The 57,671-nt window shown below is 47.9% G+C and carries 30 protein-coding genes (1 of these 30 running past the window's edge); 29 read left to right on the top strand and 1 reads right to left on the bottom strand.

What is annotated here, in order from left to right:
- Window positions 1-1,503, top strand: partial view of a PAS domain S-box protein gene (locus ABD031_RS19400; RefSeq protein WP_343854379.1) — the final stretch only. Its footprint begins 4,029 nt before the window's first position; the window shows 1,503 of its 5,532 coding nt (coding positions 4,030-5,532); its start codon lies beyond the left edge, outside the window; it ends in the stop codon at window positions 1,501-1,503.
- 94 nt (window positions 1,504-1,597) lie between these two features.
- Here the strand turns inward: ABD031_RS19400 and ABD031_RS19395 are convergent, their stop codons facing one another.
- A complete protein-coding gene (locus ABD031_RS19395; RefSeq protein ID WP_343854377.1) occupies window positions 1,598-2,638 on the bottom strand; it encodes a LacI family DNA-binding transcriptional regulator in 1,041 nt (346 codons plus the stop codon).
- Between the two features lie 327 nt (window positions 2,639-2,965).
- Between ABD031_RS19395 and ABD031_RS19390 the strand changes: the two genes are divergently transcribed.
- From ABD031_RS19390 to ABD031_RS19255, 28 genes are all read left to right on the top strand, one after another.
- Complete coding sequence (locus ABD031_RS19390) at window positions 2,966-3,733, top strand: SDR family NAD(P)-dependent oxidoreductase (RefSeq protein WP_343854376.1); 768 nt, start codon at window positions 2,966-2,968, stop codon at window positions 3,731-3,733.
- Window positions 3,734-4,574: 841 nt separating this feature from the next.
- Window positions 4,575-6,362 carry an arylsulfatase gene (locus tag ABD031_RS19385; protein WP_343854375.1) on the top strand — a complete coding sequence of 596 codons (1,788 nt, stop codon included), beginning with the start codon at window positions 4,575-4,577 and terminating at the stop codon, window positions 6,360-6,362.
- A gap of 138 nt (window positions 6,363-6,500) precedes the next feature.
- Complete coding sequence (locus tag ABD031_RS19380) at window positions 6,501-8,141, top strand: sulfatase family protein (RefSeq protein WP_343854373.1); 1,641 nt, start codon at window positions 6,501-6,503, stop codon at window positions 8,139-8,141.
- Between the two features lie 124 nt (window positions 8,142-8,265).
- Window positions 8,266-10,056 (top strand): alpha-L-fucosidase, encoded by a 1,791-nt coding sequence (locus ABD031_RS19375; RefSeq protein ID WP_343854372.1) that lies wholly within the window; start codon window positions 8,266-8,268, stop codon window positions 10,054-10,056.
- A 48-nt stretch (window positions 10,057-10,104) separates the two neighbouring features.
- On the top strand, window positions 10,105-11,532 hold the full coding sequence (locus ABD031_RS19370) for a sulfatase family protein (protein ID WP_343854371.1): 1,428 nt from the start codon (window positions 10,105-10,107) through the stop codon (window positions 11,530-11,532).
- A gap of 122 nt (window positions 11,533-11,654) precedes the next feature.
- Window positions 11,655-12,530, top strand: coding sequence for an alpha/beta hydrolase (locus tag ABD031_RS19365; protein WP_343854369.1), 876 nt, complete (start codon window positions 11,655-11,657; stop codon window positions 12,528-12,530).
- 239 nt (window positions 12,531-12,769) lie between these two features.
- On the top strand, window positions 12,770-14,671 hold the full coding sequence (locus ABD031_RS19360; protein WP_343854368.1) for a glycoside hydrolase family 97 protein: 1,902 nt from the start codon (window positions 12,770-12,772) through the stop codon (window positions 14,669-14,671).
- A gap of 51 nt (window positions 14,672-14,722) precedes the next feature.
- Window positions 14,723-15,994: a DUF6786 family protein gene (locus tag ABD031_RS19355; RefSeq protein ID WP_343854367.1), complete on the top strand. Its 1,272-nt coding sequence runs from the start codon at window positions 14,723-14,725 to the stop codon at window positions 15,992-15,994.
- Window positions 15,987-16,985: a family 43 glycosylhydrolase gene (locus ABD031_RS19350; protein ID WP_343854365.1), complete on the top strand. Its 999-nt coding sequence runs from the start codon at window positions 15,987-15,989 to the stop codon at window positions 16,983-16,985. Before ABD031_RS19355 ends, ABD031_RS19350 begins: the two co-directional genes overlap by 8 nt.
- Window positions 16,986-17,113: 128 nt before the next feature.
- Complete coding sequence (locus ABD031_RS19345; RefSeq protein WP_343854364.1) at window positions 17,114-19,531, top strand: right-handed parallel beta-helix repeat-containing protein; 2,418 nt, start codon at window positions 17,114-17,116, stop codon at window positions 19,529-19,531.
- A 22-nt stretch (window positions 19,532-19,553) separates the two neighbouring features.
- Window positions 19,554-21,782: a sialate O-acetylesterase gene (locus ABD031_RS19340; protein WP_343854363.1), complete on the top strand. Its 2,229-nt coding sequence runs from the start codon at window positions 19,554-19,556 to the stop codon at window positions 21,780-21,782.
- A 799-nt stretch (window positions 21,783-22,581) separates the two neighbouring features.
- Window positions 22,582-25,650: a SusC/RagA family TonB-linked outer membrane protein gene (locus ABD031_RS19335; protein WP_343854362.1), complete on the top strand. Its 3,069-nt coding sequence runs from the start codon at window positions 22,582-22,584 to the stop codon at window positions 25,648-25,650.
- Between the two features lie 17 nt (window positions 25,651-25,667).
- Window positions 25,668-27,173: a RagB/SusD family nutrient uptake outer membrane protein gene (locus ABD031_RS19330; RefSeq protein ID WP_343854360.1), complete on the top strand. Its 1,506-nt coding sequence runs from the start codon at window positions 25,668-25,670 to the stop codon at window positions 27,171-27,173.
- 2 nt (window positions 27,174-27,175) lie between these two features.
- Window positions 27,176-28,225, top strand: a complete 1,050-nt coding sequence (locus ABD031_RS19325) for a ThuA domain-containing protein (RefSeq protein ID WP_343854359.1) — start codon at window positions 27,176-27,178, stop codon at window positions 28,223-28,225.
- 126 nt (window positions 28,226-28,351) lie between these two features.
- On the top strand, window positions 28,352-29,203 hold the full coding sequence (locus tag ABD031_RS19320; RefSeq protein WP_343854358.1) for a sugar phosphate isomerase/epimerase family protein: 852 nt from the start codon (window positions 28,352-28,354) through the stop codon (window positions 29,201-29,203).
- Between the two features lie 117 nt (window positions 29,204-29,320).
- Window positions 29,321-32,470 carry a PVC-type heme-binding CxxCH protein gene (locus ABD031_RS19315; RefSeq protein ID WP_343854356.1) on the top strand — a complete coding sequence of 1,050 codons (3,150 nt, stop codon included), beginning with the start codon at window positions 29,321-29,323 and terminating at the stop codon, window positions 32,468-32,470.
- A 420-nt stretch (window positions 32,471-32,890) separates the two neighbouring features.
- A complete protein-coding gene (locus tag ABD031_RS19310) occupies window positions 32,891-35,956 on the top strand; it encodes a SusC/RagA family TonB-linked outer membrane protein (RefSeq protein ID WP_343854355.1) in 3,066 nt (1,021 codons plus the stop codon).
- Between the two features lie 16 nt (window positions 35,957-35,972).
- The gene (locus ABD031_RS19305) at window positions 35,973-37,487 is read left to right on the top strand and encodes a RagB/SusD family nutrient uptake outer membrane protein (protein WP_343854354.1); all 1,515 of its coding nucleotides are present in this window, start codon (window positions 35,973-35,975) and stop codon (window positions 37,485-37,487) included.
- A gap of 172 nt (window positions 37,488-37,659) precedes the next feature.
- Window positions 37,660-39,174: an alpha-L-fucosidase gene (locus ABD031_RS19300; RefSeq protein ID WP_343854352.1), complete on the top strand. Its 1,515-nt coding sequence runs from the start codon at window positions 37,660-37,662 to the stop codon at window positions 39,172-39,174.
- Between the two features lie 99 nt (window positions 39,175-39,273).
- On the top strand, window positions 39,274-40,878 hold the full coding sequence (locus ABD031_RS19295) for a sulfatase family protein (protein WP_343854350.1): 1,605 nt from the start codon (window positions 39,274-39,276) through the stop codon (window positions 40,876-40,878).
- A gap of 33 nt (window positions 40,879-40,911) precedes the next feature.
- Window positions 40,912-42,594, top strand: coding sequence for a sulfatase (locus ABD031_RS19290; protein ID WP_343854348.1), 1,683 nt, complete (start codon window positions 40,912-40,914; stop codon window positions 42,592-42,594).
- 52 nt (window positions 42,595-42,646) lie between these two features.
- On the top strand, window positions 42,647-44,245 hold the full coding sequence (locus ABD031_RS19285; protein WP_343854347.1) for an alpha-L-fucosidase: 1,599 nt from the start codon (window positions 42,647-42,649) through the stop codon (window positions 44,243-44,245).
- A 191-nt stretch (window positions 44,246-44,436) separates the two neighbouring features.
- A complete protein-coding gene (locus ABD031_RS19280) occupies window positions 44,437-45,981 on the top strand; it encodes a sulfatase family protein (protein WP_343854346.1) in 1,545 nt (514 codons plus the stop codon).
- Window positions 45,982-46,373: 392 nt separating this feature from the next.
- Window positions 46,374-49,574: a SusC/RagA family TonB-linked outer membrane protein gene (locus ABD031_RS19275; RefSeq protein WP_343854344.1), complete on the top strand. Its 3,201-nt coding sequence runs from the start codon at window positions 46,374-46,376 to the stop codon at window positions 49,572-49,574.
- A 75-nt stretch (window positions 49,575-49,649) separates the two neighbouring features.
- Window positions 49,650-51,134, top strand: coding sequence for a SusD/RagB family nutrient-binding outer membrane lipoprotein (locus ABD031_RS19270; protein WP_343854343.1), 1,485 nt, complete (start codon window positions 49,650-49,652; stop codon window positions 51,132-51,134).
- Window positions 51,135-51,226: 92 nt separating this feature from the next.
- On the top strand, window positions 51,227-52,951 hold the full coding sequence (locus ABD031_RS19265; RefSeq protein WP_343854342.1) for a hypothetical protein: 1,725 nt from the start codon (window positions 51,227-51,229) through the stop codon (window positions 52,949-52,951).
- 169 nt (window positions 52,952-53,120) lie between these two features.
- The gene (locus ABD031_RS19260; RefSeq protein WP_343854340.1) at window positions 53,121-54,701 is read left to right on the top strand and encodes a sulfatase family protein; all 1,581 of its coding nucleotides are present in this window, start codon (window positions 53,121-53,123) and stop codon (window positions 54,699-54,701) included.
- 71 nt (window positions 54,702-54,772) lie between these two features.
- On the top strand, window positions 54,773-57,499 hold the full coding sequence (locus ABD031_RS19255) for a DUF6797 domain-containing protein (RefSeq protein WP_343854339.1): 2,727 nt from the start codon (window positions 54,773-54,775) through the stop codon (window positions 57,497-57,499).
- The last annotated feature ends 172 nt before the right edge of the window (window positions 57,500-57,671 follow it).

The following is a 57,671-nucleotide window of genomic DNA, read 5'->3' as shown; positions in this document are numbered from 1 at the left end:
TTGGCAGCGGAAGCTACAGACCTCGCAACTTGGGAACTGGATCTCCAGACCAGGGAAATAATTCATTCGCCTAGATTGGCAGAGATTTTTGGATACGACAGTTTTACGCCGCTTACCCAGGCGGAGATAAGGAAACAAATCGTCAGCGAAGACAGGCAAAACATCGTGGAAAAGGCGTTTGAAAAAGCGTTGAATGAGGGTACCTACTTTGTCGAGGCCCGGATAATAAGGAATGATGGTAGCTTGCGATGGATACGTGTCCAAGGCAAGGCCATATACAATGACCTCAATAAACCGGTGAAGATGGTAGGGACTCTTCGGGATGTAACCGAGGAGAAACAATATCAGCAAGTCCTGCTCGAACGGGAACAGAAATTCCGGCTACTCGCCAATTCGATGCCCCAACATGTCTGGACTGCGGACCCAGAGGGCAACATGACCTATTTTAATCAATCGGTTTACGACTACTCAGGTTTGAGACCGGCACAACTTGATCATGGATGGATACAAATGATACATCCGGACGAACGCGAAGAAAATATCAAGCGGTGGATGAATGCGATAAGAACAGGCGAAGATTATTGGTTTGAGCACCGTTTCCTCAAAAGCAATGGGGAATATCGTTGGCACCTTAGCAGGGCTGTGCCACAGAGAGATAGCAATGGAAAAATAAAAATGTGGGTCGGAACGAGCAACGACATCCAGAACCAGAAAATGTTTACAAAAGAGCTGGAAAATCAGGTGCAAGAGCGGACCAATGAGTTGAATCAGAGAAATTTAGATCTCGAAAAAATCAATAAGGAGCTAGAAGCCTTTGTCTATATTTCCAGTCATGATCTTCAGGAGCCACTGCGTAAGATACAGACCTTTGCCTCCAGGATTTTGGAAACAGAATATTCCAACTTGTCAGAAAAGGGGATGAGCCAATTTTCTCGGATGCAGGAGTCGGCTTTTCGAATGCAAAACCTGATTCAGGATCTGCTTGCCTATTCGAGAACCACCACTCAAGAGCAAAAATTTGAGGTTGTGGACCTCGCAAAAGTTGTCGATGAGATAAGGGAAATTTTGAGAGAGGAGCTGGAGCAAAAGAATGTAAATCTTATTCTTAACAGCTGCTGCTCGTTGAAAATCATTCCTTTCCAGTTCAATCAACTCCTACTAAACCTGATTGGCAACTCCATCAAGTTCTCAAGACTCGACCATCCACTACAAATAGACATCGATTGTACTGTGGGTTTCGGATGGGAATTTGGACTGGACAAACTTGCCCAAGACCGGGAGTACCGTTATATCCGAGTCGCTGATAATGGTATTGGTTTTGAACAACAGTACAGCGACAAGATCTTTCAGGTTTTCCAGCGACTACATCGGAAGGAGGAATATGAGGGAACCGGGATTGGACTTGCCATCGTCAAAAAAATTATCGATAACCACAACGGGATAATTTTTGCATCCGGCGAAATTAATAAAGGGGCCATCTTTCATATCTATATCCCGGGTTAATTTCTGGGAGCTCTTTGGAGACCTAAGAATCGAGCCCACGGGCATATTCAGCGAACTTCATTTTAGAATGTAGTGCTTCAACAGAAATTTTGTCTTATTCCTGATCGGCATCGGCGGCGATCAGATTCTTGGTGGTTTCTCTCAATATTAATTTGGGGTTGATGACGATCTTCTCGGAATCCATTGGTTCGTTTTTGCCGAGGATGGAGATGATTTTCTGGGCGGAAAGTTCACCCATTTTTTCAGCCACCTGCTGCACGGTAGAGAGTTTCGGACTCATATAAGTGGCGACGGGCTCGTCCGAAAAGCCAATGACAGAAATGTCATCGGGCACCCGCTTGCCCATCTTGCAGAGCACATTTATCGCATAGTTGGCGACATAGTCATTGAACACAAACAGGCCATCCAGTTGGGGGTATTTTTTCAGGGTCTTTTCCAAGAATTTGTCGATGGAAGACAGCTCAAACTCATAATAGTGCACCAAAGACTCCCTTACCTTGATATTGTGGGAAGCAAGGGCATCCAGATATCCATATAGTCGGTTGTTGCTGTTGTTGAGGTTGATACTCGCGGTGATATGGGCGATGTAGCTACAGCCGGTGTTCAGGAGGTGGTTGGTCGCGTCGAAAGATGCCTGATAGTCGTTTGTAATGACTTTTGGTACGGGGAGAAAATTGGCAACACGATCAAAAAAAACGATCGGAACTTCATGTTTTAAAAGTTTCTGAAAGTGGTCAAAATTTTTGGTTCCTCTGGAAATCGCCACCAAAACTCCGTCTACCCGATGTTTGAGACAGATGTCTACCGAGCGAATTTCTTCCTCCAGCGATTCATCCGTGTTTAGGAGCAGCACGGAGTACTCCGTGTCTCTTAGGACCTTCTGGATTCCCTCGACCACCTTGGAATAAAAGTGGAGTGACAGCTGGGGAACGATCACCGCGATAATCTGACTTTCTCCTTTACTCAAGTGATGAGCGGTGGAATTGGCACGATACTCCAGTTCCTCAGCCAGCTTTTGCACCAAAGCCCGCGTCTTCGCACTGATCCGCGGATGATTGCTCAATGCCCTGGACACCGTGGAATGAGATAGATTGAGTTGGTTGGCTATTTCGGTAATGGTGACATACTTTCCCATAAGCCTAATATAAAATGCACACCTGTGCATTGCAACTATTTTGTTATGAGGTCAAAACGAATAACAATTCCCGCTAATATGCCAGCGCAAAATAATCCATGCTAATACATAGCCGGCAGCATACTTAAACGAGGTAGATCTGAAAATATGCGAAGAATGCTTGCTGGCTTGGGAATTGGATCCATTTCGTTATGAGAATTAAGACTTTTAAGACAAAGCCTAACTTAAAAGCAGGTTTCGTCCTTGAGGAGATTGTTGCTGCTGCCAGCGGACAAGACGCCAAGGCACTGAACTTTGAAAAACGAACAATACCAATCGGGTATCACGATGAAGAACGGATTTGATTTGACGGGCAAAACAGCAGTGGTGACAGGTGGAGGTAGCGGGATAGGCAGGGCGATTTCCATTGCTTTGGCAACACACGGAGCCAAGGTCTCCATCTTTGATTTGAATGAGGACAACGCTCAGGCCGTTGCACTCGAAATCACAGAAGCAGGCGGGGAAGCCACTGCTGTGAAGTGCGATGTGTCGGACGAGCAAAGTGTGAAGCATGCGATGGATCGTAAGCCGATTGACATACTGATCAACAACGCCGGCATCGCTCATGTCGGAAATGTGAGCAATACCAGTTCCGAGGACATGGATAGGGTGTACCACATCAATGTAAAAGGTGTCTATTACTGCCTCCGGGAGGGAGTGAACCTCATGAAGGTTAAGGGAGGCACGATCATCAACGTTTCATCCATTGCTGCGCACGTGGGCGTCTCCGATAGGTTTGCCTACTCCATGAGCAAAGGTGCCATTCACGCGATGACCCTGTCGATTGCCAGGGATTTTTTGGCAAACAAGATCCGCTGCAACAGCATCTCTCCGGCAAGGGTGCACACGCCATTCGTAGATGGCTTTTTGGCAAAAAACTACCCCGGCAACGAAAAGGAGATGTTTGAAGCCCTGTCGCATACGCAGCCGATAGGACGGATGGGAAAGCCGGAGGAAATAGGCGCTTTGGTGCTATATCTCTGTTCCGACGAGGCCTCCTTCATCACGGGCAGTGATTTTCCCATAGACGGGGGATTCATGACTTTAAACAACTGATCCCCGATGGAAATAACTTGGACCACATTCGATCGGGAACTTCGGCGTGGAAAGGGGACGGATGGAGCTGCCTGATTTATACCATGGAAACCTCGCCTGTACCGTCCTTGTAGAGATTGTCAGATTGAAATAATAAGACTTGTGCACAGGTGTGAACAGTAAAAAAGCTTCAATTGAGTTTGACGATATTCCTCAGTTACTAGCTTAGCAATCGATTGCGAAGCACCACTGAAGGTAGTCGATGTCCGGCGGGATTGGATGGAGGATAAGCCTCTCATCCCTTTTCTTAGATGTGGTTCTTCAAAATTCGGACAAGTAAGAATGGAATGGATGCGGATGGGTGTGAAGGGCTTGGCAATCGAATTTGAATTGAATAAAAACAACGTTAGATAGTAAAACAAGATAGTTTATGAATGGGTTTTTGTAATTGAATTGAATTTGAGTTGTAGAATAGTTCAGGCAAATCGTGCCGAAAAGCAATTGGTCAGAATTATAATCAACTGAAGTCAATGGGAAAGGCCCCGTATTTTGTACGGGGCTTTTTGCAAACCTCCCACTATTCACCCAAGCAATTCATTTTTCTGGCAAAAGCGGATTGTATAACCATTTTGTTTGCTACAAACATTTGAAAATAAGGATGTTGATTTTTAATGGGCGGAACAGGTTTCCACAGGGTTTACATTAGATCTGAGACCATGAATTTTCATCGCAAAGTATAGTTGAGGTAAAAACAAAAAAGTGAAATGACAAGGGTGTCCAACAGGTGTCGCAGGCAGATTTGAGTGCCGATCCCAAGATTAAAAGCAATAAAAAAACGACTTATATAAACCAATAAACCAAAATGAAAAACCTGATTAAACCGCTAGTCATCCTGATAGGACTGGCAATGACAATTCATAGCGGACTTTTTGCCCAGCAAAGACCCAACGTCATCTTCATCATCACAGATGACCAGGGGACGGGAGACCTTGGGTCTATGGGAAACCCCCTCATCAAAACCCCTAATCTGGACGCTTTTCATGATGATGCGGTAAGGTTTACCAACTATCACGTCTCTACCACCTGTGCGCCCTCGCGGGGAGCTATCATGACCGGCAGATATACCAACCGGCTCAACGTGTATCATACCATCACCGGTCGGTCTTTGCTCTATGAAGATGAAGTGATCCTGCCACAGATCTTTGCCCAAAACGGCTACACCAACGGCATGTTTGGCAAATGGCATTTGGGCGATAATTATCCTTTTAGACCGGAGGACAGAGGCTTTCATGAGGTAGTCCGTCACGGTGGCGGAGGGATCACCCAAGGTCCCGACTATTGGGACAACGACTACTTCGACGATACCTATTGGCACAATGGGGAGATGGAAAAATACGAAGGCTACTGCACGGACGTATTCTTCGACGAAGCCATGGACTTTATCGAAGAAAACAAAGAGAAGCCGTTTTTTGCCTACATAGCCACCAATGCTCCCCATGGGCCGCTCAATGTCCCGGAGGAATACATCAATATGTACAAAGAGTACAGCGAGGAACAGCTTCCCGGGCAATTCAAGCGTTTTTACGGGATGATTACCAACATTGACGACAACTTCAAGCGTCTTCAGGACAAGTTGGAGGAATTGGGTTTGACTGACAATACGATCTTGATCTTCACGACAGACAACGGAACTGCAGGTGGAAACAGAGTATTCGATGGTGGCTTGAGGGGTTCCAAAGGTCAGGTGTACGAAGGTGGTCACCGCGTGCCAATGTTCATTCGCTGGCCTGACGGAAAGCTGACCGGGGGCAAAGACATTGACAAGTTGGTCGCACACTACGACTTGCTGCCGACCTTTGTAGACCTTCTGGGACTGGATTTCAATCCGGTGAAACCTCTTGACGGAAAGAGCCTTACACCTTTGCTTGCAAACAGTGCAGCCCCATGGCCAAACAGAGTGCTCTATGTGGATACCCAGCGACTGCAAAACCTGGTCAAATACAAGGACTACTCCGTCATGGACGATCGCTGGAGATTGGTCAACGGAACGGAACTGTACGACATGACCACCGACAAGATCCAATCCAAAAATGTCATTGCCGAGCATCCGCTGGAGGCTGAGAAGTTGGCGCTGGGCTACGAAAAATGGTGGGAGTCTATCATGGCTGAAGGCGTCGATGAGCGCTATGCCTATATCAAAGTAGGATCGCCCCAAGAAAATCCAAGCCGGATTTCTGCGCACGATATGCTGACAGGCAAGCATGAGAGTTCCTGGCATCAGAATGGAGCCACCACGGCTTCGCAGGCGACAGGACGATGGAAGATCGAGTTTGTCGAGGACGGAGAGTATGCCATCTCCCTGCGCAGATTCCCAAGGGAAAGTGGTTTGGCGATCAATGCGACCTTTCCTGCCCAGGAAAAAAACATCGAAATCCAAAGTCCAAGGCCAGGCAGCGTAAAGGATGACTTCAAGCAAGCCTACCTCTATGTGGCAAACTTGGCGAAAACCGAAGACATACAGGAAGGTCAGGAAGAAGTGACTTTCAAAGGAAAAATTTCAGCGGGCAAGTACGATATGGAAGCGCAGTTGATTGATGCTGACGAGCGGGTTTACCCTGCCTACTACATCTATGTAGAAAAGCTGAAGTGATCCAAGCTAGATTCCGGATTGACTCATAATCCCTTGTAAGAACGTCTTTTAGACACTGGATTCTCTGGTGTCTAGAAGACGATCTTCGTTTGTTTTTCGGGTATGCTTTCCCCTGTTCAAAGTTAGATTCAAGAAAATATGATTTGCCATAGAATCTGTTACCCCGCTTTTCTCAGCCTTTTGCTGGCTGGATTTCTTCTTTTTTCTCTGGAAAAAGTAGAAGCTCAGGAAGCAAAAAGACCCAACATCGTCATGGTGCTAGCCGATGACATGCGCTGGGACTACCTCGGGGCGATGGGAGCGAATCAGCTCACTCAGACCCCCAATTTGGACAGGCTAGCTGCCGAAGGGGCGCTGTTTCGCAATGCCTTTGTGACATCCGCCATTTGTACTCCGAGCCGGACTTCCATCCTCACCGGCATGTATGAGCGGAGACATGGGGTCACCTTTGGTTCAAAATCTGTCATGACCGAAGAGGCCTTTGCCAATACCTACCCGATGCTCCTTCGCCAGAGTGGCTACTATACAGGCTGGGTCGGTAAAAACCATACTCCAATCGGGAAGAGCGAGAAGGGACTTGGCTACCAAAGTGGCGTGATGGACCAGTCGTTTGACTATTGGCGGGCAGGCCATGGCCATCTCAGTTTTTATCCCAAAAATCAACATGAGATTTTCAAGGATGCCAAGGCGGACAATCAGATAGATATCATCCAGGAGGCTGTGGACGAGTTTTTGAGTATCGATGAGGCCCTGGAGACCTCGCAAAGTTTCCTCCGGACCCGGCCTACAGACCAGCCATTTTGCCTGATGATCAACTTCAATGTGCCCCACAGCAACGGCACCAACAGCATGAAGCAGTTGCCCACGGATCCGGAGCTATACCGGACGGGCTATCGGGACCAGATCGATCAGCTGGAGCTGCCAGCCAACTACGTTCCCTATGATTCTATCCAAACTCCCAAGTTGCCGAGGAATGTCTACAATGGAGAGTACCTTAACAGCTATGCCTGGGTAAAAACAAAGGAATCGCTGAATGAAAACCAGATACGGACCCTCGAGACGGTCACAGGCATCGATCAAGTGGTCGGGAAGATCGTGAGAGAACTGGAAGCCCAAGGAATTCTTGACAATACGATCATTGTATTCACGTCGGATCACGGCCTATTTCATGGGGAAAATGGCCTTGCGGGCAAAACCCTCCTCTACGACATCGATCTGAAGATCCCGATGATCATCTATGCTCCGGGGCTCCAGCAACCGAAGATCCTGGACGAGATAAGCCTCAATATAGATATTGCGCCGACCCTTCTTGATTTTGCGGGGGTGGAGATCCCTGGAGAGATGCAGGGCAAAAGCTTGAAGCCGCTATTGGAAAACAAAAAGGTAGAATGGAGATCCGACTTTTTCAGCGAGAACCTGTTTATGGAGCAAAACTATCCACGAACCGAGGCTGTCGGAAGTAAGGATTGGAAGTATATCCGATACTATAGCAAAGAAGAAGACCAGCATCATATCCTTTCTATGATCTCGCCGATCTTGGGAGAGGAGCCGATCTACGAGGAGCTTTACGATCTAAAAAATGATCCGAATGAGCAACATAATCTGGCCGGTCAGGCGGACAAGCAGGAGCTTCTGCAAAAGTTCAGAGATCGATGCGCAGCCTTGTTGCTAGAAGCCAAAGGAGATAACGAACTGCCCAAAACCTACATAGAAGACTTTGATGACAAGGAGTTTAGGGATAGCGTGGAGGTGATTTACAGAAAACTGAAGGTGGAATGAAGCAGTAGAATCGAAGCATTCCAGGCAGGATTTTTCCCAAACTGAAAAACAAAAAAGAGAAACGCGGATTGGCAAAATTGCAGATCTACATAAAAAACAACTACCCAAATAACCAAACGATTTCATGAACCTAATAAAGTACGGTTTAACAGTACTGAGCCTTACCGCGGCATTGAGCCTTGCCGCTCAGGAAAAGGAATCCCAAGGCATGGACGAGATGTGGGGCAAGCAAAAGATGGTCACCCGCGCTGATAAGGGAGACATGGCCGCTTTGTTTGACGATGGCAACTATTCCATGTTTATCCATTGGGGTCTCTACTCCAACATTGCCAATAAGTGGAAGGACACCACCTACTACGGAATCAGTGAGTGGATCATGAGTCCCAGGCGAGCCGGTATCTCTGTGGAGGAGTACATGGCAGAGGCCAAAAACTTCAATCCCGTAAATTTTGATGCCAAAGCCATCGCCAAACTGGCCAAAGATGCAGGCATGAAATACATCGTCGTCACCAGCAAGCACCACGATGGCTTTGCGATGTACGACTCCAAAAGCAACAATTTTAATATTGTAAAAGCCACGCCTTTCGGCCGCGACCCCATGAAGGAGCTGGCGCAAGCCTGCAAGGAAGCGGGTCTGGGCTTTGGTTTTTACTATTCCCACAACCAGGACTGGACTTTCCCCGGCGGAAATGGCGGGCCTAAGGTCAATGAAAAGGGCGAAGCCGTAGGATTTGATTATTATTTCAGAGAAAAGTGCCTGCCCCAGGTAGAAGAGATCACCACGCAGTATGGAGATATAGCGATGGTTTGGTTTGATACGCCGGGCAATATGGAGAAGAAATACGTGGAGGAGCTGGTGCAAGTTGTGAGAAAAAACCAGCCCAACGCCATGATTTCAGGCCGAGCTGGCCACAACTTGGGAGATTACCTGTCCCTAGGTGATATGAACATTCCGGTGAAAAATGTCGCCGGTCTATGGGAGACGGTCGATGTGACCAACGATTCCTGGGGTTATGCCTGGTACGATGAAAACTGGAAAAGCCCGAAACGCATCCTGAAGTCCGTGATCTCCACGGTAGCCAGAGGCGGTACCTACATGCTCAACGTCGGTCCAAAGCCTGATGGGACTGTTCCCGACGAAGCGCAAAGTGCCCTCCGTGGAGCAGGAGAATGGATCGATTCCTATCCCCAATTGATTTATGCCGCCGATCCTTCACCTTGGGGTCGTGCGCTCCCCTGGGGAGATGCGACCACCAAGGATGGAAAACTCAACTTGGCTATCTACGAATGGCCTCTGGATGGGCAGATCGTGCTGCCGGGATTAAAGAACACCATCAAGTCTGCCAATCTTTTGGTAGATGGAAAGCAACAGTCTCTCAAGACTGCAAATCATGGAAACTGGACCACTATCGAGCTTCCGGCTAAGAGACCCGAAAAACTGATCTCCGTGGTTGAGGTGACGGTGGAAGGTCAGTTGTCGGTGGACAAATCCCTGAGCATCGACCCTTATTATTCCACGGTTTTGTCGACTGCCTTTGCCTCGGCGGATGGGGCGACCATCAAGGAGACGAGATGGATGGAGAAATTTGGGGAATGGAAGCATATAGCTCAGGCGCAAGACTTTACAGAGGGCGGAAAGGTTACCTGGGAAGTTGGCATCTTGGAACCCGGATATTATCAGGTCGATTTGAACTATGCCGGTAAAAGCAGGCTGGTGTGGCGGGTGAGCAACTCGGAAGGAGATCTGGTACAAAATGAACAGAACGCCTCCCATGTTTATAGCTACTATGAGATGGGGCTTCTGAAATTCGATACGGCCGGAAAACATACGATAGCTGTAGAAGTGAAAGAGGGCGACATCCCAAGTGCAAGTCTGAAAGAGATCAGATTCACCCCACTTTCCATCTTGGAATAGCAGTTTGAGCTCGAGATCCTGTTTGATTTTTTACCAGACATACACACCATGACCAATCCCAAAATACTTCAACAAACTTTTCTTCCCTCAAACAGTCTTGTCAAAAGCTTGTTTGCTGGACTGCTTCTGATTGCATCCTCTTGCCAACCCCAAAAGGCTGCCGAAAGCGAGCAGCAGGCCGATGAGCGGCCCAATATCATCTTCATTTTTGGGGATGACTGGGGTTATGGAGACTTGGGAGCTTATGGAGCTACAGAAGTAAAAACTCCTAACCTGGACAAGCTGGCGGCTCAGGGCACCAAATTCACACAGTTTCATGTGACTAGCGGGGTTTGTTCGCCAAGCCGTACTTCGGTCATTACGGGGCATTTTCCGGCGAGGCATCGAGTTCATGGACACTTTGCCGGGAATGAACCCAATGCAAGACGCAACATGCCCAACTGGCTGGATGAAAACCTGCCGGTGTATATGCCAAGACTGATGCAGGAAGCGGGCTACACAACCGCTCATTTTGGGAAGTGGCACCTCGGCGGTGGGGGATTGCCTCATGGCGACTTGTCCGCACCCGAACCCAAAGTCTATGGCTATGATGAGACCCGCGTCTGGAACGGCAACGGTCCAACCTGGAAAGGAGATCAGCTGTGGCCAACCACCCGCTACATGGATGACGACAGCACTTGGGTGCATAGTTCCAGCAGGATCGTGGTGGACGTGACGATTGATTTCCTTGAGAGAAACAAAGACCAAGGCTCGCCAATGTTCGTCAACCTTTGGCTGAAAGATCCTCATACCCCGCTTTGGCCCACGGATGAGCAAAAAGCGCCCTACAAGGGTATGGGTCCGGATAAGGAAGTCTACTTCGGAGTTTTGACGGATGCGGATCGTCACATTGGTCGCTTGATGCAGGCCTTGGAGGAGATGGGTTTGGATGACAACACCCTGGTTATCTTCAGTAGTGACAATGGGCCGGCCGTTGCCATGCCGGCTTTGAAAGTCGGCTCCACGGGAGGTCTGAGGGGTCGGAAAGTCGATGTTTTTGAGGGCGGAGTGAATGTGCCCTTTATCGTGAGATGGCCGGGCAAGGTGGAGGCAGGCAAGGTGGACAGCACCAGTGTCCTTTCTGCAGTGGACTTGCTTCCGACATTTGCTGCCTTGGCTCAAAAAGACTTGCCGGCAGACTATCGGCCAGATGGGGAGAATGTTGCTTCGATCTTTGACAACAAGTCCTTTGAAAGGTCAAAGCCACTTTTCTGGGAATGGAGATTCGCCGTCGCTGACCGACCAAATGGCTGGGTGTCGGCAGCAGTGCGAGATGGAGATTGGAAGCTCATGGCGGATGAAAAGCGGGAGCGCGTGGAGCTTTACAATCTTGCCGAAGACCGCGCCGAGTCCAAAGATGTTGCTGCTGCAAACCCTGAGAAAGTAACTGAGCTTTTAGCTATGTGGGATCAATGGAAATCGGAATTGCCCGAATAACAATCCGTTTTTTATTCAGACGGATTAGCCGTTCCGATTTGTAACCCTATGTTGCAGAAGAAAATAAACCAAGATCGGATAGACAATTTCAGAGCCAAACGAATTGGAAGCTTTTAAAATCAATGGAAACCCAACAAACAAATGATGATATGGTCAATAGAGTTTTAGATGTTTTTAAGTATCGGTTTGTCTTTTTTTTATCCTGCTTTCTCGCATTGTCATCCATTTCGATGACTTATGCTCAGGAGCGGATCCTGTACAAGGAAGTCGATACGACCAAGCTGTACATGGAGGTGTACTATCCCGAGCAGTCGGATGCTGCAGTCAAGAAGCCTGCGATGGTTTTCTTTTTCGGAGGTGGTTGGAATGGGGGAAGCATCAAGCAATTTGAGCCCCATGCAAAGCATTATGCCGCCCAGGGTATCGTTTGTTTTCTGGTGGATTATCGAGTTAAATCCAGACAAGGCACGACGCCCTTTGAGTCTCTGGAAGATGCGAAGTCGGCCATACGGTTTATCCGCAAAAATCGGGATCAATTCGGGATTGACACGGCAAAGATCATCGGAGCTGGCGGGTCTGCGGGCGGTCATCTGGCTGCGGCGGCAGCTTTTACCGAGAAATACAACAGCGACACGGACGACCTTTCCTATAGCAGCAAGCCCAATGCGCTGGTGCTGTTTAATCCCGTCATCGACAATGGGCCGGGGGGCTATGGCTACGAGCGAATTGGCGAGGAGTATAAGGACTTTTCCCCCCTTCACAACATCCATCAGGATGCTCCGCCCACCATCATCTTCCTCGGAACAGCGGACAACCTGATCCCTGTGGAGACGGCGCAATACTACCGGACGGTGATGGAGAAGGTAGGTAGCCGATGTGAGCTGAAGTTGTACGAAGGGCAAGGTCATGGTTTTTTCAATTTTGACAAGACCGAAAACTACCAGCGGACCATCCGAGAAGGAGATGCCTTTTTACAATCCCTCGGCTTGATGAATTAGCAGATCGGGGCGCTTGAGGTGTAGCGTTTTTGAGAAAAAAATGAAGCCTATCGAAGGAAATGGGTGGGGAGATAAAAGGTACTATGTATATCCGCGATTTTGCCAGCGATCGAATCTGCTCCCTCATACGGTCGGAAGACCGATGCTTTGGCAAAGGCAGAGTTGACCGTTTACTGGCATAAAAAGCGGATAACCATAAAAGGTAAATTCCCTGCAGAAGGGGCGTAAAGAATTAGCAAATGACAAAAATAACAATGAGGTTTTTACTGTGTTTCATCCTGCTGGGGCTGATTGGCCATGGCGCCAATGCGCAGGATTCTTTTTCAGCAAGTTCACCTGACGGAAACTTAAAAGTTCAACTTTCGGAAGAAAATGAGGTCGTAAGATATCAGGTCTTTTGGCAGGGAGAGGCTGTGGTCAACGCCTCGGAGATCTCCATCTTGCCCGGTGTGGCCGCCAAGATCCAAGGCTCAAACACCAGCTCCAAGAAAGAAGTCTGGCAGCCTGTCTGGGGTCAGTTCAGTGAGATCACGGCAGAGTACAACGAACTTACGCTCGATATTGCTTTGGGTACTGCGTCAGCCAAATTGATCACCAGGGTCTTCGATCAGGGACTTGGCTTCCAGTATGAATTGACGGGATTTGAGCAACGCGCTGAGGCAACTTTGTATTGCGAATACCAGCTGCAAGCCTCCGATGCATTGTATTTCCCCACTGGAGAAAATCCTCCAGCCGGCCCGCTTGTGATCAGCGATATCCCCAATGAGACAACGCAGCCCAAGCTGCTCATGCCTTTGGTGGTGGAGACAAAGAAGCCTTACTTATCCATCCTGGAATCGGATTTGTTTTCGGCTCCGGGCTTTGAATTGATTGATTTGGAATATGATCTTGACAAAGGCGCTGTAGTCGCTTCCAACAAGACCCGACTGAGTGGCGAGAAAATCATCACTCCTTGGCGAGTGATCTTGGTCAACGAGCAGATCGGTGATCTGGTCACCAACACGGTTCCGCTCAATCTTGCTGCCCCCAATCAAATTGAGGATCCTTCCTGGATCAAACCAGGCAAGACACTCTGGGATTGGCGGGTGCATGGGTATACCACCTCCGATGGTTTTACCTACGGGATCGACACCGAAAGCTATCTCCGATATATTGATTTCGCTGCGCAAAAAGACATCGAGTACTTCTTGATCGATGCTTCCTGGTACAAATCGGCGAGCGAAGGGCATTTTGAGTTGTCCGACAAACTCGACCTCCAGAAAGTGATAGACTACGCTGCCGAGAAGGATGTGGACCTCTTGCTCTACTACGACCGAAAGCAAGGTGTTTACGGAGACGAAGCGCTTTTCCCGTATTTTGAATCCTTGGGTATGAAGGGGATTAAGTACGGTTTTATGGGTGAAGATGTTCCCTTTACACGGGATGCCATCACCCGAAGTGCAGCGAGTCATCTGCTCATTGATTTTCACGACCGGCCCCTGCCGTTTACGGGCGTAGAAAGAACCTTTGCCAATGCCATTACCAAGGAATATTGCCATGCGCAGCAGGATTCCCGCAAGGCCTTTACTCCGGAGACTTTTATCAAGATGGCCTTGATCAATGCCATCCAAGGCCCTCTGGATATGAACAATGGGAATTTTGATCTCACTGGAATCAACCGTGGGGATCGGGAGAAGGGGCCAAGGATCACGGATTCTTATGTTTCCACCGTGGTTTCGGAGGCGGCGAGAACCCTCATCATCCATAGTGGATTAGTTTGTATTCCCGATGCCCCGGAGGAATATCTGGAAAAAGCTGACTTGTTTGAGTTTATCCAAAAGCAGCCTGTCGGCAAATGGGATGAGAGCCGGGTACTTCAGGCAAAGATGGGCGAGTACATTTCCACCGCGAGAAGACAAGGTGACAGCTGGTTTGTTGGCTCGGTTCACGATCAGCAAGGCGGCACCCTGGAGATCAAGTTGGACTTCCTCAAGCCGGGAAAGGACTACCAGATTACCTACTATGAAGACACCGATGAGACGCATGGCAAGACCAATCCTGAGACCTATCAGGTCAGGACTGGCCGGGTGAAAAAAGATGAGGTCATCAAGGCCAAGATGGCTCCGGGTGGAGGACATTGTATGTGGATCAGGGCGATATGATCGCCTCAGGTCTGGAGAGCATGATCTTCGTAGGCCAAAAACAACAATACTATGAGCAGTAGAAGTTTTTTATTCGTTTTGGTGCTTGCCTTTGCTGGCAGTTGCAAGCCGCAGGGATCGGCAGATCTGGACACCGCCAGCTCGGTGCCGCAAGACTACATCAGCTACTCCGACGAGGTTTCCTTTCTCGAAGAATTCATCCCGCTGACGGAGCTTAGCGATCCGGAAGGGAAAGGGAAGGTCGCCGTTTCTGCAGCCTTGCAGGGCCGGGTGATGACGAGCAGTTCCTCGGGTGACGAAGGTCGCAGCTATGGCTGGGTCAACCGGGAATTATTCGCTTCGGGTGATACGCTGGAGCACATGAATGCCTATGGGGGTGAGGAGCGCTTTTGGCTGGGACCCGAGGGTGGACAGTTTTCGGTCTTTTTCAAAAAGGGAGACGAGTTCACTTTGGACAATTGGTATACCCCGCATTTGATCGATCTGGAGACTTTTGAAATCAAAGAGCAAACTGCTTCGAGCATAGTTTTCACCAAAGAAGCGACGCTTACCAATTACTCGGGATTTCAATTCGACTTGGGAATTGAGAGGAAAGTAGAGGTGCTTTCCCCCAAGGAAATCTTTGGGCAATTCGGGATTGACCCTTCGACTGAAATCAAGGCTGTGGCTTATCAGACCACCAATACGCTCAAGAATATCGGATCGGAAGACTGGCGGAAAGAGACTGGACTTTTGTCGATCTGGCTTTTGGGCATGTTCAATCCCTCTCCAGCCACCACCATCATCATACCTTTTTATCCTGGGGCGGACCAAGACTTGGGAATGCCTGTGAATGACAGCTACTTCGGAAAAGTGCCTGCAGAAAGACTGGTCGTCAAAGACAGCGTGCTGTACTTCTCCGGTGACGGTACCTTCAGAAGCAAGATCGGCCTGTCACCTGCCCGCGCCAAAAACATATTGGGCTCCTATGATGCTACCAACCACATTCTGACGATTGTGACCTACAACCAACCCAAAGGCGTCAGCGATTATGTCAATTCCATGTGGGAGATACAGGACTCGCCCTACAGCGGAGACGTGATCAATTCCTACAATGACGGTCCTCCGGCGCCAGGGGAGAAGCCCATGGGGCCTTTCTACGAGTTGGAAACTTCCTCTCCGGCGCTTGCACTCAGATCCGGACAAACCGGAACCCATGTCCAGCTCACCTGTCATTTTGAAGGAGATGAAGAAGTCCTCGATAGGTTGGCAAGACAGCTTTTGGGCGTGTCGCTCGAAGAAGTAAGCAAAGCTTTTAACTCAAACTTGGTTTCAAATGACTAGAAATTGCTTTTTGATTTTACTGGCATTTTTCACCCTCCTGGGCTGCCAACCCAAGTCCGGGCAAGTAACGGAGGCTGATACCACTTCAGCTGATATCCAGTTTTCCTATCAGGATATCACGGGAATAGGTAGGGACTCTATCTACAACAGGCGGGATAATAGTGATGTGATCAAAGTTGGGGATACCTATTATGTCTGGTACACCCGGATGGATAGTCCTGTGACGGCCGGGTACTGGGGAACCATCTGGTATGCTACCTCCGAGGACGAGGGACATACCTGGACGGAAAAGGGGATGGCATTGGGTCTGGGTGACGAAGAGTCATTTGATGGACATTCCGTCTTTACGCCGAATATCCTGGCCTACGAAGGCAAGTATTACCTCTACTATACGGGCGTGAAAGTCACGCCAGGGAATCCTGATCGGGAGTTTGAGAACAATTCTACGAATGACTTTACCGCCATCGGATTGGCGGTTTCTGATAGTCCGGATGGGCCTTTTGAGCGGGTGGGTTCCGAGCCTGTCTTGGAAGTTTCCTCCGACTCCTCGGCTTTTGACAGCTTCAGGATCGATGATGCCAGCCTATTGGTGCGGGACGGCAAGATCTGGCTTTACTACAAAGGCAGATGTATCCTCGATGGAAAAGCCGGTCCGGGTCTCACCAAGATGAGTGTAGCCTTCGCTGATTCTCCGGAAGGGCCATTCGAAAAGCATGATGGGCCTTTGTTGGATAAAAGTCACGAAGTCCTGATCTGGATGAAAGACGGCGGAGTAGCCTCCTTGGCCTCGATCAGTGCCACAGTCAACATGGCTCCAGACGGTATTCAGTTTTCTGTTTTGCAGGATAGCGTCAAAAATCTCCCCCAAGCGCCCGGCCTTTACCGTCCACATTTAGAGGATGGAAACCCAGCCAGCGAGCCGCCAGGCTGGGGAATAGCTATGAAATCTAAAAAGGGTGAAGCTTACTTGGTCAGGTTTGAAATGAAGTGAGAAAAACAGTTATATCCGCAATTTGGATAGAAACACTCAGTTACCGTAATAGAAGCGGATAACCATTTAAGCAATACAAGCAACACTCCCCAAAATATAGGACACGTCCTTTTTGACCCAAAATCATCATGAAATATTGCCTTCTTTTTCTCTTACTATTCATCCTTTCCCTCTCCGTCTCAGCCCAGCAGCGATCCATACAGATCTATGTGGCAACAGATGGAAATGACGCTTTTCCGGGGACAAAGAAGAAGCCTTTGAAAAGTATCGAAAAGGCAAGAGACTTGGCGGCGACTCATCAAGGGAAGAACTCTGTTGAGGTGATCTTTGAAGACGGTACCTATTACCTCCAGGATGAGGTGGTGTTTTCTCCAAAGCACTCCGGCACCAAAGATCACCCGATCGTGTACCGGGCAGCCAATACCGGAAAGGCAGTCATCAGCGGGGGAACTCTGGTGAAGATGGAGTGGCAGCCCTACCGAGACGGAATCTACAAGGCCCAAGTTCCAGCCGAGATCGACCTCATCGATCAGCTGTATATCAATGGACAAAACCAGCGAATGGCTCGATTCCCGAATGCGGTGCCCGGGAAAAATGTATTCGATACCTGGGATTTGGTACATACCAAAGAACCAGATCTAGCGAATGACCCCTTAAATCCGGAGCGAATTGCCTCTTGGGCAGATCCCACAGGAGCCTATGTCCATGCCATGCATCAGGCACTTTGGGGCGATATGCATTGGATAGTCAAAGGTCGAAATGCTGATGGCACGCTTGAACTGGAAGGTGGATGGCAAAACAACCGTCCTTCGCCTATGCATCCACGATACAGAATGGTTGAAAATGTCTTTGAAGAACTGGATGTTCCCAACGAATGGTTTTTCAACAAAAAGGAAAAAACGCTTTACTATTATCCTGAAGCTGGAGTACAGCTCAAAGACGCAAAAGTTGAAGTAGTCCGCCTGCAGAAATTACTAGTATTCGAAGGTACAAAGGAGAATCCTGTACAATTTCTGGAGTTGAAAGGATTTGTCTTCCGTCATGCCGCACGCAGCTTTATGGAAAATAAAGAGCAGTTGCTTCGAAGTGACTGGACTACTTTCCGCGGCGGGGCGATCCAGTTTACCGGCGCGGAGAATTGTACTATATCAGATAGTGAATTTGATCAACTTGGGGGCAACAGCATCTTTGTCAACAACTACAACCGATACATCACGATCAAAGGCTGCTACATCCATCATTCAGGGGCGAGCGGTGTTGCCTTTGTAGGAGATCCTGCTATGGTTCGTGATCCGCTGTTCAGGTACGGCCCTCAGGATTTTGAAGGGATGGATCTTACGCCCGGGCCTTCGGGCGATAATTACCCACAGGATAGCCGGGTGGAGGACTGTCTGATTACCATGACCGGTCGCTTTGAAAAGCAAACTGCTCCTGTGCAGATTTCCATGTCTGCACGCATCACGGTCAGTCACTGCTCGATCTACGATGTGCCACGTGCCGGCATCAATATCAGCGAAGGAACTTTCGGAGGGCATGTCATCGAATACTGTGATGTGTTTAATACTGTGTTAGAAACAGGAGATCACGGAAGCTTCAATTCATGGGGCAGAGATCGCTTCTGGACCCCGGATATCAATCAAACTGCAGAGCAGGTGGCCAAAAATCCCGACTTGCCTTTTCTGGATATTCTTGAACCCAACATCATCCGAAACAGCCGTTGGAGATGTGATCACGGTTGGGACATTGATCTCGATGACGGCTCGTCACGCTATCGTATCTACAACAATCTGCTCCTAAACCGCGGTCTGAAGATGCGTGAAGGCTACGACCGTATTGCTACCAATAATATCATTATCAACAATAGTCTCCATCCTCATGTCTGGTATCCCAACAGCGGGGATGTATTCAAGGGGAATATTGTTTCTACGGCTTATCAGCCTGCCGTGATGGCCCGTGGTATTGCTGAAGATGGGAAGTGGGGTGCACAGTTGGATTCTAATTTGTTTATTTCGAATGAGGCAGATAGAATTAAATTTATTCAAAATCAAGCAGATATAAATTCATTGGTAGGAGACGCCTTGTTTCTCGATCCTGAAAATGGAGATTTTCGCGTTGCTGCCAATTCCCCGGCGATTCGGCTTGGGTTTGAAAACTTCCCAATGGATCAATTTGGAGTGGTTTCAGAGAAACTCAAACGTATAGCTAAACAACCGGAGATCCCGCGTGTGCTTGCCTTGTCCGTGGGGCCGGAAAGCAAAGTTTATGAGTGGTACATGTGCTCAGTGAAGAGTGTGGAGACCATGGAAGAGCGCTCTGCTGCTGGACTTTCAGATACCAATGGTGTATTGATGTTAAGTGTTCCTGTTTATTCCAATCCAGGCCGGGCAGGTCTTCAGGCCGGCGACGTGATCGTTTCTTTTCGGGGAACTTTGATCAAAGATTTTGAGCATCTCCAGGCTATCCTCAAAGAAAACAGCGGGCAAAAAGAGCTGACCTTTGGTGTGATGCACAATCAGGAAAAGATAGAAGTAAGGCTTGAGTTGTAAGTATTTTTTAAACCTCACAAACATGAATTTTCAAAAAAGTCTTCTGGTTTTCTTTCTCAGTGCGCTGGCAATTGCCAATGGTTTTGCGCAGGATTTGACCTTTACGGAGGCTCCGGAAGACTATCGCCTCTATGCCAGAAATCAGCAGGACAGTGCTTTGGTACGCTTTGAGGGGAAGGTGAAAAAAGGGGTAGATCTGACTGGACTTTCTTTGAAGGTGTACAAGGACGATGTGCTCTATGAGCAAAAGGAAATACCAGTCACAGATCAGGCATTTTCGGCCACATCCAGGATTTATGCCGGACTGCATCAATTTCGCTTTGAGCTTTTTACCAAAAAGAACAATCAAGACAGCCTGTACTTGGTTGCAGACAATGTGGTCTGCGGAGATGCCTACATCATCACCGGCCAGTCCAATTCCCACCCAAGCAGTACTTTGTCCACGTATAGCAGTCCATTTGCCAGAAGTTTTGGCGTAAAAACTGGCTATGAACCTTATATCGAGGAAGATAAAAACGTGCGGTGGGGAAGTGCGAGAGGGAATTGTCCCGGTCTGGAAAAGGAAGTTGGTGGATGGTTTATCAAAAATCCTTACGGAGTAGGAGTGTGGGGGATGGAGTTGGCGAGGCTAATTATAGAAGAAAATCAAATCCCTGTATGCATCATCAACGGCGGCAGCGGATCTTCATCCATTGAGGAAAATATGCTTTACCCAGAACAGCCCTCTCTCGAAACCAGTTTTGGGCGGCTCGCCTACAGGGTAAACCAAGCTGGATTGAAGGATCAGGTGAAAGCTATCTTTTGGCACCAGGGAGAGACGAATACCAACACGAAGGAGGGCTATAGAAACTATCCTGCAAACTTCGACACCTTAAAAAAAGACTGGGAGCGGGTCTATACCGGACTTGAAAAAATCTATTTGTTCCAGCTTCATCCCGGTTGCGGGGCAAAAAACGAAGGCTATTACAATGAGCTGCGGGAGATCCAAAACCAACTTGCGGACAAGTACGATAAGGTCGAGATCATGTCGACGATGGGTGTCACGGGGCACGATGGATGCCACTTTTCGTATGAGGGCTACCTGGAATTTGCCCAGCGCATCTTCCCCTTGGTGTCACGTGATTTTTATGGGGAGCATCCCGCTTCCGTTATCACTCCGCCTAAATTGCTAAGTGCGAGGTATGTGGGAGAAAAGGAGTTGGAGCTCACATTTGATCAGCCAATTGCAATCGAAGAACAAAAGGAAGTCAATGGCAAGGTCCATTTCCTGAAAGACCAGTTTTTCTTCAAAAACGAACTGGACAGCGCTTTTGTCCCTGCAAAAGTCAGCAGGATAAGTTCGCAAGAAAACAAGGTGGTCCTTACTTTCGAAACAGCCGCATCTTACCGATTTGTCACCTATTTGCCGGGCAAGTTCTATACAGGGACCAATGAATTCTACGAAGGGCCTTGGCTGACAGGAAGGGACAACAAGATAGGTGCATTGAGCTTCCATCAGCGTCAGATTTTGATGCTTGCGAAAAAGGGAAGCGATCCTTTCCGGGCGAATGGCTACGAGCTTTTGGACTCGACTCTCAATGGAGTTCCCTTCAAGATCGTCTTTCCCAAGAAAGCGAACGAAGCACGAAACTGGATATGGAGAGCCCGCTTTTGGGCTCATGAACCCCAGACGGATTTGGCACTGCTTCAGGCGGGATACCATGTGGCCTATGTGGATGTTGCCGGCCTGTTTGGCAACGAGAAAGCGATTGGGATCTGGGATGATTTTTACGCATTCATGACCAGCCGCTACCAATTGAACCGAAAAGTGGCCTTGGAAGGGATGAGTAGAGGTGGCCTGATCGTATTCAACTGGGCCAACCGGAATGCCCAAAAGGTAGCCAGCATCTACGTGGATGCGCCTGTTTGTGATTTCAAAAGCTGGCCCGGAGGAATAGGAGAAGGTGATGGTGCTCCCAAAGAATGGGAAAACCTCCTGAAACAATACAATTTTTCGGAAAGCATAGCGCTTCAATACTCTGGCAATCCCGTGGACCATTTGGAAAACTTGGCAAGTCAAAGAGTGCCGATACTTTGCGTGGTAGGGGATGCCGATACCGTAGTGCCTTTTGCAGAAAACGCCGCACGGGTAGAAAAAAGACTGCAGGGGCTCGGTTGGGAAATGACCCTCATCCACAAGCCAGGGATCGGGCATCATCCGCATTCACTGGAAGACCCTAAGCCGATTGTTGATTTTATTTTGCAGCATTAGCAGCTTGTCAAAAGTTGATCCGGACCTAATGGATATATTCATTTGGAAACTGGAGATACAATACGGCTTGCAGTATGGAAAAGGATATCCGTACAGGAATTAAAAGCTGAATAATTATTAATCTTTAGTACGTGCGGCATTCTGTACGAATCACATTTTTATGTATGTATATAATATCCAAAAAAATTAAAACTGGCGAAATTCCAAATTCATAATAGAGGGGCCTCTGGCGATTAAATAGTCGATGTCTGCCTTCCTGCAAGTTTACTTTATTTGAAAAGATAGTCCCGATGAGCTTTCTGCCTTTGCGCAAGCGGAAGCGATTCGTTGGGAATGGTTTTTAGGGTCTGTTTCTGGGCGGTAGGAGCTACCTTGAAGTAGATCAAAAAATATCAAAATGAACGGTGGGTGTATTTATGCCGATAACAATTTTTATGTATTTTTACATGGAAATTTGAATTTTTTATAAAGATAAAATATTGATTTTCAATGAGCTGAAACTTTTTTATTTTGTTTCCCTGGGTAATGAAAAAATATCCAAGATTGATTCAATAGATAAGTCCCCAACCTTCTTTTTACGTAAAGGACTTCTATATTGTTTTTTTATTTATGTGGATGCCGGATATTCAAAAATATTTTTTTGTAAAATGCAAATGTTGCAATGTGATTTTTTGTGCACAGGTGTGCTCAATATAACATTACACAGCAGGACAGTCTGCTTCTTTGTTAACAATACCTTTTGCCTAAGATTAATTATTAAACTGTTTTCAATTAATTATTTAACCCAAAACTAAACTGTATGAAAAAGCATTTTACTTTGCTCATTTTTCTCACTCTACTAGTGGTCGGCAGCATACATGCTCAATCTCGATCCGTAAGTGGGAAAATCACGGATCCTTCAGGTGAAACGATGCCTGGAGTTAATATTATCGAAAAAGGTACTTTAAACGGTACAACGTCTGATATAGACGGTAACTATACCATTTCGGTGCCTGACGGGGCTACTTTGGTTTTTTCCTTTATAGGATATACTGCAGTGGAAAAGCCGGTCGGATCCAACAGTGTGCTGGACGTCACGATGCAGGTAGATGTCTCGGATCTTGAAGAAGTCGTGGTCATCGGCTACGGTACCCAAAAGAAATCTGATTTGACGGGGGCAGTAGGCTCAGTAAATGAGCAAAGCTTGAAGGATCGTCCAGCGGCTACGTTGTCCAACGGACTATCCGGTAAGGTGGCAGGGGTAAACGTCTCGGTCAATTCGGGACGCCCAGGAGGTCGTGCCAATATCAGAATACGTGGTAACACTTCGGTAAGTATAGCAAACGACCCCCTCTATGTAATAGATGGAGTCATCATGCATGCCACCGGACTGGCGAACGGAAGTACACCAATTGACTACATCAACCCGAACGACATTGCTTCTGTGGAGATTCTTAAAGATGCTTCTGCAACAGCGATCTACGGCGCAAGGGGAGCCAATGGGGTAATCTTGGTATCCACCAAGCGCGGCAGCAAATCCGGCGGAACAATCGCCTACGAAGGAAACTACAGCATCGGCGTGCTTCCTAAGAAAATACCTTTGTTGAATTCAGAGGAATTTTTGGCTATGGAAGACTTAGCCTATCAAAACGCGCAAAAATACGATCCCAATGGCTGGAATAATGGGATTTACAAAGACCCTAAGCTGAAGCGTACCAATCCAAAGCTTTTTGATGCCAACGGACAGCCTTTGCATGATACCGACTGGCAGGATGAATCTCTCCAACCTGCATTTACGCAGAGCCATCAGCTGAATTTCACTTCCGGTAATGTGGATGATAATTTCGGTGTCTATCTGGGCTACCGTGATGAGGATGGTCTGATGCACAATTCTTGGATGAAAAGATACTCTTCAAGATTTGTATTTGACACCAAACTAAAAGACTGGATTAAAGTCGGTGGTGTACTGAGCTACAATGACCAAAAAGAAAGCCAGGTCGACCCCTTGGGTGGCGGCGGAATTATCGCGATGCGCCAAGTATTGGAGGCATTGCCGATCATTCCGGTAAAATATGAAGACGGCACTTGGGCTGGAAATGCCGACTATCCAGGTATGGAGGGCGGTGACAACCCAATTCAGGTAGCCGAGGAAAGAATATATCTGGTGAACACCCAGACCGTGTTGGGCAACGTCTACGCCAATCTTTATCTTGCCAAAGGACTGGAATTCAGATCTAACCTCTCGGTCAACATCGTAAACCAACGAGTGGACTACTACGGTGGCAGAGACCTCGATTACATCTCCAAAAATCAAGGTGGCGACGCGTCGATCTTCAATGACAGACTGAATTCTTGGCAATTTGAAAATTACCTGACCTACGTAAGGGAATTCAACGAAAATCACTCCCTCAATGCCATGGTCGGAATTGCTTGGCAGCACGTGGATCGGTTCAATTCTACTGCCAGAGCCCAAGGCTTCCAGGACGACTATTTTACGTTCAATAACCTGGGAGCAGGAGCTGTCGCCGTACAGCCTAACTCCGGAACCGTAGCCTATGGATTGAACTCTTATTTCTCACGTATCAATTATACTTTCCGTGACAAGTATCTGTTTACATTCACCGGTCGGGTAGATGGTTCATCTAAATTCGGTGAGTCCAACCAATATGCATTTTTCCCTTCTGCAGCATTTGCATGGAGAGCTTCTGACGAAGGATTCCTCAGCTCAAGCAACCTTATTTCCAACCTGAAACTTCGTGCAAGCGTCGGACAGACCGGAAACTCGGAAGTGACCGCCTATCAGGCTTTGGCCGGAATGGGTAACTACTCTGTTATCTTCAACGATCAGCGTCAAATAGGCATTGGTGTCAGTCGTCTTGCCAACCCTGATTTGAAATGGGAAGTGACGTCTCAGGTAGATTTCGGTGCTGAAATCGGCTTTCTTCAAAACCGATTGATGTTTGAACTCGATCTCTACAGAAAGATCACCGACGACATGCTTTTGAGCGCTCCAGTGCCTTCAAGCAGTGGGTACACGGTAGTAAGCAAAAACGTCGGAAGCATGGAAAACAAGGGTGTTGAGTTTGGTTTCAACACGGTGAACATCGAGAAAAATGATTTCACCTGGTCTACCAACTTCAACCTTTCCATCAACAAAAACAGCGTGAAGGAATTGACTGGAGGATCTGATATTTTCCTGGGTTCCACCATTGTCAGAGAAGGGGAGCCGGTGGGTTCATTCTTTGGGTATGTTCATGAGGGAACCTGGAACACTGAGGAGGAAACCGTCGCGGCATCCTACAATAAGAGACCTGGAGATATCAAATACAAAGATGTCAATGGAGACGGTGTGATCAACGACTCCGATCGGGTAATTATCGGTAAAGGTATTCCTGATGGATTTGGAACTTTTGCCAACACTTTCCGCCTGAAAAACTTCGAGTTGTTGGTGGATATCCAATTCACCTACGGTAACGATGTGCTCTTCAGAAGTAAGCACTCTGCCGAAGACAGAACCGGCATCGCCAACAGCTTCAAGACGGTGCTTCAAGGGTGGACTCCCGAAAATCAGGACACTTATTACGCACAAATTCGGCCGCTTACCGCTGGCTACAACACCAACAACGACTCCAGAAGGGTGGAAGATGGTTCTTTTGTAAGAGGCCGGAATATCATGCTCTCGTACAATTTCAGCCAACACACCTTGGAGAAACTTAAGGTCGGAAGCATGAGAACATTCTTCTCTGTTCAGAACTTCTTCTTAAGTACGGATTACTCAGGCTATGACCCGGAGGTATCCACCTCAGGCGCGGCATTTGACCAAGGCGTGGATCTGTATGCATATCCCAAGCCAAGGGTATTCATGTTGGGTGTAAGCGTTAGTCTATAATTATAAATTCCAAGAAAATGAAAATAACTAAATCTTATATAAGAAAATTTGTCTTTCTATCTTCTTTGATAGGCATCACCACGTCCTGTGCGGATTTCCTGGATGAATCAGACAAATCGAATTTTACCCTGGACAACTATTTCACCAAGCCCGAACACGCCACCAGCGCGGTAAACTCAATCTATCAGAGTTTGCAGCCGATCATGTCGAGTGGTTTTGGCGGGGGACCTTGGATGATGACTGAGTTTGCCACAGGGCTTGCGGATACTGAGTTGGGACAGGCTCAAAATAGTCTCTTCATCATGAACCTGGACAATACCTCAGATAATGGGTACGGTCAGACTTATTGGACCAGCTTCTATCTGGGCATAGCCAACGCCAACGTTGCCATAACCGAAATCGCGGATATGACCATGGACGAAACTGCAAAGAACAAACTGTTGGGCGAAGCTCGTTTTTTGAGAGCTTACTATTATTACAACTTGGTTCGGCTTTTTGGCAGCGTACCGCTTATCGTAGATCCGATTGATCTTAGTTCGGAAGATCTCTATCCGAAACAGGCAGATCCTGCGGCTGTCTATGACCAGATAGTAGCGGATCTCCAGGTGGCTGAGCAATCCGGCTTGCCGTGGAGGGATGTCACAGGTCGGGTATCCTTAGGGGCCGTCAAATCCCTTTTGTCTTCTGTCTATCTGACCATGGCCGGATATCCGCTGCAAAAAGGAAACGAGTATTACGCACTTGCAGCTGCCAAAGCCAAAGAAGTGATTGATTCCAAGACGTTCACGCTCTTTCCTTCCTACTATGACCTTCACAATCCAAGTAAGAAAAACCGGGAAGAGAATATCTTCATGACTCAGTTTGTAGCCTTTACACTACCGTCAAGCTGGCAGGTATCCATTATCCCTTACAACCGCGGTATCTCCAACTACAGCGCCGAAACAGGAGGCATCTTTGCCCAAGAAGCATTTGTCAAATCTTATGAGGCAGGCGACAAAAGAGCAGCAGAGAAGGAGTTCTACTATACCAGCTACACGCTGCGGAGCGACCGATCCAAAACATTGACTCTGGGTGATTACTACATATTTAAGCATTTTGATGAGCTCGCTCAAACCAGCACCACAAGTAGTTCAATGAACTGGCCAATCATGCGTTATGCGGAAGTCCTGTTGATCTACGCTGAAGCTTCCAATGAGGCAAATGGACCAAATTCACTAGCCTACGAAGCCGTCAATCAGGTGAGAGCAAGAGCTCAACTTGCCCCTTTGCAAAATTTGTCCAAAGAGATGCTGCGCGAAGCAATCTGGAGAGAGAAGTTCTTTGAGCTTTCCTATGAGAATAAGACTTGGTTTGACATGGTCAGAATCAGAAAAGGGTTCAACGTCACTACGCGTCAATTCGAAGATTATGTAGGTCATAAGTTCGTATATGGCCCTACCGTCACAGAGCGGGAGTTGCTGTTTCCTATTCCGACTGGGGAAGTGAGAAATAATCCAAACCTCATTCAAAACCCGGGTTATTAACAGTGACTACCTTATTGAATTCTAAAGAATCAGGACAGGTTTTCACCGGCTATCGACTAGCGATGTCTATTCTGTTCCTGCTTCTTTTCACTATGGAAGGTTTTGCCCAAAGCGGCAAAACCTTCTTACAGTTTGAAGGGAAAGACGGCCTGGGAAAAGGCAAAAATGTCGTGCTGATCTCCGGAGATGACGAGTATAGATCCGAGGAATCCATGCCGATGCTGGCAAAGATCCTTTCCGCTCAATATGGCTTCAACACTACGGTATTGTTCCCGATCGAACCGGAAACCGGCGACATCGTGCCAAGCTATCAAAACAACATCCCTGGCTTGGAGCATCTGAAGGATGCCGACCTGGTCATCATGCTGATCCGCTTTCGCGATCTGCCATTGGATCAGATGAAGCATTTGGAGGACTATTTCAAATCAGGCAAACCTTTCATCGCACTACGTACTTCCACACACCCTTTTGCCATCAAGGACAAAAGCTCACCCTATGCCAAATGGAGTTGGAACAACAAGTCTACAGGTTGGGAGGGAGGCTTTGGACAGCAGATCGTCGGAGAAACTTGGGTCGCCCATCATGGCAAGCACAAGTTTGAAGGCACCAGAGCCCTGATCGACGGAGTAGACCGGGATGCAGATCATCCGATCTTGCGCGGTGTGGATGATATCTGGGCTCCCACGGATGTGTATTCGATCAAGAACCTGTCTTCCGAAGCAAATGTCCTTTTGTACGGGCAGTCCACGGCGGGCATGACTCCGGAAGCACCGCTGATGTGGGACAAGTCCATCATGCCAATCGCCTGGACTAGGGAGTATTCTCTTGACGGCGGCAAAGCAGGGAAGGTATTTGGCAGCACTTTGGGATCATCGATAGATTTTCAGGTGGAGGACATGCGTCGCTTGATCGTGAATGCTTCTTTTTGGTTGCTGGAGATGCCTGAGGTGATCACCCCGGAGCTTTCGGTCGATATCGTCGGGACTTACGAACCCACCATGTTCGGCTTCAACATCTTTAGAAAAGGGATGCGAGTGGAGGATTTCAAGTAGCAGATAACAACTTCATTATTCTTCATTCAGTGTACATCATTCGTCATTGAAATATCGAACATCGAATGATGAATATTGAATAATGAAGTTCTAAATAATTTGACTTAATACGAAAGAGGAGAATTCATGAACAAAATAGGATTTAACGTACTGGCCTGGTCTGCTGAACTTTCAGAGGACTTGCTGCCAATACTCGATCGGCTCAAAAAGATCGGATATGACGGAGCGGAGTTTTTTATCGGAGGTTCTCCGGAGGAATCATTCAAGCTGGTAGGCAGGCATTGTGCGGATATTGGACTGGAAGTGACAGCCGTCACCGTGATGGGGCCGGATCACAACCCCATTTCTGCTGAGGCAAAAGTTCGCGAGGCTGCCTCTGAGCAACTCAAGTGGGTGATCGATCGAGCGCATGACCTTCAGGCACAGGTACTGTGCGGACCTTACCATTCAGCATTTACCGTTTTCGCCTCGCGCGAACCCATAGAGGAGGAGTACAGTCGATCGGCCGAGGTACTGCGTGGCGTGGCCGATTATGCAAAAGATGCCGGTGTCCTCCTGACCCCCGAGGCATTGAACCGCTTCGAATGCTATCTCTGCAATACAATGGAGCAGCTGTCCTATCTGCTCAAAAAAGTGGATCATCCCAATGTGCAGGCGATGTTTGACACGCACCATGCAAACATCGAGGAGAAAAAATTGGCGGATGCGATCAAGCTGATTGCACCGCAATTAGGCCATTTTCATATCTCAGAGAATGACCGGGGCACGCCAGGTTCGGGTCATGTGAACTTTGACGAGACCTTCAAAGCACTGGCAGATGTCAAGTACAAAGGCTGGCTGACCATCGAAGGGTTCACCAGAAATGATCCCGCCTTTGCCAATTCCATTGGCGTCTGGAGGAATTTCTCCGAACCTTGGGACATGGCCGAAAAAGGCTTTGAGCTGATTAAAACGATGGGAGAGAAGTACGGCTTATAGCCTGATTTCTTTCCGAATAATTAGCCCCTCGCTCATAATCAACGCTGTGCCCTAAAGAAAAATACCAAGGTCCGAATATCCATTCGGCTCAAAATCAAAAGTATAACCTCATAAGCCATGCTTAAGAAACCCCTCCAACGATCCTTTGCCCTATTGACACTAGGGCTGCTCACGTTTCAATGCACCCAGAAAGAGACCATCGAACTTGAACCCAATACCAGAATCGCCTTGATTGGCAACAATCTGGGTTCTAGGATGATGGACTATGGGAGCTTTGAGACGGAGATGCATCTCAGAAACCCCGAGAAAAACCTGTACATCAGAAACCTGTCTGACCCGGGAGACACACCGGGATTCCGACCGAGATCCGGCACCGACGACCCTTGGGCATTTCCCGGAGCCGAGGATTTCCAGGTAGAATATGCCACTCCTTCTGGAAGCAAGGGACACCTGGAAAAACCTGACGAATGGCTGAAAAGACTCCAGACCGATGTCATCATCTCATTCTTTGGCTACAATGAGTCCTTTCAGGGAGAGGCAGGCCTGGAAAATTACAAGGCGGAATTGGATGCTTTCATCAAGCATACCTTGAGTCAGAAATACCATGACACGCTTTCGCCAAAGCTGGTGATCGTATCACCCATTGCTTTCGAAGACCTCTCCGCAAAGATGGATGTGCCTGATGGCAAAACTGCCAATGCAAACATCAGCCTCTACACCGACGCCATGCGTGACGTTGCGCAAAAAAACAAGGTGCTGTTTGTAGACGCCTATAGCCCGAGCAAGGAATGGTACGACGATACCGAAGAAGACCTGACCATCGACGGCTCCCAGCTGAATGAGGCGGGCTACAAAAAACTTGCGGTGCTCTTGGCAGACGAGATCTTTGGTGACCAAAAAATCGCAAACGAAGCAAACCGCGAACTTGTGCATGCAGCCGTGCAGGAGAAAAACTGGTTTTGGAGAAATGACTACAAAATCCCGAACGGCGTCCACGTCTTTGGCAGAAGGTACGATCCGTTTGGCCCGGACAATTATCCTTTTGAATTGGAGAAAATCCGTGAGATGACCGCAATCAGAGATACGGCGATCTGGATGGCAAACAAAGGGGAAAAGAAAGACCTTGCTGCAGCCGATGCCAAAACCAAGAAGTTGCCTGAAATAGAGACCAATTACAATCCGGAGAAAAACGGAAGTCTCGAATACCTCTATGGCGAGGAAGCGCTTTCCAAATTGAAAGTGGCTCCCGGATACAAGATCGAGCTTTTTGCATCGGAAGCAGAGTGGCCGAATTTGGCAAATCCTGTTCAGCTCTCATTTGACAACAAAGGCCGCCTTTGGGTAGCCACTATGCCCAGCTATCCGCATTACAAGCCGGGAGATTCCCGACCTGCCGACAAAATCCTGATCTATGAAGACACAGACAATGACGGCAAGGCCGACAAGGAAACGGTCTTCGCAGACGATCTGCATATCCCGGTGGGATTTGAATTGGCGGCGGAAGGGGTCTATGTCTCTCAAGGCAACAACTTGATCATCCTGAAGGACGATGATAATGATGATAAGGCTGATCGCAAGGAAATACTCCTGAGCGGTTTTGACGACCACGATACACACCACGCGATCTCGGCTTTCACCACTGACGAATCCGGGGCGATCTATATGGCGGAGGGAGTTTTCCTTCACACCAGTGTCGAGACCTCCTATGGACCGGTGCGGGGCACAAATGGCGGTTTTTACAGATACACGCCAAGCAGACACAAGCTGGAGCGGGTGGCTCAGGTGAGCATTCCCAATCCTTGGGGTATTGCCTTTGACGAGTGGGGACAAAACTTCTATGCGGAGACTTCCGGTCCCAATGTCAATTACATGATGCCGGCCTCAGTGCTTCCCCGCTATGGGAATGCCACCCACAAAGGGGCCAATCTGATCGAGCAAGAACATAAGGTTCGACCTACCTCCGGTTTGGAGTTTATCTCCAGCCGACATTTTCCGGATGATATTCAGGGTGACATGATCATCAACAATACCATTGGCTTTTTGGGAACCAAGCAGCATCAGATGGTCGATGAGGAAATCGGCTTTTCCACCAAATGGAGACAGGATCTGCTTACCTCCACCGACCGAAATTTCCGACCGGTGGACATGGAAATAGCTCCGGATGGATCACTTTACGTAGTCGATTGGCACAATATCCTGATTGGCCACATGCAGCACAACGCCCGTGATCCGCTGAGAGATCACCAGCACGGTCGAATCTACCGAATCACCTATCCATCCAGACCTCTGGTCACTCCGGCCAAGATAGACGGAGCGAGCATCCCTGAGCTGTTGGAAAACCTTAAACTGCCGGAATACAGGACCCGCTACCGCACCCGCCGCGAACTTCGTGGCAGAGACCAGGCCGAAGTCGCCAAAGCCGCGGCAGATTGGGCTGGCAAACTGGACAAAAGTGATCCGCGATACGAGCACAACCTTTTGGAGGCACTTTGGGTGACCTGGGGTGCCAATAAGGTGAATCAGGATCTGCTTGAGCAGTTGCTGAAGGCAAAAGACTACCGTGCCAGAGCTGCAGCTGTACGGGTACTCCGCTACTCCGGACACCAGGTGGACAATCAAAAAGAACTCATGACCCAGGCGGTCAAAGACGTAAATGGTCGCGTGCGACTGGAGGCCATTGTGGCTGCATCCTGGATGCCTAGGGAAGAAGGCTTGGAAGTCCTCTCTGCAGCTGAGGGTACAGAGATGGAAGAGTGGATCACTCCGGCCTATGAAGCGGCAGTTGCCCATATTTCGGGACTTTCTGTGAAAGAGAAGAAAGAAGAAGACGTGAAGTCCCTGCTAAAAGGGTCCGACCGGGAGCTCTTTATCCTGGGTAAAGAGGTCTATGCAAAAGAAGGCTTCTGCAGTACTTGCCACCAACCGGATGGTCAGGGACTTCCTGCCTCAGGCTTTCCTCCGCTTGCCGGCACACCTTGGGTTACCGGTAGTGAAGAGCGTTTGATCAAGATAGTGCTCAAAGGAATGATGGGACCCATCAACGTGTCGGGCAGAGACTATGCCGGACAAGTGCCCATGACGCCATTTGAGGGGATGATGAATGACTCCGAAGTTGCCGCAGTGCTGACCTACGTCAGAAATGCCTTCGGCAATCAGGCATCGCCTATCTCTCCTGATTTGGTGAAAATCGTCCGGGACGAAGTGAAAAACAAGGAGGGATTCTGGAGCCCTGCGGAGCTGTTGAAAGTCCATCCTATGGAAAAATAACCCTTCACGGTTAGAAGGAACCTTTTTAGATGTCGAATGTATGAGGTGTGATTTTGGGATTTCACACTTCGTCATTCGGCATCTTTTTTTTTCCTGAGATTCAAGGCTTGGAGTTTGGGCCAGGAATCGAGATGATGCGAAGTACTGTACTTCCGTTAGCTTGGGGTTAAGTCCTACCTACTGAAAAGGATGTCGTTTGCTGAGGGGATACCACACTTTTTTACATATAAGGCACTGATTTTTAGAGAAAAAAATCTATACCATAGTCGGAATATTCATTTGCAAATAACTGTGCACAGGTGTGCTCATGGAAATGATGCCCGTCAGGACAGTAGAATTCATTGATAGTCCTACCTTTTTCGAAATAAGCTTTAGCGTTAAGCTCTGGCCCAAAAAATAATTTTCCCAAAACTAACCTCTATGAAAAAGCAGTTTACACTACTGGTTTTCTTCACGTTGATGGCCGTATGCAGTCTGCATGCACAGACGCGGTCCATAAGTGGAAAAATCACCGATACTTCTGGCGAGACCATGCCTGGAGTGAACATTATCGTAAAGGGGACCCTCAATGGTACCACGTCTGATATAGACGGTAATTATGTCCTGTCAGTGCCTGAAGGTGCTACTCTCGTATTTTCTTTCATTGGATACACTGCGGTAGAGAAGCCGGTGGGTTCCAATAGCGTCTTGGACGTGGTCATGCAGGTTGATTTCTCGGACCTGAGTGAAGTAGTGGTGATCGGATACGGTAGCCAGAAGAAGAGTGATTTGACCGGGGCAGTAGGTTCTGCCTCTGGTGAGGAGCTTCAAGAGCGTCCGACATCTTCTCTTCCACAAGCGCTCTCAGGTAAGATTACTGGTACGAGTGTGTCTCAAAACTCTGGCAAGCCGGGAGGAAAAACGCAGGTAAGGATTAGAGGAAATACCTCTGTCAGTCTGGACAATAGTCCACTGTATGTGGTCGACGGGGTCATCCTCGTATCCACTACCCTGAGTGACAACTCCAGCCCGATCGACTACATCAACGCAAATGATATCCAATCTGTGGAGGTGCTGAAGGATGCTTCTGCCACCGCGATCTACGGTTCCAGAGGTGCCAATGGTGTGATCCTGGTGACCACCAAAAGAGGCAGCAAATCCGGCGCAACAGTCAGTTACGACAGCTACTATGGTGTGGGAAAGATTGCCAAGAAAGTTGGCGTCCTGAACTCCGAGCAATTCCTGATGATAGAAGAGGAAGCCTATAAGAACGCGGAAAAATACGATGCGGTCGGATGGGCAAGCGGTAAATACACCGATCCGGTGTTGAAGAGGACAAATCCTCTGCTGTTTGATTCTAACGGAAAGCCGCTGTACGATACGGATTGGCAGGATGCGGTTACCCAAAACGCCTTTTCGCAAAACCATCAGCTCTCATTCACCTCCGGTGGAGAGAATGGCAGCTTTGGGGCCTTTGTGGGATACACAGGGGAGGAAGGCATCATGAAGGAATCTTGGCTGAAGCGCTATTCGTCCAGATTGGTATTTGACACCAATGTGAAAAAATGGCTCAAAGTAGGGGGTAGCCTGGGTTATAACCAGCAGTATGAAAGACTCATCCATGACTCTTGGGTGGGTAGAAATATGGTCGAGGCCATCCCGATGATCCCTGTGAAATATCCGGATGGGACCTGGGCAAGCAACCTGGATTATCCAGGCATGGAAGGCGGGCCCAACCCCGTGCAGGTGGGTGAGGAATACCTGAAATACCTGAGAACGCACACAGTACTCGGCAATCTGTTTGTCAACATGACCTTGGCCGAGGGCTTGGAACTGAGGTCCTCACTCGGCGTGAACTACATCGGGCAAAAAACCGAGGAATACGCCGGCCGTACCCTCAACTTCATCGGTACCCCAACCAATGGCTATGCACAGATTCTCAACAATGAGTTCTTTTCCTGGCAGTTTGAAAACTACCTGACCTACAACAAGAGAATCGGAGAGGACCACTCCTTTACCGGCCTGCTCGGGATTTCCTGGCAGCAAACGGACCGCTCCAATTACAACGTCCGGGTGAATAACTTCTCTGATGATTTTTTCAGTTTCAATAATTTGGCCGCAGGCTCAGTTCCGGTTCCTCCCACGTCGGGTAAGACCGTCGAGGGGATCAATTCCTACTTTGGCAGGATCAACTATGGTCTGAAAGACAAGTATCTTTTGACCGTCACCGGCAGGGTGGATGGCTCGTCAAAGTTCGGAGCAAACAACAGGTATGCGTTTTTCCCTTCGGCAGCATTGGCCTGGAGAGTGTCTGAAGAAAGTTTTCTCTCAGAATCCGCCACCATCTCCAATCTGAAACTGCGAACTAGCTATGGAGAAACCGGCAACTCGGGTATTCCGGCGTATGGTGCGCTGGCGGGATTGAACAGTGGCTATACCTATGTGTATGGAGGATCTGTGGTAAAAGGGATTGGCAAAGGTACCCTGGCCAACTCAGAGCTCAAATGGGAGAGAACCAAGCAAATCGACGCCGGAGTGGAGCTCGGATTGTTCAATGGCAGATTTGCGATAGAGGCTGATGTGTATGCCAAGCTGACCACCGACATGCTCCTGAATTCTCCTGTGCCGCTGAGCAGTGGCTATGGTACTGTGTATCGAAACATCGGCAGCATGGAAAACAAAGGGGTCGAGCTTTCCCTGAATACGGTCAATATTGAAAAAGGTGATCTGACCTGGGAGACGATGTTTAATATTTCCATGAACAAAAACAAGGTGACCGCCCTGTCCGGAGGAAGCGATATTTTTTCGGGAAATACCATTATCCGTGAAGGCGAACCGGTAGGTTCTTTTTGGGGATGGGTTCACGAGGGCACCTGGGGATCCGATGAGGCAGATGCTGCAAAAGCCTTGAATCCAACCTGGGTTCCCGGTGACATCAAGTTGAAAGACGTCAATGGCGACGGTACTATCAACGATTCCGATAAGGTGATCATCGGCAACGGTATGCCCAAGGGCTACGGTAGTTTCATCAACACGATCAGCTACAAGAACTTCGAGTTTTCCATGGATCTGCAATACACCTACGGGAATGATATTATGTATCTCACCACCCGTCCTCAGGAAAACCGTCAGGGTATCGCAAACAGTTTGAGTACCGTCTTGGATGCGTGGACTCCTGACCATCAGGATACCGAAATCGCGCAATGGAGGCCAGTTTCGGCTGGTTATGACAACCGGGACACGGATCACATGATTCAGGATGGGTCTTTCATCAGAGGTAGAAACCTGCTGTTGGCTTACAATTTCTCCTCCGATTTTCTGGATAAGATCAGCCTTCAAAGGTTGAGGTTATATACCTCCTTGCAGAATTTCTTTTTGATCTCGGACTTTCAAGGATACGATCCTGAAGTTCAAACCTCCAATACGCCATTTGGCCAAGGCGAAGTGAACTTTAATCAATACCCAAGGCCAAAAGTGTTTATGGTTGGACTGAATGCATCCTTCTAATTTTAAAAAGACAAGTATGAAAACTAATATAAAAGTTAAGTTTCAGGTTTTGATCACCGGATTCTTATTGTTCTTTGGAACAAGTTGTTCAGATTTTCTCGAAGAGACGGATCCTTCCAATATTACCGCAGACAGTTACTACAAGACGGCAGAACACGCGCAGACTGCGGTGACGGCTGTGTACTCAAGTTTGAAGGATGTACGTGGCGGGTCCTATGGTGGTGGGCCATGGTTGATGGCGGAGTTTGCCACCGGCTTGGCTGATTCTGATTTGGGTCAGGCAGACAACAGTAATATCATCAGGAATTTGAACAATAATTCCGACAATGGGTATGGCTTGACGCACTGGAGATCGAATTATGAAGGGATTGCAAATGCGAATTTGGCCATTTCCAAAATTCCGGGGATTCAGATGAATGAAGACCTGAAGAAGCGATATCTCGGGGAGGCCAAATTTCTGAGAGCGCACTATTATTATCAGCTGGTCAGATTGTTTGGTAAAGTGCCTTTGATCTTGGAACCGATCGATTTGGCTTCGCCGGACCTCTATCCTACACAGGCATCTGAGGAAGAGATCTATGCCCAGATTGTGAAGGACTTGATCGAAGCGGAGGCTGCAGGATTGCCGCTGAAAGATCCTGCAGGTAAGGTTACGACTGGTGCTATCAAAACCCTCCTGTCCAGCGTGTACCTGACCATGGCAGGTTATCCTTTGCAAAAAGGCGCGTCGCACTACACACTTGCTGCAGCCAAAGCCAAGGAAGTCATCGACAATGCCGCTGCCTATGGCTATAGCTTGTTTCCAAGCTACAATGACCTGCACGATCCAGCGAAGAAGAATACCGGAGAGAATATTTTCATGGTCCAATACAAGACCCTGACCGCCCCGTCCAATTGGCAGCCGCTGATCATCCCCTACAACATGAATATCTCGGCCTATTCTGATCAGACTGGCGCTATCTATGCCAATCTGGACTTCATCAAGTCCTATGAGCCAGGCGATAAACGAGTGGAGGAAAAGGCATTTTATTATACCGAATACACCTTGAAGACGGATAGGACCAAGACCGTCAAGCTGGGTGGATACTTTCTGTACAAGCATTTTGACGTTCAGGCCAACCTGCTGTCTGCCAGTGCGGACCTCAACTGGTCTCTGTACCGCTATGCTGAGTTGTTGTTGATCTATGCGGAAGCATCCAATGAAGCTTCTGGCCCGACGGCTTTGGCATACGAGGGCTTGAATGCCATCAGAAACCGCGCAGGTTTAGCACCTCACGCGGGCTTGTCCCAAGCTGCATTCAGAGAAGCAGTGTGGAGAGAGAAGTGGCATGAGCTCAGCTACGAAAGTGTGACCTGGTTTGACATGGTCAGGACTAGAAAAGGGTATAATGTGAAAAACGGAACCTTTGACGACTTTGTGGGACACCAGTTTGCGTATGGACCTACCTTGAGCGAAAGAGAACTGTTGTTTCCCATACCGACCAGTGAGATTAGAAACAATACCAATCTGGTTCAAAATCCTGGGTATTAATCCCTGTCTGGCGTCCATTGACGCTAAAAAAATGCTGTAAGTGGAGGAGCCCTACCCGGGCTCCAACGCTTTTGGCCTTGTCTTGAAACTTCGCCAAGACGATTTAAATCCCCAGTATGTCAGAGGCTTGATGCCTTTTTAAGTAGCCTACAAATAGAATATCGGGCCTGACATGATTAATCCCATTATGAAAAATATTGTTCTGTTCTTTTTTAGAAAGCCATTGTTCTTGTGTCTACTTGTCCTGTCTACACAGGTTGCCTTGTATGCTCAAGATGAGGAGGACCCTTACGCCAAAACTCGATCTAAAGCCAAAAGTAGTATCTATTCTATCCGAATAGATCCCGAGAGCACCAATGTCCTTGCGAGCAATATGGGTGAATTGAGTGGGAATCTAGAGGTAACTAATCGGAACTACATGGATCTCTGGGCGAGCGCTGAAGAACCTGGACCCGGTACGGTTAAGTGGATTTTGTCGGCTCCTTCAGCGGGTGAATACGATGTAGATGTAGTTGCTTTTGGTGATGGGTCCGAATTGGTATTTACCTGCAATGGGGATAATAAGAAGATAGTAATAAGTGGGGAAAATTGGGATAAGATCAATCTGGGTAAAATTAAATTGAACGCTGGAAACAACGCACTGCTGGTATCGGTGACCGCCTCCGTTGATTTTCGACTAGGCTCTCTTGAATTGACAAGACCTGCGATTAAAGCAAAGATCGAAAAAGAGGCTTTGGCGCAGAGGCAAGATGCCGATTGGTTCAAAAATGCGGGTTATGGATTGATGTTTCAATGTACAAATCGTGCGACACCGATTCAAGGCCCTATCAAAAAATGGCAAGACAAAGTTAATGACTTTGATCTGGATGGATTTGTAAGTATGGTGGAGGAGTCAGGGGCAGCTTATGTGCTTTGGTCTGTGACCTGGGGAGAACAGTATATTTCTGCACCCATTCAATCTCTGGACGAAATTATTGCTGGACGCACCACCCAAAGAGATTTACTGGGAGAGATGGCAGACCGACTGCATGAAAAGGGCATCCGGCTTATCTTCTACTATCATTACGGGTACAAATGTTACCACGCCAGGGATATTGAATGGTTGGAAGCGGTCGGCGGGCTCGATGCCGATAAAACTGAACTCTATGATAATCTGATGAAGATTATCTCTGAAATCGGCCTCCGATATAAGGACAAGTTGGACGGCTGGTGGTTTGATGGAGGAGAAAGGTATTACAACACTCATTTCGATGGGTCATCTGCTGAAGCGGGGATTTTATCAGCCCCTTTCAAGGAGATCACCCAGGCAGCGAAAGCGGGCAACTCATCAAGAATTATTGCTTACAACTCTTGGATTAAGCCCATGCTTACACCCTATCAGGATTATTTCGCTGGAGAAGGATTTCAAACTTATTCTGAACTCGAAGATGGGAAGTTCACAACGGGAAAACACAAGGGTTTAATGGCCCACTCCTGTTTTATCCTTGAAAAGAGTTGGGGGCATATAGAACCTGATTCCCCGATCAAAAGTCCAAAGTTTTCAGTAGAGAAGCTCACTGAGATGATTCAATTTGCCCAAACCTATAAATATCCGCTTTCTATAAATCTGGAGATGTATGAAGACGGGTCCGTTTCCCCGGAGTCAATCGAATTGTTGAAACAAATCAAGACAGTTATCAGAGACTGATTTGATTTCAAAAACAGATAGCTTATTATTCACAAAGCGATCTCCTACCAATTAATTGGTTCTACCCTGAATTTGATGGGAAAACCAGAAAGACAAAAAGTGAAAAAAATTGAACATAAATCCGCTCTAGCTACGGTCCTGATTTGGCTGTTGTTTTCATACGCTCCTGTCATGTCGCAGGTATCAGAGAAACCCAATATCATCATCATCTATACTGATGATCAGGGCTATGGAGATGTAGGGGCTTTGAATCCTGCGGCAAAATTCCGCACGCCTAATATGGACAAGATCGCAAATGAGGGAGTGATTTTTACCGACGGGCATAGCAGCGATGCTGTCTGTACACCCTCAAGATATTCCCTTCTCACCGGAAGGTATAGCTGGAGAACTTCCCTGAAAAAAGGAGTGCTGGAAGCAGATGGACCTGGATTGATCGAGGAGGGAAGAATGACCATTGCTTCTTTGCTTCAGGAAAATGGCTACCATACCGCCATGATTGGCAAGTGGCATTTGCAGATGGATTTTGCGGGCACCCTGGGCAAAGACAGAGACTGGTCGGCTCCCTTTGTGGGAGGTCCGATAGATCACGGCTTCGATTATTTCTTTGGCATCCCGGCATCGATGAACTATGGTGTTTTGACTTACCTGGAAAATGATCGCGTGCTGGATCCGCCCGTCTTGTGGACAAAGAAAAAGGCGGTCACCGATCCTAGGTCTTTTCGGGACAGTGTCACCCCAAATGATTACCGGATGACTCCTCCTTATGTGACGGAGAGAGGTGAAGGAGGAACTTGGATTGAGGTGGCGCCCTCTTTCAACGATGAACTGGTACTGGAAACGTTCACGTCCCATGCGGTAGATTACATCAAAAAGGCAGCGGTGGAGTCAAAGAATGGTAAACCGTTTTTTCTGTATATACCGCTGACGAGTCCACATCTGCCGCACAGCACCCATCCGGATTTCCGGCGAATCAGCGATTGTGGTAACTATGGGGATTTTATGCAGGAGACGGACCACCGGGTCGGACAGATACTGGATGCCTTGGATGCAAATGGTCTTGCCGACAATACGCTGGTGATTTTCTCCTCAGACAACGGTGCGGAAACCAATTATACCTATCATCAGGAAGTGTATGACCACTACAGCAATCTTAACTTCAAAGGGGGTAAGCGGGACATCTATGAAGGCGGACATCGAGTGCCTTACCTGATGCGTTGGCCTGCCAAGATCAAGGCTGGAAGCAAGGTGGATATTGCCGTTTGCCAAACAGACTATCTGGCAACCATTGCGGCTATCGTTGGAGTTCCGCTTCCCGAAGATGCTGGAGAAGATAGCTACAATCTGCTGCCGATGCTGCTTGGAGAAAGTGCAGGTTCCGATAGGGGCGCAGTGATCCATCATTCGGTTACCGGGCACTTTGCTATCCGTGAGGGCAAATGGAAACTGAATATGCTGAGAGGATCTGGCGGTTCCCTGCAGCCGGTCTTCGTGGAGACCAAAGACGGTGAACCAATCTACGAGCTATATGACATGGAAGCTGATCCCGGTGAGACGAAAAATCTGTATGATCAATATCCAGAGGTGGTAAAGGCACTTACTGCCAAGATCACCGAGATCATTTCCAATGGCCGATCTACGCCAGGAGCCCCACAGGATTTTATCAAGTCGGATTGGCCGCAATTGACTTGGATGAGGTTGGAATGAGTTGAAAAAAGATTTACAAACAAAAAAAAACACATGTTGATTCAGTACAGGTTGATAGCCTTTTTATCTCTAGTTGGCGCAGCTCTTTTTTCCGTTTTTGAGATGGCATTCTATGATGCTGGACAGAAGCGGCCGGGGCAGGATGATCCATCGCGGTTCATGGATACTTCCTTTGCTAATCTTAATGAAAAGAAAAAGTCCAAACCCAACATTCTTTTTATCCTCGTTGATGATTTGGGCTATTCGGACCTGAGCTATACGGGGAGTGAATTCTATGAAACTCCGAATATTGATAGGATTGCTCGGGAAGGCACTGTCTTTACCAATGGCTATGCGGCAGCTCCTGTTTGCAGTCCTTCACGGGCCAGCATCATGACTGGTAAGACGCCTGCCAGACATGATATTACAGTGCACATTGGCTCTCCCTCTGGAGAAGATTGGCGATCCAGAAACCGCTTCAGTAAACTCCTTCCCGCAGAGTACACACATAATTTGCCAGCCGAATACGTCACCATGCCCGAAGCTTTACGGGAGGTTGGTTACAAAACCTTTTTTGCGGGAAAATGGCATTTGGGGGACAAGGGCTCTTGGCCGGAAGATCATGGCTTTGATATCAATATCGGTGGTTGGACTTCGGGCGGACCTAATGGAGGCTACTTCGATCCTTACAACAATCCCAATTTGCCAAACAGAAATCCGGGAGAGAATCTGTCTCATCGATTGGCAGATGAAACGGTGAAATTCATGAAGGAGAGTAATCCTTCTAAGACGGGAAAACCTTTCTTCGCCTTCCTGTCCTTCTATGCAGTACATTCCCCCATTCAGACCAGCCAGGATAAATGGAAGAAATACCGTGACAAAGCGGAGCAGATGGGCATTGCAGAGCAAGGATACGCCATGGGTAAGTACCTGCCCATCCGACAAGTGCAGGACAATCCTGTCTATGCCGGATTAGTAGAGCAAATGGATGAGGCGGTTGGAGTGGTACTGAAAGCTCTGGACGACTTGGGATTGGATGAAAATACCATTGTCATCTTCACGTCGGACAATGGAGGCGTCGCTGCCGGAGATAACTTCTCGACGAGCAACAAGCCACTTCGTGCAGGCAAAGGCTATCAGTTTGAAGGTGGGATCAGGGAGCCTTATTTTATCAAGATTCCGGGACAGTCCAAACCCGGAGAACAGATCGATTTTCCGGTTTCCGGAACAGACTTCTATCCGACCTTGCTGGATCTGGCGGGAGCAGACCTTTTGCCTGAGGAGCACAACGATGGCATGAGTCTTTTGCCCTTGATCAAAGGTGAGGTGCCCGCTGAGAGACCGCTCATTTGGCATTTTCCTCACTATGGAAATCAGGGAGGAGAGCCTTCGTCCATTATCCGCAGAGGAGATTGGAAACTCATTCACTACTATGAAGACGGGAGAAAAGAGCTGTATAACCTCAGTCAAGATATCGGGGAAACCACAGATTTAGCTGGAAAATATCCTGAGAAAGTGCGTGAAATGGGCAAGGAATTGTTTGCCTATCTGACTGAAGTAGGAGCAAAATATCCGACTCCAGACTCCGAATACAGTGAGGCAAAGGAGGAAGAGCACCTTCGGAAGGTGGTGACAGAAACGATGCCTGCTTTGGAAAAGCAAAGGCTGGACATACTTTCGAAGGAATTTGATCCTGATAATAACAAATGGTGGGGAAGCATGGTGACCCGGGATTAACCCAAAGATCAGTTATAGATAAAAGCAGATAACATAACTTAAATTTTTACACTTGAAAAATTATAGAATACCCGCAGGATTGCTTTTAATGGCTTGGCTTGCTTTTTCCTGCACTGGGAAAACAAGTTCCGATGAGCAAGCTCAAGAAAATCTGGCTGTACCATACGATGGCAGCTGGGAAGCTTTGCAGCAAATGCCCATTCCAGCCTGGTTTGACGATGGTAAGATTGGCCTGTTCATCCACTGGGGGCCTTATAGCGTGATCGGCTACCGAAAGGAAGGGCGTGGATACGCTGAACACGTCCCCAAGATGTTGTATGCCGATTCCGTCCATTACTTCCCTTATATGGAAGAGCGCTGGGGAGCCCATCCACCGGAATTTGGCTATAAAGACATCATCCCGGAATTCAAGGCTGAAAAGTGGAATCCGGAGGAGTGGGCAGCACTTTTTGCCGAGGTGGGGGTGAAATATGTGGTGCTTACAGCGGAGCATCACGATGGCTTCTCCAATTGGGATTCTGATATAAATCCCTGGAATGCGGTGGATATGGGCCCCAAGAGGGACTTGGTCGGAGAGCTTGGTGCTGCCGTGCGGAAACAGGGATTGAAATATGCGCCTTCTTATCACCGGGAGCGGCACACGGGATTTTTTGCCAAGGAGCAGTTCACAGTTCATGGGGAACCACAGACTGCAATTGCGGAAGAGATCCGCAGGGTTCCGGAAGCGGCCTCACTCTATGGGCCTTTTGAGTACTCCAAGGAATTCGTAGACGACTATGTGGCGAGATGGAAGGAGATTCAGGCGAAGTACGAACCGGATTTTCTATGGATAGATGATGTTCCCATCTTCACCCGGGACGGGAATAATCCCGAGACAGGCTTTAGGCCGGAGATCCAATATTTCTACGATCAGTATAGGTTGATGATTACTGATTTTATGAATAATGGGGCTAGAAATGGTCAGGAAGTGTATTTGAATAACAAAGGCGGAAACAGAAACTGGCCAGCTGGCGTGGGGAGCCTGGAAAAGGACAACCTGAGACTAAGCGTCATCGGACCTAAGTGGCAGAGCTGTACGACTTTTGGGACGTCTTTTGGCTATTTGCAAAATGATACTTACAAATCTACCAGTGATGTGATCCATGAGATGATAGAGGTCGTGTCCCGCAATGGGAATTTCTTGATCAACATCGGCCCACGTGCTGACGGGACGATTCCTGAAGAACAGGTGGAGCGACTACGTGAGATGGGAAATTGGTTGAAAATAAATGGGGAAGCGATCTATGGCACGAGGTATTGGAAGCAAGATCATCAGGAAAAGGGCAATATTTCCTTCACCACCAAAGGCAAGGATCTGTTTTCCATCGCCATGAATAAACCTGGAGGAAAATTGCTGATCGAGGGGACTAAAGGGTGGGGAGATGCCGATGTTCTGGCGGTTTCCCTGCTTGGTTCTGAGGATGAAGTCCACTGGAAGATGACAGCCGGGGGATTGGAGATCGACACTCCCGCGAATCTGGGGAAAAGCAGCTATGCCTGGGCTTTTAAGATAAGTACCAACCAAAATCAGCATGTGCCCAACGCCATTGAAACCGATGCGGATAAGGCTTTGCAGGGTACTCAAAAAGTAGATTTGGATGGAAAGAAGTGAGTTTTAAAACAACTGATGATCCGCAAGCTAGCCGGATCCGATATTTCTTTGCTCATCCGGACGGAAGACCGATGACCGAAGCGTCCTGAATCTTGAGTTAACCAGATCCGCCAATGTTTTTGGCCCTTCGCTGTCAGCGTAGCGGATTTACGTCTAAAATATTTGGAGTTTTTACATTAAACCAATAACCAATGAGGAATCTTAAGTTGAATAGAATTTTGCCAATGCTACTCTGTGTGATGAGTCTGGCCACAGGCAGTTTCGGCCAAAATGTCCCCAAGAAGGAGCAAAACAGGCCTAACATCATTTTTATACTCGCCGACGATATGGGCTATGGCGATGTCTCTGCTTACAATGAGCATTCGAAGATTCAAACCAAAAACATTGATCGACTCGCCTCCAAGGGAGTGAAGTTTACTGACGCGCACACGAGCAGTGCAGTGTGTACTCCCACTCGCTACGGCATACTCACCGGAAGGTATAATTGGCGATCTACGCTCAAACAACACGTCCTCTATGGCTACAGTGAAGCACTCATCGCCGAAGATCGAGTCACCATCGGCTCATTTTTGCAAGCCGAAGGTTACAAGACCGCGGGTATAGGAAAGTGGCACTTGGGCTGGGATTGGGATAATATCGAGGCAGGCGATAGTCTGGTGAATTTTTCAGAAAAAATAAAAAATGGCCCTACTACAAGGGGCTTTGATTATTGGTTTGGGTTTAGCGGCTCGCTGGATATGGCTCCTTATGTCTGGGTGGAAAATGACGAGCCGACCATGGTTCCCACCAAATTCACCCAGAATACGGGTCAAAAGATGTGGCGCAAGGGTCCGACTTCCGATGACTTTGACCATGAGCAGGTCTTGCCTGATATCACGAGCAAAACGGTGCAGTTTATCAGTGAAAATGCCAAAGGAGATCAGCCGTTTTTCATCTACATGCCACTGCCTGCACCACATACGCCGATCTTGCCCACGTCAGATTTTCAGGGGAAAAGTGGATTGGACAATCCTTACGGGGACTTTGTGTTGATGGTGGATTGGGTAGTGGGTGAAGTGATGAAGTCACTGGAAGAAAACGGCATTGCCGACAACACGATTTTGATCTTTACCAGCGATAATGGATGTTCCAACCAGGCAAACTTCGAACAGCTGGCGACCAAAGGGCATGATCCCAGCTATGTATTCCGAGGCCATAAAGCAGATATCTTCGAAGGCGGGCATCGGGTGCCGTTCATAGTCCGATGGCCGGCAAAAGTGAAGGCTTCCACTTCCGATCAGTTGGTCTGTACGACCGATTTTTTTGCTACCGTAGCTGATGTTCTTGACCAAAAAGTAGAAGATAACTTTGCGGAGGATAGCTTTAGTTTCTCTGCCGCGCTCGGTTTGCCTACCAAAGAGGCTACGAGAGAGAGTATTGTGCATCATTCCATCAACGGTTCATTTGCTTACCGCAAAGGAGACTACAAAGCGATCTTCTGCCCTGGGTCAGGAGGCTGGAGCTACCCAACGCCTAATGATGACGTGATTAAAACTTTGCCACCGTTCCAGTTGTACAACCTGTCCACCGATATCGGAGAGGAGCACAATCTGGAGACTGAGGAAGCCGCGTTGTTGGAGCAATATCGACTGGAACTTGCCAAGATTGTCACTGATGGCAGAAGCACAAAAGGAGCTCCTCAGAAGAATGACGGACCTTCGGTCTGGCCGCAATTGAGTTGGATGGAAAAGAAATAGTTAAGGTGTCTTTGGTGACTTCATCGTAGTTCTCATTACATAAATAGAAAGGTCAATATGCCCTCCTACGAGTAGTAATAGCCATCATCAAAAGAAACCTTTTTGTCTATTGTAGATTGACCTCATAAGTTCGAGTCTACTATTCGAGCTGCGTGGTCCGAGCTCGGATCGACAAATATCTGTATGGAGAAGCGATTTTATAACTAATAAGATGTGTTTTATATTTACTTAGTTTTTCAATATATTGATTTTTAGAAGTTGTTAGTTGTTGTTTTATCTTTCAGGTTGTGTAGTCACTGTTAACATATTGCATTTTTTGGGCAAAATGACGGATATATAGAGGATTTGAGAATCTTAACTTTAACCTATCCATCGTTTTTAACCAAATCTATATGAAATCAATTACTACACCTTTGCAACACAAAAAGTTGTTCACCTTTTTGGTAGCAGTCTTTTTGTTTGGAGTATCCATCCTGGATGGATTTGCTCAAAGCAGGATTTCGGGAACCGTCGAGGATGAGTCGGGGCTATCGCTCCCCGGAGTTACTGTATTGGTTGCCGGCACGACCAGTGGGACAGTTACTGACATCGACGGGAAGTTTGACATCACCGTACCACAGGGTTCAACCCATCTTTCATTCTCTTATATAGGTTACCTCACGCAGGAAATCGAGATCGGATCTCAAAGTACAATCCGCATCGTATTGAGGGAAGATTCGCAAAACTTGGACGAAGTGGTCGTCACCGCTCTGGGCGTCCAGCGAGAAAGGAAAGAACTGGGGTACACGGTTCAGGCTCTAAAGGCCGACGAGCTCATTACGACGCAGGACAATAACATCGTCAATGCCTTGAGTGGTAAAGTTGCGGGAGTTCAGGTTACCAGCAGTGGCTCTCAAATCGGAGCCTCCTCCAGAATTATCATTCGGGGAAATGCATCATTTGCAGGCAATCAACCCCTCTTTGTAGTGGACGGCATACCAATCGACAACACCTCCACCAACCTCGGTGGCTCTGGAGGCTTGGACTATGGTAATGCCGCTGCGGACATCGACCCCGAGAGCATCGAATCCCTGACTGTACTTAAAGGCGCAAATGCCGCGGCACTCTATGGAAACCGCGCTGCCAACGGTGTTATTTTGATTGAAACCAAAAAAGGCAAAAAAGCAAAACAAGGACTAGGCGTGGAGTTCAATACTTCGATGGTATTTGACGTTCCCAGCTACTTTATGAATTTCCAGAATGAATACGGCATAGGAAGTCGAGGAGCTGAATACGATTGGCAGCAGTATCTTGAACGCAACCCGACGTCGACGCTCACCTATAACGAATACGCCAAGCAGTTCGGCTATAATTATGTAAATGGCATCGGCGGTGGCGTAAACGAAAACGGGCAGGCTTGGGGTCCGAGATTTGATTCCGGTCTTTTGCTTGATCAGTGGATCAAAGGCCCAAATAGTCCTTGGGAATCCAATCCGGACAACATCAAAGACAACTACTTCCAGACGGCCACTAATTTTATCAATCAAATTGCCGTGACAGCAAGAGGAAAAGAAGCCTACGGAAGAGTTGCTTTCTCCAACCGAAAAATGGAGGGTAACTTTTTCAACACAGACCAGACGGTCAATACCTTAAATGCAAACCTCACCCTGACACCCCACGAACGCTTAACAATAGGAACCAACTTCAACTATGTCAATCGACACAGTGACAATATGCCGGTGGTATCCTATGGTTCAATGACAAAAATGGCTTGGGGTGCTTTCAGAAATATCCCGTTGGATGAAGTCAAAAAGGTATATGACGAATTCGAAAACGAAATGGGAAGTGGATACAATCGGAATGAGAACAACTTCTACTATGATTTAATCCAAACCAATTCTCTCAACAGAGAGCGTTTTTACGGAAATGTAAATGCAGCCTACCACATCAACGATTGGCTCTCGGCAAATCTCATCGCCGGACTTGACTACTACGATGAATTCCGAAAATCAATTACCATGTCACGTACACGTGCAAACATCAACAACGCAAGAGGAGGGCAATTTTCCCAGACTGATCTAAGCAGACAGGAATTCAACACCGATTTCAGATTGGATATAAACAAAGAATTTGGAAGCGACTTTGCCCTCATCGCCCTAGTTGGAGGGAATTTTCGTCAGAACAAATACAGCAGCATGACGCTAAGCGCGCCCGATTTGAACGTACCCGATCTATTCAATATCGGCAACGTCAAGGGCACGCCTGGCACTGGCATGTACGACAGTCAGAAGGAAAATATGAGTATTTACTCCTCAGCCAGCGTGGGTTACAAAGGATATCTCTATGTCGGTGTAACTGGCAGAAATGACTGGAGTTCTACGCTGCCGGAGGAAAACCGATCCTATTTCTATCCCTCTGGAAACGTTTCCCTTACATTGACAGACGCATTGGATATCAAAACCAAAAACTTCAGTCATTTGCAATTGAGAGCCAGTGTAGCACAAGTAGGTTCGGATACGGATCCTTATCAACTCATGGGAACCTACAGCACGAGCTATTACAACAACATTGCACTTTTCAATCCATCGGCTGTGAAACCGCCTGCCAACCTAAAACCTGAGATGACTACATCTACGGAAATAGGAGCTGATTTCAGATTCTTTAGCGACAGGCTATCCCTCGATGCGACGTATTACAAACAGGTCACTGAGGACATGATCCTCAATGTCCCCACCGCACGGTCTACTGGATTTGCGTCTCAATTGATCAACGCTGCGAAAATCGAAAACAATGGGATCGAACTCATCTTAAGAGCATCGGTCATGGAAAAAGGCGATTTTAGATGGAATGCAACGCTCAACTGGGCGAAAAACAACAGCACAGTAGTGGAGCTCTATGGAGGATTAGAAAGTATCACCATCAACTCCGGATTCGGAGGTGCGAGACTAGTCGGTACACCAGGACAACCATGGGGTGATATCAGTGGCCTACCCTATGTAAGAAATGAAAACGGCGAAATAATGATCGCTGCCAACGGGACACCAATGACGACCAGTCAGCAGCAAATCCTTGGCAATGTGACGCCTAAGTGGATCGGAGGCCTTCAAAACACCTTTACGTACAAGAGAATCAGCGTAGGAGCTTTGCTCGATTGGCGCAAAGGCGGTGACTTCTTCAGCGGTACCTACTGGCATTCCTACCCAACCGGTGCCTTTACGAACACGATTCAAAACAACGTGAGAGAAGAAGGAATCATCGTTGACGGTGTCAAAGGTGATGGTTCTCCAAACGATGTAAGGATTGGTGCACAAGACTACTACAACGGATCATGGGTTTGGAACAATCACGAATACTCAATCATTGACGGATCCTATTTGAAGCTGCGTGAATTGACCTTGGGTTACACCTTCAGTGTCGGGAAATTGCAAAACGTCGCAGTCTCTGCATTTGGAAGAAACTTGGCGATTATTCACCGAAGCGAAAAAGCTAAGGAACTTGGACTAGACCCTGAGGCAGCATCCCAAATGGGGGGAGGAGAAAACGGAACCGGCTTTGAAAATTTCATGGCTCCGACATCAAGATCCTACGGATTCAACCTCAGGCTAAATTTCTAGTACCTGATCAGTTGCAGAATCATTGAAAATCAGAAAAACTTCGAACAATAGTATTAACCTTAGATGGTTTCAAATATGAAAAATATACTAATAAATAAGATCAGCGGGATATTGGTGATTTGCATGCTTTGCACTTCCCTGTCCTGCACCGAGGATTGGAGTGAGATGAATATTAACCCGAACCAACCTTCTGCCGTGCCGCCGTCCAATGTGTTTGGAGCAGGTCTAACCGTTGTGGCAGGGCAGTTGTTTGGAGAACGGATAGGTATCTACTATGCCGGCACTTGGTCTGGACAAACCGCCGCCATCGGCGCGGGAGATTACGAGTTTAGAGTGGGAATCAACAGTGATCAATGGGACAACCTTTTCCGGGCGATGGCCTACTTTGAAGATTCCAGAAAAACAGCGCTTGAAGCTGGCAATACCAATCTTGCCGCAGTCTCTCTGATTATGAAGGCTTTCACTGCGCAACAGACTTCCGATATGTGGGGAGACATACCTTATTCACAGGCATTTCTTCTTGAGCAAGAAGGCATTCTAAACCCGGTTTTCGACACCCATAAAGAAGTCTATACTCAGATTTTGAGCGAGTTGGCAGAAGCCAACACCCTTCTAAATGCCAACGTCGGAACCATCGGAGTGGGAGACTTCATCTATGCCGGCAACGTCAGCAAGTGGAAAAAATTCGCCAACTCTCTGAGACTACGGGTGGCCATGCGGATGTCTGTCGTAGATCCACAAGCGGCTGCTCCGGTGATCTCCCAGATTCTGGGTGATCCGGCTACCTATCCGGTGATTGAGGCAAATATTGACAACGCTTACATGAACTGGCCCGGCATAGCTACCAATAATATCGAGCCTTGGCGGGCAAGACTTGGGGTACCTACCAATAAGCAGGACGGATATAGAACAAACTACGATATGATCAACTTGTTGGTTGAAATGAATGACCCGCGACTTCCTGTCTATGCCGACAAAAATCAAAACGGTTTTTACAATGGCTATAAGATGGGAATCGGACAAACAGGTTTTCCGCTGAATACCAACGCTAACGTCTCACATATTGGAAATCGCTTTGGGTACGATGACAAAGGCTTTTCCCCCTTTATGAATGCCTCACAGGTTTGGTTTATCAAAGCTGAAGCTGCCGAAAGGGGCTTGGTAAGCGGAGGAAATGCACAGGAATATTATACAAAGGGAATCACTACCGCGATGCAGGAAAATAGTATTTCTCAAGCAGGAATCGACACCTATTTAATGGGTACCGATGTAGCTTGGGGTTCTGGAACTAAATCAAATCTGGAGAAAATCAGATTGCAAAACTGGATCGGCCTATACAAGCAAAGTGTCGAAGCTTGGGCTGAAGTCAGAAGAACAGACGTGCCTATGCTGGTCAATGTATCCAATGATTATGCGAGCAATCACAACCGGCCTCCGTTTAGAATGTCCTATCCAGCCAATGAAGTCGCTTTCAACGAAAGCTTTCCAGACAATGTCGTCCAAGTAGATATCTTCTATGGCGATCAAATCTGGTGGGATACTCGTGAGGGGGTGTATTAATTGTTTCCCCGAACCATCGGAGGTACACCTCCGATGGTTTTTTTCACTTAAAAGATTCCTGATTTCTGCTAATACACACTATTCCCCTGCTTATGCGTAACGCTATTTACTTCGTAGCATTCCTAGCCATCGGTCTTGTCACCATGAAATGTACGACCATCAAGAAAGGTAATGCTGATGATTCGGAACAGATCAAAGCTAATTCCAAAGGCCTTCATGGATATATCGGTTACAGTTCAATAAAGCGTCCTGCGGGATTTGGTGCTGGTATAGGCTTCTATACCGCAGTTTGGCCGCTGGTGGAACAGCCCTTGGCTGGATTTCAAATCGGCCTGCCTGGCAACTGGATCACCCCAGACAATCCCGACAACAAAGACATCCCCTGCTGTCCAGAGGGAACCATCGCTCGAACTTGGGCGCCGAGAGGCCCCACTTGGTCTAGCGTATTTCAAACCCAAGAAGGTGGCCTCGGATACTGGCGAGGAAACCGGTACCACTACGGCTCTCCGAAGTTCAGCATGAATGGAGTCGCCGACTGCTACAATTCTGAAATTGCGTCTGCGGGCTGGCCGTTCTTTTACCGAGCCGAAGCATTGCCGGATGATCAGATGGGAATTGCCCAGCTCAGCAACAGGCTAGTCGTACCACCAGACGGGATTACTTTTGAAGGAGATCTGGAAGGTAGATTTCTGGGGTACACCCACATGATGCTACCGCTTACCGAGGCAAAGGCCATTCCTACTCCCACCGGAGACCAGAGTTGGACGCTCTTTCTAAATTCTGAAAACTTCAAAGGACCGGTCGCTTTCTATATCCCTGAGATGTGGAGCAGACTTTCCAAAGACTATAAAGCGATCGAAGGAATGGGCTTAGATGCCCGAGAAGGAACCATGGGCGGTGGTGGCGCAATGGAAATCAACACCGTACCGTCCTTCGAAATGATAGACAAAAACGGAGATCTCTTTATTAAAATCCCCCAACTTCAATTTCCCGTGAATGAACAAGGTCAGTCAATCCTAGTCCAGGATGTGACCTATTATTCTAAAGACGCCCTGTTCAATTATCTCTTGGACTGGAAAAAAAGTGGCAAGTCCTATTCGGGGAAATTTGACGAAACATACGCATGGAAGCCAGACCTTACGCCTAAGCCGCTTTCGCTTGACCAAGGGGCTGGTTTAAATAACGGAGGAAAAAAACTTACCGGTCTGGATAATGTCCTCGAAACTGTAATCACAGAAAGTAATGCGTTTGGGCTACAGTGGCAGAAAAATGCGATTTCCAAAGAAGGCCTCCTGCCCCAATACTACAAGCAAGTCGGTGATCAGCGGGTCGCTGTGAACGCCAAAGATGTTCCGGAAAAACTGAAAAAAATGGAATTTGCCAAAGCGGGAACGGAAAGCCACTACGTCAACTGGAGAGATGGAAACGAGATCGTCGAAGGAGATTTTGTCATCGACAAAAGCCTTCCTTACTCCTCCCCATCCACCGGTGCTTGGGCAAGTCCCGGACCCGCTTCCCAGGCTTTTACAGCACTGCTGAAAGACGGCTCAACAGTCACCTACAAGTGGTACCGATTTATCGATCAGCCTGCTTTCCAACAATTCGGATGGAGTGACAAGGAAAAAGATATGCTTCAGAAATTTGTCGAACAAATCCACAAAAACTGGACGATCGATCAGGAATACATGGCTCCACCGAGTACAGGCAAGCTAGTCGGCATCGATCCGGTTTTGATCGTGAGCCCTCCTGCGGGAATGGAGATCGGCTATGTGCCGATCGTCGTCAGACAGGAGAAAATCATGTTGTCGTCCAACTAACGATTGCTGACACTGCGGCCCCTGACTCGGAAAAAGCAATATATCCTTCGAACAGCGTTTACTTCATCTCATCACAAAAAGACACAATTTCTTCTTTTTTTCACTAAATCTTATAGCTATTGCGATTGAATACAGGCAATTCGATGCGACATTACTATCCGACTGATCAATGAATCTATTGAAAATACATTCTCCAAAAAACAGCTCCAACGGGATCTCTCAGCTGCTCTTGCTAGTGGTTCTGTGTTGTTTGTCCACGGTTTCCTCATCCGCTCAGCAGAAATCCGAAGGAGCACCAAGACCGAATGTCATCATCTTCCTTACCGATGATTTGGGATATGGGGATCTTGCGAGCTATGGCAATCCGATAATCAAAACCCCAAATTTGGATCAGTTCGCGAAAGAAGGAGTTAGAATGCTTGACATGCACTCTGCAGCGACGGTTTGCTCACCCTCGAGAGCTTCCATCCTCACTGGTAGAAATGCCTACCGAAGTGGCTACTACGCCATTGCCGGATTCTTTGGCACCACGCTGCAAAAGTATGAAGTCACTCTGCCTCAGCTGCTGAAGGAAGTGGGCTATGAAACCGCTTTTTTTGGAAAGTGGCACCTCTCCAAGCTCGAGTCACCAACCGAAGTTTCTGTCAATGACATGGGCTTTGACTATTCCCTGGCTACCTCAGTGAATGCCTTTCAAACCGGACCAAAGAACCCTGCGAAATTTATGCGCAACGGTCAACCGACCGGAGTCTTGGAAGGATGGTATGTGGATATCATTTCCAATGATGCTGCTGACTGGATCGCCACTAAGCGAGATGACGACAAACCCTTTTTCATGATCATCGCTACCAACGAACCCCATACACCAATCGATCCACCGACAAACTTTGCGCAGCTCTATGACGGCCCTGAAGTGATCAAAAAAGCTGAAGCGACGAAATATGGCGGATACAGCCGCCCTGACAAGGATATTTCGGCTTTTCAAAAGGAATACTACGGCACCGTAACCCAGATGGATGACAGCTTTGGGAGATTGATGGCTTTCTTGGAAAAGGAAGGGCTGAAGGATAATACATTGGTGATTTTCACGAGCGACAATGGCCCTGAAGTGCCTGTCATATTTGGAGAATCCGGTGGAGAATGGGAAGACAATAGCCGGGACAAAAGCTTTGGAACTCCGGGAGAACTGCGTGGAATGAAACGATTTCCGTACGAAGGCGGACATCGGGTTCCCGGTATCGCTAGATGGCCGGGACACATTCCGGCTGGCACAGTGAGCGATCAACTATTCAACGGAACTGATTTTCTCCCCACGATAGCCAAACTCGCTGGAGCCCGCGTGCCCGAAGACAGACCAATCGATGGAACGGATGCGTTTGGCGCTTTTCTCAATACAGACTATGAAAGGGCAATCCCACCGATGTGGTTTTTTCCTGTAAACTATCCGCATCTGCCGGGTATATCAAACATGGCAATGCGCTATGGAGACTATGTGCTGATCGGCAATCTGGGCCCTACTTGGGAAGATTTCAACAAGCAAATGACGGACAGCAAAACGAAACAAGTCGATTGGCTCAAGACCTCGGTCCCCACCACATTTGAACTGTATAACATCAAAAACGATCTGGCGCAAACCACTGATCTGGCCCAAACAGAATCGGACACGCTCATGATGCTAATCCCCAAGATGCAGCAACTTTGGCTCGATATTCGGGACGAAGGACCTTGGTGGGGAAGACTTCCCAATTGATCGCTGAACCGAACTTTGCCACCGCTTTCTAAAAATATCTAACCCTGCCTATCGTTTATTTTCACCAGAATATGAATAAAATCCTACTTGGTTTAAAATCCCTTCTCGTCTTGGCTGTCGTGTATGGATGTGGTCCTGCAAAACAAGACGGGGCCGAAGCAAACGTAAGTTTCACCCTTCAGGAATCCGACTTGCCTGATTACGAAAAGAACATTGACCACAGCGGATTGATTAATGCGTTGGGCGATCGGCATGGAGAATCCATCCGCACGGGAGAGCACATCTACAATAACGTCTGCTTCAATTGTCATGGAAATCCTGAGCAGGTAGGTTCCATCCCGACGGCTTTTAAATTCTGGGAAGACACCTTCAAAGTCGGAAAAGACCCTTACTCGATCTACCAAACCCTGACTAGAGGATACGGCTCCATGCCTCCACAGGTCAATCTCACCCCGGTGGAGAAGTACGATATCATCAACTACCTGCGGGAAACTTTTTTGCAAAAAGACAATCCTGAACAATACTTTGACATAGACTCTGCTTATCTGGCCGGCTTGCCTACAGGTTCAACCAAAGGCCCAGAACCCAAAGAATTCAAGCCATGGGCGGAGATGGACTACGGCAACTTTTTGATAAATACCTACGAGCTGGTGGGGATTGGGGCTCCCGAAAGAGAACGGTCCACCGGCCCGGTTCAGCCTTTGAAGGATGAGAATTTTGTTAATAACAACTTTGCTTACAAAGGGATAGCTGTACGGCTTGACCAAGGTGAAGGCGGAGTTGCTGCAGGGAATGCATGGATGATTTTTGATCATGACCTTTTAAGAGTCGCAGGCGCCTGGACCGGTGAGGGCTTTATCGATTGGGAAGCCATTTTATTCAATGGGAAACACAATATCTCTCCCCGAACAGTGGGCGATCTTCATTTTGAAAATCCTGTAGTTCCTGCTTGGGCAAATCCCGCGACCGGCAGCTTTGAAGACCCCCGGTTCATGGCAAGAGATAAAAGGAGGTTTGGTCCTCTGCCTCGAGAATGGGCCCATTACAAAGGGCTCTACCAGTTTAATGATCGGGTCATCGTATCCTACACGGTCGGGAAATCTCGAATTCTGGAGACATTTGGACTGGAGACCACGGCAGATCAACCTGTCTTCACCAGGACTTTGAATATCTCTCCATCGGATAAGCCGCTGAAGATGCGAGTTGCCCCCAAGGGTACATCAGTTGCGCTCGTGGGAGAGGGAGCTGTTTTGAAAGAGCAGGGTGGTTTTGTTGTAATGGAAGTGGCACCGTCTCAAGCCGCAAAGATCAAGCTGCTCATGGGGAAACCCGGCATGACCGGTTTGCAAACCTATGCCCAGACTTCAAGTGCCCCGGAATCTCTGGAGCTCCTGACCAAAGGAGCGCCAGCCAGATATCCGCAGAGATTAACGTCCGAGATAACGCAAGGTACACAGGACGGGCCTTTTCAGGTGGATATCATGAATCCGCCTTTTGACAGCCCCTGGAAAAATCAATTCAGGTTGAGCGGACTTGATTTCTACAAGGATACAAACAAGGGAGTGATCTGCTCCACAGACGGAGATGTATGGCTGGTAGAAGGCTTCACGGAAAACACGGGAAAACTTTCTTGGCAGCGGATTGCATCGGGAATGTTTCAGCCTCTGGGAATCAAGGTGATCGATGAAGAGATCTTCGTCATCTGCAGAGATCAGCTGGTGAAGTTGCATGATTTCAACGGGGACAATGAAACCGATTTTTACGAAAGCTTCAACAATGACCATCAGGTGACCGATCACTTTCATGAGTTTGCCATGGGCCTTCAGGTTGATAAGGAAGGCAATTTCTACTATGCTAAAAGCGCCAGACATGCCCGGGAAGCTTTGGTGCCGCAACATGGGACCTTGATTAAGGTGTCCAAGGATGGCCTAAAGACAGAGATCATAGCGACCGGATTTCGGGCAGCAAACGGCGTCTGCATCAATCCGGACGGGACCTTCATCGTGACTGACCAAGAAGGTCACTGGAATCCCATGAACCGGATCAATTGGGTGAAAAAGGGTGGTTTTTATGGGAATATGTTTGGTTACAATCCTCCGACAGACAGCACGGAAAGCGGCATGGAACAGCCTTTGGTTTGGGTGGAAAGAGACCGGGATCAGTCTCCCTCAGAACTTCTGTGGGTGGATAGTAAAAAATGGGGAGCGCTGAACGGAAAGCTTCTAAATCTGTCCTATGGCTATGGAAAAGTTTTCGTCGTCCCCTTTGAGAAATTGGGAGATCAGGTGCAAGGTGGGATTTTTGAACTGCCGGTCCCGAGATTTTCTACCGGAGTGATGCGTGGTCGATTCAATCCGGGAGATGGGCAATTGTACCTTTGCGGCTTGTCGGCTTGGGGATCCACTCAGCCTCAGCTGGGGGGACTCTACCGGATTAGAAAAGTGGAAAAGCCAATGACAATTCCGGTTGGTATCCATGCAACCAAATACGGGATGAAATTGAGTTTTACAGACCTGCTTGACGCTGGCAGTGTACAGGATATTTCCCACTATACCGTGAAGACGTGGGATCTTCTGCGCTCCAGAAAATATGGTTCGAAACACTACAATGAGCAAACCTTGACAGTGACGAAAGCGGAATTGGATAAAGACAAAAAGACGATCAAGCTAACCATCCCTGACATCAAGCCAACTTGGGGGATGGAAATCCAATACGAGATCAAGAATAAGGAGGGAAGTACCGTGGAGGGATTAGTTCAAAATACCATTCATCAATTGGGGGAAGATTCGGCTTGGTAATGACCAATCCCGCTGCCAAAAAAAATGATTGTCGGGGATGAAATTTCCGACCTGACCTGAACGAGAAAAGGGTTGTCAAGCGACAACCCTTTTTTCCTGACTTCGACGCTGGGACACCCAAAATCAAAAATTGAACATTTTTGCTAGTTTTTGTTGACTTTCGTTCAAAATC

Origin of the sequence: Algoriphagus jejuensis (genome assembly GCF_039523455.1) — a bacterium.
In the GTDB taxonomy this organism is placed as follows: Bacteria; Bacteroidota; Bacteroidia; order Cytophagales; family Cyclobacteriaceae; genus Algoriphagus; species Algoriphagus jejuensis.
The sequence above is the reverse complement of the archived record's forward strand: the minus strand, read 5'-3'. Positions and strand labels throughout refer to the sequence as shown.

What these genes read in the sequence shown, in the direction of transcription:
- ABD031_RS19305 (WP_343854354.1), top strand. Translation starts at nt 35,973, where the DNA reads ATGAAAACTAATATAAAAGTTAAGTTTCAGGTTTTGATCACCGGATTC.
- ABD031_RS19340 (WP_343854363.1), top strand. Translation starts at nt 19,554, where the DNA reads ATGAATTTTCAAAAAAGTCTTCTGGTTTTCTTTCTCAGTGCGCTGGCA.
- ABD031_RS19355 (WP_343854367.1), top strand. Translation starts at nt 14,723, where the DNA reads ATGAGCAGTAGAAGTTTTTTATTCGTTTTGGTGCTTGCCTTTGCTGGC.
- ABD031_RS19380 (WP_343854373.1), top strand. Translation starts at nt 6,501, where the DNA reads ATGATTTGCCATAGAATCTGTTACCCCGCTTTTCTCAGCCTTTTGCTG.
- ABD031_RS19320 (WP_343854358.1), top strand. Translation starts at nt 28,352, where the DNA reads ATGAACAAAATAGGATTTAACGTACTGGCCTGGTCTGCTGAACTTTCA.
- ABD031_RS19280 (WP_343854346.1), top strand. Translation starts at nt 44,437, where the DNA reads ATGAGGAATCTTAAGTTGAATAGAATTTTGCCAATGCTACTCTGTGTG.
- ABD031_RS19270 (WP_343854343.1), top strand. Translation starts at nt 49,650, where the DNA reads ATGAAAAATATACTAATAAATAAGATCAGCGGGATATTGGTGATTTGC.
- ABD031_RS19385 (WP_343854375.1), top strand. Translation starts at nt 4,575, where the DNA reads ATGAAAAACCTGATTAAACCGCTAGTCATCCTGATAGGACTGGCAATG.
- ABD031_RS19255 (WP_343854339.1), top strand. Translation starts at nt 54,773, where the DNA reads ATGAATAAAATCCTACTTGGTTTAAAATCCCTTCTCGTCTTGGCTGTC.
- ABD031_RS19345 (WP_343854364.1), top strand. Translation starts at nt 17,114, where the DNA reads ATGAAATATTGCCTTCTTTTTCTCTTACTATTCATCCTTTCCCTCTCC.
- ABD031_RS19395 (WP_343854377.1), bottom strand. Translation starts at nt 2,638, where the DNA reads ATGGGAAAGTATGTCACCATTACCGAAATAGCCAACCAACTCAATCTA.
- ABD031_RS19335 (WP_343854362.1), top strand. Translation starts at nt 22,582, where the DNA reads ATGAAAAAGCATTTTACTTTGCTCATTTTTCTCACTCTACTAGTGGTC.
- ABD031_RS19365 (WP_343854369.1), top strand. Translation starts at nt 11,655, where the DNA reads ATGGAAACCCAACAAACAAATGATGATATGGTCAATAGAGTTTTAGAT.
- ABD031_RS19360 (WP_343854368.1), top strand. Translation starts at nt 12,770, where the DNA reads ATGACAAAAATAACAATGAGGTTTTTACTGTGTTTCATCCTGCTGGGG.
- ABD031_RS19315 (WP_343854356.1), top strand. Translation starts at nt 29,321, where the DNA reads ATGCTTAAGAAACCCCTCCAACGATCCTTTGCCCTATTGACACTAGGG.
- ABD031_RS19265 (WP_343854342.1), top strand. Translation starts at nt 51,227, where the DNA reads ATGCGTAACGCTATTTACTTCGTAGCATTCCTAGCCATCGGTCTTGTC.
- ABD031_RS19275 (WP_343854344.1), top strand. Translation starts at nt 46,374, where the DNA reads ATGAAATCAATTACTACACCTTTGCAACACAAAAAGTTGTTCACCTTT.
- ABD031_RS19260 (WP_343854340.1), top strand. Translation starts at nt 53,121, where the DNA reads ATGAATCTATTGAAAATACATTCTCCAAAAAACAGCTCCAACGGGATC.
- ABD031_RS19390 (WP_343854376.1), top strand. Translation starts at nt 2,966, where the DNA reads ATGAAGAACGGATTTGATTTGACGGGCAAAACAGCAGTGGTGACAGGT.
- ABD031_RS19375 (WP_343854372.1), top strand. Translation starts at nt 8,266, where the DNA reads ATGAACCTAATAAAGTACGGTTTAACAGTACTGAGCCTTACCGCGGCA.
- ABD031_RS19330 (WP_343854360.1), top strand. Translation starts at nt 25,668, where the DNA reads ATGAAAATAACTAAATCTTATATAAGAAAATTTGTCTTTCTATCTTCT.
- ABD031_RS19290 (WP_343854348.1), top strand. Translation starts at nt 40,912, where the DNA reads ATGTTGATTCAGTACAGGTTGATAGCCTTTTTATCTCTAGTTGGCGCA.
- ABD031_RS19370 (WP_343854371.1), top strand. Translation starts at nt 10,105, where the DNA reads ATGACCAATCCCAAAATACTTCAACAAACTTTTCTTCCCTCAAACAGT.
- ABD031_RS19300 (WP_343854352.1), top strand. Translation starts at nt 37,660, where the DNA reads ATGATTAATCCCATTATGAAAAATATTGTTCTGTTCTTTTTTAGAAAG.
- ABD031_RS19310 (WP_343854355.1), top strand. Translation starts at nt 32,891, where the DNA reads ATGAAAAAGCAGTTTACACTACTGGTTTTCTTCACGTTGATGGCCGTA.
- ABD031_RS19350 (WP_343854365.1), top strand. Translation starts at nt 15,987, where the DNA reads ATGACTAGAAATTGCTTTTTGATTTTACTGGCATTTTTCACCCTCCTG.